Raw genomic sequence first — 55,823 nt, 5'->3', positions numbered from 1 at the left:
CGTTTCGGCCTGCGTCCGGCGCGCGGCGACTACACCGCCACCGTGACCACGGCCAACGGCACCGTGAAGGCCGCCCGGGCCAGGCTTGCGATGGTCGAGCTCGGCGAGCTCACCGTGCGTGACGTCGATGCCCTGGTGCTGCCCGATACGGCGCTGTCGGAGAATCTGCTCGGCCTGTCGTTCCTGTCCAAGCTGAAGCGTTTCGCCTACGCCAACGGCCAGATGGTGCTGGAGCAGTAGGCTGCACCGAAGCGGAATGTTGTTTCGCGCGTCACCGGCCCCCACATACCGGCAGGCAGGCCGATCCCGAGTCGCAGTCATTGAATAGTTCGTCGGGTGGCCTGCTCGAGCGGTCCTGCCCGATTGTTGCCTGCATTCCTCTGCCTTCTGACACTGCTGTCTGACGTCGTGCTAAGCACGAATGCCTTCTTCCATTGATGTGATATTGCCGAGGCCGTCTCCTGATGTTTCCGAAACCCAAGCCCGTCCTGGTTCCCAATACCTACGCCTTCGAATCCGAGCCGATGGTGAAGCCGACGGGCTTCCGCGAATATGACGCGCGTTGGCTGTTCAACAAGGAGATCAATCTGATGGGGGTGCAGGCGCTCGGCATGGGGCTGGGCGCGCTGATCGCCGAACGCGGCGTCAAGCAGGAGATCGTGACCGGGCACGATTTCCGCGGCTACTCCGCCTCGATCAAATACGCCCTGATCTCGGGCCTGATGGCCGCCGGCTGCAAGGTGCATGACATCGGCCTTGCCGTGACGCCGATGGCCTATTTCGCCCAGTTCGACCTCGACGTGCCCTGCGTCGCCATGGTGACCGCCTCGCACAACGACAACGGCTGGACCGGCGTGAAGATGGGGGCCAACCGCCCGCTCACCTTCGGCCCCGAAGAGATGACCCGGCTCAAGGAGATCGTGCTCGAGGCCGCGTTCAAGAATGGCAGCGGCGGCTCCTATCAGTTCCATGAGAATTATCCGGCGCGCTACATCGCCGACCTCACCAGCCGTCCCAAGCTGAAGCGCAGGCTGAAGGTGGTCGCGGCCTGCGGCAACGGCACCGCGGGCGCGTTCGCGCCGCAGGTGCTGGAGGCGATCGGCTGCGAGGTTGTCCCGCTCGACACCGAGCTCGATCACACCTTCCCGAAATACAATCCCAATCCCGAAGACATGGAGATGCTGCACGCCATCCGCGATGCCGTGCTCGCGCACGAGGCCGATGTCGGCCTCGGCTTCGATGGCGACGGCGATCGCTGCGGCGTGGTCGACAATACCGGCGAGGAGATCTTCGCCGACAAGGTCGGCGTGATGCTGGCGCGCGACATGTCGGCGATCCACAAGGACGCGCAGTTCGTCGTCGACGTGAAGTCAACCGGCCTGTTCATGACCGATCCGGTGCTGCAGGCGCAGGGCGCAAAGACCGCCTACTGGAAGACAGGCCATTCCTACATGAAGCGCCGCACCAACGAGCTCGGTGCGCTCGCCGGCTTCGAGAAGTCGGGGCACTTCTTCTTCAACCGCCCGTTCGGGCGAGGCTATGACGACGGTCTGGTCTCGGCGATCGCGATCTGCGAGATGCTCGATCGGGCGCCGGGCAAGTCGATGGCCGACCTGAAGGACGCGCTGCCAAAGACCTGGTCGTCGCCGACCATGTCGCCGCATTGTGGCGACGAGGTCAAATACGGCGTCGCCGACGCTGTCGTGAAGCACTTCCAGGCGCTGCAGCAGCAGGGCGGCAAGGTGGCGGGGCAGAAGATCCGCGATCTCGTCACCGTCAACGGCGTCCGCGTCACCGTCGAGGACGGCAGCTGGGGTCTGGTGCGAGCGTCATCCAACAAGCCCGAGCTCGTGGTGGTGGTCGAAAGCCCGGTGTCCGAGCGGCGCATGCACGACATGTTCGAGGCGGTCAACGAGGTGCTGCGGACGCATCCCGAAGTCGGCGCCTACAACCAGACGATCTGAGGCCGCGCTGATGATGTCCCGCCAGGGCCGATGCTCGCGCTGATCCCATCCTACTCGATGGGATCAAGCGGCCCTCAGGGAGCTCAGGAACTGATCGACCTCGGATTTGAGCCGGGCCGATTGAGAGGTGAGTCCGGTCGCGGACTCCAGCAGGCGCGAGGCGGCGCTGCCGGTCTCGTCGGAGGCACGGGTCACGCTGCCCATGCTTTGGCTGACCAGCCGCGTGCCCTCGGCCGCCTGCTGCACGTTGCCGGAAATTTCTCCGGTGGCGAGGCCCTGCTGCTCGACCGCGGTGGCGATCTCCTTGGAGATGTCGTCGATCTCGGCAATCGTTCCCCCGATCGCCTGGATGGCGGAGACGGCGTCACCCGTTGCGCTCTGGATGCTCTGCACCTGGCTGGAAATTTCCTCGGTGGCCTTCGCGGTCTGGTTGGCGAGCGCCTTGACCTCGCTTGCCACGACGGCAAAGCCCTTGCCGTGCTCGCCGGCGCGCGCCGCCTCAATGGTGGCGTTCAGCGCCAGCAGGTTGGTCTGGCTGGCGATCGTCTGGATCAGCGTCACCACCTCGCCGATCTTCTGAGTGCCGGCAGCCAGGCTCGCGACCACGGTGTTGGTGCGGCGAGCTTCGTCCGCCGCTTTCGCGGCGATCTCCGCCGACCGCGTCACCTGCTGTGAGATACTGTTGATGGACGCAGTCAGCTCTTCCGTTGCGGCAGCGACCGTCTCGACATTGGTCGACGCCTGTTGCGAGGCGCCGGCCGCGGCCGACGTCTGGCGCGAGGACTCCGCGCTGCTCCGGCTCATCGACGAGGACAGGCTCTGCATCTCGTTGGCGGCGATGGCAACCGCCTCGACGATGCCGCCGATCTTGCGCTCGAAGCCTTCTGCGAGCTCGCGACGGGCAAGATCGGCCTGCTGCTTGACGCGTTGCTCGGCCTCGAACCGCTCGGCGGTGGCGCGCGCCTCGGCAGCGATCGCCGATTCGGCTTCCGCGGTCTTGCGCGCGCTGGTTTCGAACAACTGCGTCAGCTTGAGCGCAAGGGCGATGAGAACACCGGCCTCGATCAGCAGGATGACCGCATGCAGCACAACGCGGCCGAAATCAGCGCCGCCCGGGTAGATCGCTGCAGGAAAGACGAAGTTCAGGACCAGATGGTGAAGCGCGACGGCGACGGTGCCGGCCAGGATCGGCCGGTAGTCGCAATATGCGACCAGACAGGCGAGCGCGGCGAAAAAATACATGTGCATGTCGATCTGCCAGGCATGTCCGGACATCTGGTAGACAAGCACGGATACGCCGCCCATGACGGCGACTGCGACCGTGAGCTGGGTCGACAAGGTGTCGCCGGCGCTGCGCCAGGAAAGGGTCGCCACCACCGCCATGACGACCATGAGCATGGTCGGCATCAGCCAGTCGCCGCGCGACAGCCCGATGATGAGGGAGAGCGGAACGTGAACCCAGAGTACCGCCAGCAGAAGCTTGCTGGTCGTGTGCCGGAGGGTTGCCAGATCGCTGGTCTCGACGGTCATTTCCGATTCCCCCAAAGAGATCATTTTGCAAAGCAGGCGGAGACCGCCTGCGGATCGATGATGAGCCAAGCTCCGGCCTCGCGCAGCCGCGCCGAGCCGTCGTGTTCGCCGGGACGAACGACCAGCAGCGATGAAATGGTCGTTGTGCGCACGAGCGCGGCGTCAGCCGAGGCCGCAGCGAGCATCGCGTGGTGCGCGCTCCACCAAGGTGGGAAAGCGACGGCCACGATTTCGCTCCCCGCGCGCACTTGGAGTGACAGCGCTGCGACCGCGACAAAGCTCGCGATCAGAAGCGCCGTGGCATTGAGCCACGGGCGCGAAGACTGAGGTATGGTTGCACCGGACGTCATCACATCCAAGAATAGAGGGATGGGAATAACTTCCGGTAAACGTTCGTTAGGGATGACGACTGGAGTTCGGGACGCCGGCGCTGCAACGTCCAAGCGGCCCGGAATGCTCGGCTCAGACCGGCGGCACCGGCAGCGCCGTGACCGACTTGATCTTCTCCATGGCGAAGCGCGAGGTGACGTTCTTCAGGGGCACCGCGCTGATCAGCTTCTTGTAGAAGACATCGTAGCTCTGCATGTCCGCAACGACGACGCGCAGCATGTAGTCGACGTCGCCGGCCATCCGGTAGAACTCCATCACCTCCGGCATCGAGCTGACGGCCTCGGCGAATTTGCGCAGCCAGGCCTCGGAATGGTCGGCACTCTCCACCGACACGAACACGGAGATGCCGAGCCCGATCTTGTTCTGATCGACCAGGGCCACCCGGCGCAGGATCACGCCATCGGCCTCCAGCCGCTGGATGCGCTTCCAGCACGGCGTCGACGACAATCCGACCCGATCGCCGATCTCGGCGACGGACAGCGATGCGTCCTCCTGCAGGACCATCAGAATCTTGCGGTCAATGGCATCGAGCCGGCGATTGGCCTCGGAGCCTTGGGCGGCGACATCGGTCATGGAGAAACTTGTTCCATAGGAAGGCTATAAAACCCTCATATAGAGAAAATCGTTCCAAGGCAAGGATCGGCCGTTCAGCCCTTTGCGGCCGGGTCTGGCCGTTTCCGCAGAGGGCCGGGCTGGTTTCCTGTTACCGCTCGTCGTTCTCCTTCAGCCAGCGGCCGACCAGATGATGCGCAATGGCGAACGGATGCGGTCCCGCCAAGCCATCCGGATGCTGCCGCAGCAGCATCTGCCGGGCCTCGTCGCGGCTGAACCAGCGCACGTCCTCGAGCTCGGTGCGGTCGATGACGATGTCTTCGTTGAGCGCCCGGGCGCTGCAACCGATCATCAACGACGACGGATAGGGCCAAGGCTGGGTCATGTAATAGGTCACGTCGGTACAGCGAATGCCCGATTCTTCGAACACCTCGCGCCGGACGGCGTCCTCGATCGTCTCAGCCGCCTCGACGAAGCCGGCGAGGCAGGAATACATGCCGGCCGGAAACTGCTTCTGCCGCCCGAGCAGGCACTTGTCGCCCGAGGCGACCAGCGAGATCACGACCGGATCGGTGCGCGGGAAATGCTCCGTCTTGCAGCTCGGGCATTCGCGCTTCCAGCCGCCCTCGCGCATCGCGGTCTTGGCGCCGCAATTTGCGCAGAAGCCGTGGCGCTGATGCCATGATACCAGGGACTTCGCCATCGCGATCGTCGCCAACTGGTCGACCGGGATCGCGCCCTGCATCGCCACCCCGCGCAGCTCGGTGACCGCCACATCGTCGCGCCCGGCGAGCTTCTCGACGGCCGCCGGCGAGATGCCCATGCCGAACACCGCCGCTTCGTCCTGCAGCCCGAGGAAGATCGTTCCCGGATTGGCACCGAACTTCAGCGCCTCGTCGATCGACAGCAGCGCGCGCAGCTTGTCGCCCTCGCGCTTCAGCACCAGCGAATCGCGATGCACGACATAGGCCCGCGTCGACGGCTTGCTCTCGAAGCCGAGCAGCCTCTCGTCATGGAAGCGCAGATGGGCGGCGCGATCGATCGGATGGCCGACGAAGGCCGGCTTGCCCAACGGAAACAAGTCGAATGGCGACATCTCTCACCCTAGCCAGATCTTGCGCCTGATAGCGCTGATGAACTGCTGCACCTCCTGCGCATCGTGGGGCACAGGCGGCGCGGCGCCCCACACCGGTCGCGGCCAGGCCACGTCACTTGTGCGTCGTGCGATGATGTGGACGTGCAACTGCGGCACCATGTTGCCGAGCGCGGCGACGTTGAGCTTGTCGCATTTGGTGATCTCTTTGAGCGCGCGTGATGCCCGCGTGATCTCGGTCATCAGCTGCGCCTGCGCGACCTCGTCGAGATCGATGATCTCGACCGCGCCCTCGCGCCGCGGCACCAGCAGCAGCCAAGGATAGTTCGCGTCCTTGATCACCAGCACGCGGGACAGCGGCAGGTCGCCAATGTCGATCGTATCCTTCGCAAGTTGCGGATGCAGCGACCAGGCTGATTCGGGCATGCGGCGGTTCCTGGCGGATGGTCAGGTGGGGAGCTCGCGGGCACCTAAAGCCTTTCCGAGCTGCGGCACAAGCCCGCGGGGCGGTAGACTAGGCCGGCGAAGCTCGCGCTTGCTTTCCTGACCGTTTGGCCCCAAATAGGCAGCGGGAGATTGGCGGTGGACGAGCCACTCGCCAACCGGGTCAGGTCCGGAAGGAAGCAGCCCTAACGAGGTCCGGATCGGGTCGCTCGTCAGTCTCCTACCTGTTTTCTCGAGCGAATCGCGCAAAGATGGCGGGGACCCCGCGCAGGGCGGGCGCTCGACCGCGCTCCGGCTGATTGCGTCGACGATCGCGATCGATGCCGGCCTGGAATGCTCACTTGCGGATCGCTCGATGACCGACGCTGGCGCCCCACCTGTTCCGCCTGACAGCGCCGACGCTCCCGCCAAGCCCTACCGGGTGCTGGCGCGCAAATACCGCCCGTCCAGCTTCGCAGATCTGATCGGCCAGGAGGCCGTGGTGCGCACCGTCTCGAACGCGTTCGAGACCGGCCGGATTCCGCAGGCCTGGATTCTGACCGGCGTCCGCGGCGTCGGCAAGACGACCACCGCCCGCATTCTCGCCCGCGCATTGAATTACGAGCTGCCGGACGGCTCGGTGAAGGGGCCGACCATCCATATGCCGGTGCTCGGCACCCATTGCCAGGCGATCATGGAAAGCCGGCACATGGACATCCTCGAGATGGACGCGGCGTCCCACACCGGCGTCGATGACGTCCGCCAGATCAATGACAGCGTCCGCTATGCGCCGGCCAGCGCGCGCTACAAGGTCTACATCATCGACGAAGTCCACATGCTGTCGACAGCGGCGTTCAACGCCTTCCTGAAGACCTTGGAGGAGCCGCCGGAGCACGCCAAGTTCGTGTTTGCGACCACCGAGATCCGCAAAGTGCCGGTGACGGTGCTGTCGCGCTGCCAGCGCTTCGATCTGCGCCGCGTCGAGGCCGACGTGCTGATGAAGCATCTTTCGGGCATCGCGACCAAGGAAGGCGTGACGATCGAGCCCGAGGCGCTCGGCATCATCGCGCGCGCCGCCGAAGGCTCGGTGCGCGATTCGTTGTCGCTGCTCGATCAGGCGATCGCGCACAGCGCCGGCGAAGTCCGCGCCGACGATGTCCGTCAGATGCTGGGCCTCGCCGACCGCACCCGCGTGATCGACCTGTTCCACCATCTCGCCAGCGGCGACATCGCCGCCGCCTTCAAGGAATTCCGCGAGCAATATGACGTCGGCGCCGACCCCGTGGTCGTGCTGTCGGATCTGGCCGAGTTCGTGAACTTCGTCACCCGGGTGAAGGTCGTGCCGGCCACGGCCGACAACGTCGCCTTCAGCGAGACCGAGCGGCTGCGCGCGCGCGACTTCGCCACCAAGCTGTCGATGCGGGTGCTGTCGCGGATGTGGCAGATGCTGCTCAAGGGCATCGCCGAGACCCAAGGCGCGACGCGCCCGGCCGCCGCCGCGGAAATGGTGCTGGTACGGATTGCCTACGCGGCCGATCTGCCGACGCCCGACGAAGCCATTCGGATGATCGACCAGAGCGGCGGCGGATCTCCCGTTGTCACGAACGGCGGCGGAGCGCGTGCTGCGCCGGCATCCACCATGAGCGCGGGAACGCCGCCTGTGATGACGTCGGCGCCGATGCAGGCGCCGCGCGCGCAAGGCCCGACGCTCGCCGCGGTCGGCGGCTCGATGCGCCCGCAGGCGATGTCGTCACAGCCGGCGCCGGCAACACAGGACCAGCCCGCGCTACGCATCGCGAGCTTTCAGGAACTCGTCGCGCTGGCCGGCAAGAATCGTGACCTGATCACCAAGAGCGCGCTGGAGATGGACGTGCGGCTGGTCCGCTTCGAAGAGGGACGGCTGGAGATCGCGCTGGAACGGACGGCGCAGCGCTCGCTTGTCTCGGACCTCGGCCGCAAGCTGGAAGACTGGACCGGCCGGCGCTGGACGGTGATCGTTTCCAACGAGCCGGGTCAGGCGACCTTGCGCGAGCAGAACCTGCGCGCCAAGAGCGAGCGAGAGGCGGCGGCGGAGGCCGATCCGCGCGTACAGGAGATCCTGGCGCGGTTCCCGGGCACCAAGGTGGTCGAAGTGCGCCGGCTCGCCCCCGAGCCGCCCGAATCGGACGCCAGTGCTGTCGAGCCGCCCGACGAGTCCGACGATGATGATTTCTAGAGCATGATCCGGAAAAAGTGGAAACCGGTATTCCTCGCGACAAACGCCAAAGGCGTTTGCGCGGAGATCATGCTCAACAAGATGGCTGATGATGAGGTGCTCCGATGGCTGACTTTCTCGGCATGATGAAACAGGCGGCGCAGCTGCAGACGAAGATGCAGGAGATGCAGGAGGAACTCGGCAACGTCGAGGTCGAGGGCATCTCGGGCGGCGGTCTGGTTGCCGTGCGCATGACCGCCAAGATGGACGTGAAGAGCATCAAGATCGATCCGTCGCTGCTCAAGCCGGAGGAGGCCGAGATCCTGGAGGACCTGCTGGTCACCGCGCATGGCGATGCGCGGCGCAAGGCGGAAGCCGCGATGCAGGAGAAGATGCAGGCCATCACCGGCAAGCTCGGCCTGCCGCCAGGCTTCGGTTTTGGTTAGTTGACCTGATGACATTCGTGAACTGATGGCCGTCGCTGGTCCTGAGATCGAACGCCTGATCCAGCTGCTCGCGCGCCTGCCCGGCCTCGGGCCGCGTTCGGCGCGGCGCGCCGCCCTGCATCTCATCAAGAAGCGCGAGGCGCTGATGGTGCCGCTTGCCTCGGCGCTGCAGGTCGCGATCGATCGCATCCAGGTCTGCAAGACCTGCGGCAACATCGATACGCAGAATCCCTGCACGGTGTGCACCGATCCGCGGCGCGATCCCGCGATGATCGTCGTCGTCGCCGATGTCGCCGACCTCTGGGCGCTGGAGCGCGCCAAGGCCTCGAACGGCCGCTATCACGTGCTCGGCGGCACCTTGTCGCCGCTCGACGGAGTCGGTCCGCAGGATCTCACCATCGACGCGCTGGTGCAGCGCGCGCATGCGCCGGAGGTGCAGGAGATCATCCTCGCTCTGAACGCGACGGTCGACGGCCAGACCACGGCGCACTACATCACCGACCTCCTGCAGGAGGCGAACGTCAAGGTCACGCGGCTGGCGCATGGCGTGCCGGTCGGCGGCGAGCTCGACTATCTCGACGAAGGCACGCTCTCGGCCGCGATGCGGCAGCGGACCTTGTTCTAAGCACAGACGGAAGTGAATTGATGACGAAACGCGGATTCGGCAAACGGCTGGCTTTGGGCGCGATTCTGGCGGCACTCTCGGCGCCGTCGGTGCTGGCGCAGCAAAGCGAGGCACCGCAGAAGGCGGGGCGTCCGCTCAATGCCGGTGACGTGCTGTCGGGCGAGCTGACGGCGCTGAAGCTGAAAGGCGCCAAATCGGGCCAGCCCTCCGCCGCCTATCAGATCACCAGCGAGCCGCGCCGCCTGCCGCCGCCGAGCGGGCTGTGCAATCTCGAGACCGGACCGGAGACGTTCCAGCTCGTTACCGCGAACACGGCGCAGGCCTCGCAGCTCAAGGGCCTGCTCGGCAAGCAGATCGCGGTCAAGGTCGACGAGATCGCCTGCGCCCAGGATGCGGGACAGATGAGCGAGGCGGTGGTGACCAAGTGGAGCTTGGTAAAGCGGTGACACTTGGGACGCTGCGAGCGCCGCGTCCTGACTTCTGCAGTCATCGCCCGGCTCGACCGGGCGATCCACTACGCCGCGGCCCCTCGGTTGATAGCTGACGTCTCTGGAATACAGGGTCACCCGCCTTCGCGAGTGACGACAGTTGACGGTGAGGCGGCAGCTACAGCTTCACCGGCCCCAAATCATCGAAATGCCCACGCCGTTGCAGCCAAGCGAGCAGCACGAGGCTCGGGATCGCGACGAGCACGCAGATGACGAAGAATGCAGGCCAGCCGGTCGCTTTCGCCACATAGCCCGCGCCCGATGACAGATAGGTTCGTCCAACCGCGGCGAGCGCGGTGAGCAGCGCATATTGGGTCGCGGTGTGCAGCGGGTTCTGGCACAGCGCAGAGAGATAGGCGACGAAGATCACGGTGCCGATCGCGCTGGTGAAGTTCTCCGCAGAAATCGCCAGCGCCAGCGCCCACTGATTGACGCCGACGATGGCGAGCCATGAGAACGACAGGTTGGCCAGCGCCTGCACGATGCCGCCGATCCACAGGCTGGTGGCGAGCGAGTAGCGCCGCGCGACGAAACCGCCGGCAAAGCCGCCGGCGAGCGTGGCGGCGAGGCCGACGCCTTTCACGATCGCGGCGTAGTCGACCTTGCTGAAGCCGAGATCGATCACGAACGGCGCGGTCATCGTGCCGGAGAAGGCGTCGGTGAACTTGAACAGCACGACGAAGGCGAGCGCCGTGAGCGCATCACGTCGGCCGAGGAATTCGACGAAGGCTCCGGCAGCCGCGTGCATCACGCGGGTGAGCGCGGTGTCCGCACCCATCGCGGCCTCCGCCTGCTGCGACTGGGCCGGCTCGGTCGCCGCGAGGGCCGTGATCGTGCCGATCAGCACCAATCCGGCCATCGCAACATAGCCCCACATCCAGGACGACGGACGCGTCAGCCCCGAGTTCTCGAATGCACTGACCACCACCAGTGCGCCGGCGGTCGAGACCAGCATGCCGATGCGGTAGGCGGCGACATACGCCGCCATGCCCGCGGCTTGCTCACTCTCCGGCAGGCTCTCGACGCGGAAGGCATCGACCACGATGTCCTGGGTCGCCGACATCGCGGCGACCAGCAGCGCGGCCAGCGCCACCATGAACGGCGCGTGCGCCGGGTCGGTCAACGCCAGCAGCAGGATGGCGGCGATCAGCAGCAGTTGCGCGAACACCAGCCAGCCGCGCCGCCGCCCGAAGGCGCGCGTCAGCAGCGGCACGTGCAGCGCGTCGACCAGCGGCGCCCAGAGGAATTTCAGCGTGTAGGGCGTGCCGACGAGCGCGAACAACCCGATGGTCCCGAGGTCGACGCCGAGCTCGCGCATCCAGATCTGCAAGGTCGAGCCGGACAGCGCCAGCGGCAGCCCCGACGAAAATCCGAGGAACAGCACCACGAGCACGCGCGGCTGCAGATAGACGGCCATGCTCTCGCGCCAGGTGGGGGCTTTTGGCGCAGCCTCGGGCTTTGCGCCGGTCGCGGTGATGTCGGAAGAAGCCTCAGGTACGGTCATGGATGGGTGGTAGCAGATTTGCGCAAGAAACGCTCCCCATCTCAGCTGTCATCGTCCGCGAGCCGGGCGATGACAGTCTTGGCAAAATTCAAGCTGCGACAAGGGCGAGCTACCCAATCACTCCCCCGCCTGCACGCGTCCCGCCAGCGGAAACAAATCCGGCGCGGTGCTCGTAGCTGGCGCGATGCGTGGCGACTCCACCGGCGTGTCTTGTTTGCTGAAGTCGAGCTCCTCGATCCGCGCGGCGCGCTTCTCGATCTTGTCGGCCGAGATGAGGATCTGGCGGATGTCCTCGCCGACATCGCCGAAATGCTTCTGCAGCTTGAGCACGCGCTCGCGCAAGCGGCCGAGATCGTCCCCGAGATGGATCACCTCGTTGCGGATCTGGTCGGCGGCGTCGCGGATGCGTGCGTCCTTCATGATCTGCTGCATGACCTGGATCGCGAGCATCAGCAGCGACGGCGACACCAGCACGACGCGCGCGCGATATGCTTTCTGGATGACGTCGTCGAAGCCATCATGGATCTCGGCATAGACCGATTCCGACGGCACGAACATCAGCGCGGTGTCCTGCGTCTCGCCGACCACCAGATATTTCTCCGCGATGTCGTTGACGTGACGCAGCACGTCGGTACGCAGGCGCTGTGCGGCGGTGCGCTTCTCCTCGTCCGTCTCCGCATCATGCAGCGCGGTCACGGCTTCCAACGGAAACTTGGCGTCGATGCACAGCGGCCGCGCATCGGGCAGGAACACCACGCAGTCGGGCCGCTTGCCGCTGGCGAGCGTGTGCTGGAACGCGTAGCTGCCCTTTGGCAGTCCGTCCTGCACGATCGCCTCCATCCGTGCCTGGCCGAACGCGCCGCGCGACTGCTTGTTGGCGAGGACGTCGCGCAGGGTCGTGACCTGGGTCGTCAGCTCGCTGAGATCACGGTGGGCATTGTCGATGATGCCGAGCCGCTCGTGCAGCACGCGCAGACTATCCATGGTGTGGCGCGTACTCTGCTCCATCGACTGTCCGACGCGATGAGTCACCGCATCGAGCCGCTCGTTGACGCTGCGGGCAAGATCAACCTGCCGGCCGGCGAGCAGCTGCGCCATCGCGTCGACCCGGCCGGAGGCCTCGCTCTGGACGCGGATCATCTCGCTGAACCGTTGTTCGATCTCATCGCTGCGCATCGCCTGCTGGGCCGCGAGCTCGGCGCCGCGCCGGCCGGAACGCACCACGGCCGCCACGATCATCACGAGCAGCAGCACCACCAGCACGCCAAATCCGATCAGCGCGTCGCTGGCGCGGACCGGAAGGTCGCCGATCATGATGACGACAGGATTGAGGGACTGGCTGGCTGCGGTCATCACGTCCGTCTATCCGATTCGCACAAGCTTCGCGAACGAAGAGAGAACATTTATGGTTAAGGCCGGGTTAAGAATCATGGTTAACGAGGCATTGAAATTCATGGTTAGCGAAGTCTTAACTGCGAGCCATCACATTGACCGCGCCGGTTCCGCGGCTTAAATCGCGCGCCATGTCCCTAAGAGAAATCATCATTCTGCCGGACCGGCAGTTGCGGCTGGTGTCCAAGCCGGTCGAGAAGGTCACGCCGGAGATCCGGCAGCTGGTCGACGACATGTTTCAGACCATGTACGACGCGCCGGGCATCGGGCTCGCAGCGATTCAGGTCGCGCAGCCGCTGCGCGTCATCACCATGGATCTGGCCAAGCCCGACGCCAACGGGGAAGGCAAGCGCGAGCCGCGCGTCTTCATCAATCCGGAGATCGTTGCCAAGTCGGACGAGCTGTCGGTCTACGAGGAAGGCTGCCTGTCGATCCCCGAATATTACGAGGAGGTCGAGCGGCCGGCGCGCGTGCGCGTGCGCTTCACCGATCTCGACGGGCTGGTTCGCGAGGAGGATGCCGAGGGGCTCTACGCCACCTGCATCCAGCACGAGATCGACCATCTCAACGGCGTGCTGTTCATCGACTATCTGTCGAAGCTCAAGCGCGACCGCGTGATGAAGAAGTTCGCCAAGGCCGCCAAGCGCGCCAGCGAGTAACGATCAACTCTCTCCTCCGTCATGCCCGGGCTTGACCCGGGCATCCAGGTCGCGCCGCGCGTTACAGGCAGCTCGACGTGGATGGCCGGGACAAGCCCGGCCATGACGCGGAGGATTCGGCAATGCAGGATCTTCCACCAGATGCCGCTTCGCCTGATCTTCATGGGCACGCCGGATTTCGCCGTGCCGACCCTGCTCGAACTCGCCGGCCACGGCCACGAGATCGCGGCGGTCTATACGCGCGCGCCCAAACCCGGCGGCCGCCGCGGCCTGGCGCTGGTGCCGACGCCGATCGAGACCGAGGCGCGCCGGCTCGGCATTCCCGTGCTCACGCCGAAGACGCTGAAGACCGAGGACGCGCTGGCTGCGTTCCGCGCCCATGAGGCCGATGCCGCCGTTGTCGTCGCCTATGGCATGATCCTGCCGCAGGCGATTCTCGATGCACCGAAACTCGGCTGCTACAACCTCCACGCCTCGTTGCTGCCACGCTGGCGCGGCGCCGCGCCGATCAACCGTGCCATCATGGCAGGGGACGCTGAAAGCGGCGTGATGGTCATGAAGATGGATGTCGGTCTCGACACCGGCGACGTTGCGATGGCCGAGCGTCTACCCATCACTGACGCGATGACGGCGTCCGATCTGCACGATCGCCTCTCGCGGATCGGTGCCGACCTGATGGTGCGCGCGATGGCGGCGCTGGAGCGCGGCGGGCTGACGTTGACGAAGCAGGCCGAGGAGGGCGTCACCTACGCTGCCAAGATCGAGAAGGCGGAGGCGCGGATCGATTGGACGAAGCCGGCGCATACGGTGCTGCGGCACATCCACGGCCTGTCGCCGTTCCCCGGCGCCTGGAGCGAGGTCACGCTCGATGGCGAGGCGGTGCGTTTGAAGTTCCTGCGCTGCGCGCTCGCCAGCGGCGCGGGCGCGCCCGGCACTGTTCTGGATGACCAGCTCACCATCGCCTGCGCCGACGGCGCGATCCGCATCACCGAGCTGCAGCGCGCCGGCAAGGGCCCGATGAAGGCCGCGGATTTCCTGCGCGGTACCCAATTGAATCGCGGTGCTCGTTTTTCGTAACGCTGTCATACGCCGCGAAAGCGGGGTATCCAGTACGCCGAGACGTGCATTGTTGCGCCGAGACGTCGGCGAATACTGGATCGCCCGCCTGCGTGGGCGATGACGGCAGCAATAGACCGAATGCCCCGCTACAAGCTCACCATCGAATATGACGGCGCGCCGTTCTGCGGCTGGCAGCTGCAGGAGACCTTGCCGTCGGTGCAGGGCGCGCTCGAAGCCGCGGTGCAGGCGACCTGCGGCGTGCCCACGCGTGTGCACGGCTCGGGCCGCACCGACGCCGGCGTCCACGCCACCGGCCAGGTCGCGCATTGCGACATCGCCAAGGAGTTCCGCCCGGACAAGCTGCGCGACGCGCTCAACGCGCATCTGCGGCCGAACCCGGTCGCGGTGCTCGCCGCCGAGATCGTGCCCGACACCTTCGAAGCGCGGTTCTCCGCGCGCAGGCGGCACTACCGTTACCGGATCGTCAATCGCCGCTCCAACCTCGCGCTGGAGGTCGGCCGCGTCTGGCGGGTGCCGCAGCGGCTCGATTCCGATGCGATGCATGCAGCCGCGCAGCGGCTGATCGGCAAGCACGACTTCACGACGTTCCGCGATACCGAATGCCAGGCCAAATCGCCGGAGAAGACGCTGGATCAACTCGACGTCGTGAGGGAGGGCGATGCGATCACCATCCTCACCTCCGCCCGCTCCTATCTGCATAGCCAGGTCCGCTCGATGGTCGGCTCACTGGTGTGGGTCGGGCAGGGTCGCTGGACCGCCGATGATCTGGCCGCCGCGCTCGCCGCGCGCAACCGCGCCGCCTGTGGCGTCGTCGCCCCGCCGGAAGGGCTTTACCTCGTGAAGGTCGACTACTAATTGCGGCCGTTCCGGTCGAGATCGCGGTGGCGCACAATTGAGGCGCCAAGCGATCGAGATCGCTGCCGCGGAGACCTCCTGGATTCCTTCGCTGCGCTCGCAATGATGCGCAGAGAGGGGGTCACGCGAAGTAGCGATCGAGAATGCCGCGATAGATCTTCGTCAGGGTGGCGATGTCGGCGACCGAGGCGCGCTCGTCGATCTGGTGCATGGTCTGGCCGACCAGGCCGAACTCGATCACCGGGCAGTAGCTCGAGATGAAGCGCGCGTCCGAGGTGCCGCCGGTGGTCGACAGCTCCGGCTTGCGGCCCGTCACGCTCTCGATCGCAGCAACCGCGAGGTCGGTGAACGGTCCGGGCTTGGTCAAGAACACGTTGGAGTTCGACGGCAGCCAGTCGATGCGGGCGCGGATGCGATTGCCGCAGGCCTTCGTCAGCCGCTCCTCGACCAGCGCGCGCAGCGTCTCCTGCGTATGGCAGTCATTGTAGCGGATGTTGAACTTCGCCCGCGCCAGCCCGGGAATGACGTTGCTGGCGGTGTTGCCGACATCGACGGTGGTGAATTCGAGATTCGACGGCTGGAACTGCGCGCTGCCGTTGTCGAGCGGTTCGTCCGACAAGGCCACGATCAGGCGCGAGATGTCCGGCACCGGGTTGGAGGCACGGTGCGGGTAGGCGACGTGGCCCTGCTTGCCCTCGACGATCAACGTGCCGGACTGCGAGCCGCGGCGGCCGATCTTGATGCAGTCGCCCATGACCTCTTGATTGGACGGCTCGCCGAGCACGCAATGGTCGAACCGCTCGCCGCGCTCGGCCGCCCACTTCAACAGCTTGATGGTGCCGTTGATCGAGACGTCCTCCTCGTCGCCGGTGATCAGGAACGAGATCGAGCCCTTCGGCTGTCCGCTGTGATCGCGCAGATAGTCGAGCGCGGCCGCGACGCTGCAGGCGATGCCGCCCTTCATGTCGACGGCGCCACGGCCATAGATGTAGCCGTCCTTCATCTCGCCCGAGAACGCCGGCAGGCTCCACGCCGCTTCATCGCCGGGCGGCACCACATCGGTGTGACCGGCGAAGGTGATGTGCGGCCCCTCGGTGCCGATGCGGGCATAGAGGTTGTCGATGTCGGCCGTGCCTGCTTCGGAGAACGTCACGCGATGCGTCGTGAAGCCCGCGTCTTTCAGCAGGGCCTCGAGCACGCCGAGCGCGCCGGCATCGGCCGGGGTCACGGAGGGGCAGCGGATCAGGTCGCGGGTGATGGCGAGGGCATCGGTCATGCCTTCGGCTTAACATGCTATTTTGCCGGCGGGCTAGTGCTGCCGATTGCCGCTTCCTCTCGCGGCGGGCTCGCAACGTGCGGGGTGAACTCCAGCTCCTTGTGCTGGTTCCAGGCGGGCGCGGGCGGTCTTGGCTGGCGGGAGCGTTCGCTGGACCGGACCTTCGGCAACGGGTTGGGCCCGAAGCGATTGGTCCAGGGATCGCCGGCAAGGCAGTACAATTCGATGAAGGCCCACAGCGAGAGCAGCGCACCAGCGCCGCCCACGATCGCTGGAATGACCGTCCCGGGAATGCGCTCCGCGTACTGGTTGACCAGCCCGGGCACGACGAAGAACGGAACCGTCCACCAGCCGCTCCTGTCGCGGTCATGCAGCCGCTTGATGGCGCCTGCGGCAAACACCCAGACGAACACGGGGGTGAGGATGACGTGGAAGGTGGCAGGGACGATATCGGCGCGGGTCAGGCCGCGAAAGGTGTCCGGGTCGAGGACCGCGAAGATGTCGGTCAGATTGAAGCTGAAGGCCGTCGGGCCGCCCAGCAGCCTGCTCGCGCCCGCCACCAGCGCGGCGGCAAAGACCATCCAGCAGAGCACCACCAGCAACGACAGCCAGAGCTTGGCGCGGTTGATCCGGCCGTGGAAGCGAAACAGAAACCAGGTCCAGTCCATGGACGTCCTCCGGACCGATGGCTTGGTCGGCCCGGAGATTCGTTGCCGCGGCCGCAGCCGCGGTTCAATCAGTCGCGCAACAGCTCGTTGATCGAGGTCTTGGAGCGGGTGCGCTCGTCGACGCGCTTGACGATGACGGCGCAGGCGGTGGACGGGCCGATCTGGCCGTTCTTCATCGGCTTGCCCGGCAGCGCGCCCGGCACCACGACGGCATATTCCGGCACCTCGCCGACGAAAACCTCGCCCGTCTCTCGGTCGACGATCTTGGTCGACGCGCCCAGGAAAACGCCCATCGACAGCACCGCTCCCTTGCGGACGACCACGCCCTCGGCAACCTCCGAGCGCGCGCCGATGAAGCAGTCATCCTCGATGATCACGGGGCCGGCCTGCAGCGGCTCCAGCACGCCGCCGATGCCGACGCCGCCGGAGATGTGCACGCGCTTGCCGATCTGGGCGCAGGAGCCGACCGTCGACCAGGTGTCGACCATGGTCGCCTCGTCGACATAGGCGCCGAGATTGACGAAGGACGGCATCAGCACGACGTTCCTGGCGATGAAGGCCGAGCGGCGCACGATCGCGCCGGGCACGGCGCGGAAGCCGGCGTCGCGAAAGCGGTTCTCGCCCCAGCCCTCGAACTTCGACGGCACCTTGTCCCACCACGACGCCTGGCCGGGGCCGCCGGGGATCACGCTCATGTCGTTGAGGCGGAACGACAGCAGCACGGCCTTCTTGAGCCACTGGTTGACGCTCCACTTGCCGTCAGTGCCGCGCTCAGCGACCCGGGCCTCGCCCTTGTCGAGCAGCTCCAGCGCGCTCTCCACGGCGTCGCGGACCTCGCCCTTGGTCGTGGTCGAGACGCCATCACGGGCATCGAAGGCGCTGTTGATGGTGGATTCCAGGGCGGACAGTGACATCGGTCGATCCTCGCTTGGTCCCTGGGCAGAAAGCCGGGGACGGCCGTGTACGAGCATGGTGGGCAGGGCGGCTTTTTCGGGATTTGGACCCGGAGAGTCAAGGACGCATCGGTGGCGGGGGCCGTCCGCGCGGGAGGTGCGGCTTATCATGCTCCATCATTCCGGGATGGTCCGAAGGACTAGGCCCGGAATCTCGAGATTCCGGGTTCGATGCTTCGCATCGCCCCCGGAATGACAGCTCAATGCGTGGCGGGTTTCACCCCACCAGCCGCTGCAAGAACCCGGTCAGATCGTCCGTGACATGATCGACATGCGGATCGTCGCGCCCCGCCAGCTCCCAGTCCTCGCGCACCACCTCCTTGGTGCCGTCGGGCACGACCAGCACGGTCGTCATGCCGAGGTCGTGTGGCACCGCGAGGTTGCGGGAAAGGTCCTCGAACATCGCGGCCCGCGTCGGATCGACGGCATGCAGCTCGAGGAACTTGTCATAGGTCTCGCGCGCCGGCTTCGGCGTCAACTCGGCGGCGATGATGTCGAATACGCCGTGGAAATGCGCGGCAATGCCGAGCCGCGCCAGCACCGCGTCGACGTGGTCGACCGAGCCGTTGGTCAGGATCAGCTTGCGCCCAGGCAGCTTCTCGATCGCCGCGCCCATCGCCGGGTTCGGCTCCAGCGGCGAGTGGTCGATCTTGTGCACGTAGGCAAGGAAGTCGTCGGCGTGCACGCCATGCTCGGTCATCATGCCGCGCATCGTGGTGCCGTAGCGGCGGTAGTAGTCTTTCTGGATGCGGCGCGCCTCCTCCGCATCGACCTTGAGCCAGTTGGAGACGAACTCGCCGATCCTGGCATCGACCTGCTGCCACAGATTGACGTGATGCGGATACAGCGTGTTGTCGAGGTCGAATACCCAGGTGTCGACGTGATCGAAGGCGCGAGGGGATTTTGTCATGTGGGCGTCGGTCCATCCTGCCTTCGGTCATCATGCCCGGCTAGGGCGGCATATTCCGCTGTCGTCCCGGCGAACGCCGGGACCGATACCGCGGAAGCTATCTTGCGGCATGATGGCTGATGCCGATGGCCCAAACCTCGGCCGGTGGTTATGGATCCCGGCGTTCGCCGGGATGACAGCTGTGGGTGTGGTGGCAACGTGGGCAACATCGCTATGCCCATCACGGCAACGCGAAGCGCAGCGTCTTGCCGCCGCGGGTGATGTCGACGGCGGTGAATCCGGTGGCGGTGAAACCGCGGCTCGGGCAGTCGCCCTGCTCTGATGTCTCGAACTTGTTCTCGCGGGTGCAGAGCTGCACCAGCCCGCCCCAGTTCAGCGGCTTGTTCTTCAGTTTGATGGTGCGGTTCTCATCGTCGACCGCCTCGGCGAAGCTGTAGACCTTCTTCGGCTGCCCGGTGATGTCGGGATGCAGGCATTTGCCGGCATCGATGCGGTACCAGCCGCGGCTGACCACGGTGCGGCCGTCGTCGGTGCCGACCGCCGCCATGACCTTGTGCGGGGTGTCGTTGCACCAGGTCAGCCCGGTGGGTGAGGGCGTCTGCACCGCGTCCACCATGGTCGCGAAGAAATTCGGCTGCGACACGACGTCGGATGACAGCCCGCGGCTTTTCAGGAACGCCGCGAGCGCGGCTTGCGTCTTCGGCCCGTCGACGCCGTCGATCGGCGAGGCGTCATAGCCGGCGATGCCGAGCAGCCGCTGGATGCCGGCGAGCCGCGCCTGCTCGTCGTCATATTCTGCGCTCTCGGCGAGATAGGCGATCAGGGTGCCGTCGTCGGCCTTGCTCGGCGTCACCTGCGTGAACGCCGCCGGCGTCTGACCGGTGCGGCACTGGCGGGCGGCGGCGATGACGAAATTGTCCGCCGCCACGCACAGCTGATCGTTGCCGTTCTCGGCGAGCGGCGACGCGCCGTAGAGGCTGAGCGCGCGTGCATGCAGGAGAATGCGGTCGGCGGTCATCGTCCCCTGCAGCACCACGCGGCAGGTCGCCGGATCGAGCCGGAACCATCCGCGTGTCGCGGTTGCCGCCTTCTCGTCGATGCCGATTGCGGCCTCGACGACGTAGCTCATTCGGTTGCAGAGCTTGAGGTCGGCGCGGGCGGGGGTGAGGGAGGCGAACAAGGCCAGAAGGATCACAGTGAGGCTGAGCGGAGCGCGAGTCCGGGAGGGTTTGATACGCCCCGCTCTCTCCCCATCGTCATGCCCGGGCTTGACCCGGGCATCCATGTTTCTCGCTCCGAACTCGCCGAACAACGTGGATGGCCGGGCTGTCTGCATTGCGAAGACGCGCTCCGCGCTTTCGCCCGGCCATGACGGAGAGAGTTGGCGGGAAGTGCTCACTTGTGGATCAGCGTGCCCGTGCCCTGGTTGGTGAACAGCTCGAGCAGCACGGCATGCTGCACCTTGCCGTCCAGGATGACGACGCCCTGCACGCCCTGCTCGAGTGCGTAGATGCAGGTCTCGACCTTCGGGATCATGCCGCCGGAGATGGTGCCGTCGGCGATCAGCTTGCGTGCGTCCTTCACCGACAATTCCGGAATCAGCTTCTTCGACTTGTCGAGCACGCCGGGTACGTCGGTGAGCAGCAGGAGGCGCTTGGCCTTCAGCGCACCGGCCACGGCGCCGGCGAACGTATCGGCGTTCACGTTGAAGGTCTGGCCTTCCTTCGAGGTCGCCAGCGGTGCGAGGATCGGGATCAGCTCGTAGCCGATCAGCTGATTCAGCAGCGTCAGATCGACCTTGTCCGGCTCGCCGACGAAGCCGAGATCGACCACCTTCTCGATGTGACTGTCGGGATCGACCATGGTGCGGGTCGCCTTGACCGCGCGCACCATGTTGCCGTCCTTGCCGCACAGCCCGACGGCCTTGCCGCCGGCCTCGTTGATGTAGCCGACCAGCTGCTTGTTGATCGAGCCCGCCAGCACCATCTCGACGATCTCGATCGTCGCCGCGTCCGTGATGCGCAGGCCGGCGGCGAATTCGGAGACGATGCCGAGGCGCTTGAGCATGGTCGCGATCTGCGGGCCGCCGCCATGCACCACCACAGGATTGATCGCGGTCTGCTCCAGCAGCACGATGTCGCGCGCGAACGCTTTTGCGGTGTCCTCGTCGCCCATGGCGTGGCCGCCATATTTGATGACGATGGTTTCGTCGTCGTACTCCTGCATGTGCGGGAGCGCTTCGGACAGGATGCGGGCCTGATCGAGCGGGCTGATGGTGGTCGCGTCGGTCATGTCTGGGAGGTCTCGGCTGTCGGGGGCGTCGCGCCGCGTTCTAGCCGATTGCCGCCCGCGGCGCAAAGCGCCGGATCACGCCCGCCGCGGCCACAGCGCGCAGACCGCGAGTGCGAGCCAGCTCGCGATCTGCAAGCTACCGCCGATCGGCGCCGCGAACGGAAACAGCCGGTCGCCGGTGAACTGCCGCATCAGGAGGTCGCCGGCGAACAGGGCCGGGCCGAGCACGAAGCCGATCGCCGTGACCAGGCCGATGCGCCGATGAACCACGCCGCGCTCTGCCAGCGCGATGGTGCCGAGCAGGGCGCAGGCGTGGAACAGCAGCATGGTGGAGGCGGTCGCGAGCCGCGATGCGTCGGGCTCGTGCGCGGCCTTGGCCGCCAGCGCGACGCCGGCGGCGCCCATCAGCCCGGCCATTGCGGCCAGGATTCGCCACGGCGTCATCATGTGCTGCGCTCTTCCAGCAGCCGCACCATGGCGGCACGCAGCTCCGGCATGCCGGTGCCGGATCGTGACGACGTCGCCAGCACGTGAGGAAACGCCGCCGGATGCTTGGCGAGCGCGGCCTCGGTCTCGGCGATCCGGCTTGCGAGCTCAGCCGGCTTGATCTGGTCGGCCTTGGTCAGGACGAGCTGATAGCTGACGGCGGACCGGTCCAGCGTCTTGAGGATCTCCTGATCGACTTCCTTCAGCCCATGACGGGCATCGATCAGCACATAGACGCGGGCGAGAGAGGCGCGGCCGAGCAGGAATTTGTGGATCAGCTCGGTCCAGGACGCGACCTTGGTCTTCGCCGCGGCGGCATATCCATAGCCGGGCATGTCGACCAGCCGCAGCGGCGCATGCTCGGGCCCCTCGAAGAAGATCAGCTCCTGGGTGCGGCCCGGCGTATGCGAGGTGCGCGCCAGCGCGTTCTGGCCGGTCAGCGCGTTGATCAGGCTGGACTTGCCGACATTGGAGCGGCCGGCGAAGGCGACCTCGATCGCCCCCATCGGCGGCAGGCTTTCGATCGAGGGAGATGCATGGGTGAAGCGCCACGATTGGGCGAACAGCTTGCGGCCTTTTTCGATCAGGCGCTCGTCGGTGTCGTGGCTGGTGGTCATGACAAGGCCTCGCTCTTCGTCATGCCCGGGCTTGACCCGGGCATCCACGCCCATTGCGCGGGATATCAAAACGTGGATGGCCGGGACAAGCCCGGCCATGACGGTAGATGGTTGGTTGCTTCAGCGGCTCACGCCGCCTTACTCGTCACGCCGCTTTTTTTTTGAACGTGCCGCGGATGTTGTCGAACAGCTCCACCTTCACGCCATTGCGGCGCATGATGAAGCCCTGCTGCAGCACCGAGAGCGTGTTGTTCCAGGCCCAGTAGATCACGAGGCCGGCCGGGAAGCCCGCGAGCATGAAGGTGAAGATCAGCGGCATCCAGTTGAAGATCATCGCCTGGGTCGGATCGGGCGGCGTCGGGTTCAGCTTCATCTGGAACCACATCGTGATGCCCATGATGATCGGCCAGATGCCGAGCGCCAGGTAGTGACCGAACAGCGGCAGCTGCGTCGGATCGAACGGGATCAGGCCGAACAGCGTGAACAGATTGGTCGGATCCGGAGCCGAGAGATCCTTGATCCAGCTGATGAACGGCGCGTGCCGCATCTCGATCGTGACGAAGAGAACCTTGTAGAGCGAGAAGAACACCGGGATCTGCAGCACGACCGGGAGACAGCCGGCGACCGGGTTGATCTTCTCCTTCTTGTAGATCTCCATCATCTCCTGCTGCTGCTTCATCCGGTCGTCCGGATAGCGCTCTTTCAGCGCCTGGAGCTGCGGCTGGATCGCCTTCATCTTGGCCATCGAGGCATAGGACTTGTTGGCGAGCGGGAAGAACAGGGCCTTCACCAGCACCGTCACCAGCAGGATCGAGACGCCGAAATTGCCGAAGAAGCGGAAGAAGAAGTCGAGCGCCAGGAACATCGGCTTGGTCAGGAAGTAGAACCAGCCCCAGTCGATCAAGAGATCGAAATGGTTCAGCGCGAGCTTCTGATTGTAGCCGCCGAGGCCGCCGATCGGGAAGTTGATGCCGACCACGCCGGCCTCCTTGGCGCCGGCGAACAGCCGGGTGGAGACCGACGCCGAGCCGCCGGCCGGCACTGTCTGCGGGGTCTCGACATAGTCGGTCTGGTAGCGATGCTGGTTGTCGACCAGCTTCGACGAATAGTTTGCCTGCAGCCGCGCATCGGTCATCGGCAGCAGCGCCGCCGCCCAATATTTGTCGGTGATGCCGAGCCAGCCATTGGTGACGTCGAACTTCGCCGCCTTCTCGTCGTCCATCTTCTTGTAGGTGAACTCCTGCAGGCCCTTCTCGCCGAGATAGCCGATCAGGCCTTCGTGCAGGATGTAATAGCCCGACACGTGCGGCGTGCCGTGGCGGGAGATCAGGCCGTAGGGATACAGCGTCACCGGTGCGTTGCCGGCGTTGGTGACGTCGTCCTTGATGGTGAAGAGATAGTGATCGTCGACGCTGATGGTGCGCTGGAAAGTCAGGCCGTCGCCGTTGGTGGTGGTCAGCTTCACCGGGGTCGACGGCGTCAGCGCATTCGAGCCGTCCTGCTGCCAGACGGTGTTCTGGTCGGGCACCTGCACCTTGGCGCCGGCGGCGTTCACCCAGCCGAACTCGGCGTAATAGGGCTCGGCGGTGTTGGACGGGGAGAACAGCACGATCGCCGGCGATTTCGGATCGACCGTCTCGCGGTACTGCACGAAGGCCAGGTCGTCGATGCGTGCGCCCTTGAGTGAGATGCTGCCGGTCAGCCGCGGTGTGTCGATCTTGACGCGCGGCGTGGCGGCGATGGCGGTGTCGCGCGGCATCACGCCGGTGCTGGTCACGGCGCCGCCCGGCGCGCTCGGGCTGCCGGTCGCGGCCGCGCCCGGCTGCGGGGTGGCCGACGGCGCGGCGCTGTCAGGCTGCGTTGCCGGCGCCTGCTTCTTGGCGAGCTCGGCCTGCATCTGGGCCTGCGCGCGCTGCTTCTCCATCTGCGGTCCGTTGTAGAAGACCTGCCAAAGGATCAGCACGAGGCCGGACAGAATGACGGCGAGGATGGTGTTGCGATTGTCGGTCATCGTTTTCTTATCGTCTCGTCGTTCAATCCGGTTTGCGGGAATGCGCGTCCGGTGCGGGAGCGTTTGGCTTGTCCGCATCCGACGGCTTGCGCGGCTGCGGCTTGGCCTGCGGCCGGTCGAGGCGGCGGAGCGTCGCCTGGAGATCGGCGAGCATGGTCTGGAAGTCGCGTGACAGGGCATCCCGCCGGCCGACCAGCACGTAGTCAGTGTGCGGCCGCATCGACAGGGGATCGAGCCGTTTCACAAGCTCGCGCAGCCGCCGACGGATGCGATTACGCTCCGTGGCGGTGCCATTCTTCTTGGTGACGGTAAAGCCGATCCGGACCGGGCCCCGGTCCGGCCGTTCCCGGCGCTGGACGACGAAGGCAGGGCTGTTCGCCCGCACGCCATCGGCAACGGCGAGGAAGTCCGCCCGCTGCCGTAGCCGATCCATGATGGAAATCTCCGGGACAGACGCCCTGGCTTCAGGCGCTGAGACGCTTGCGGCCCCGGGCGCGACGCGCGGCAAGGACCTTGCGGCCGCCGGTGGTGGCGAGACGGGCGCGGAAGCCGTGACGGCGCTTGCGCACCAGTTTGCTGGGTTGATAAGTCCGCTTCACGGGTCGTTCTCCGCTGACGGGCAATTTGCCAGTTGACAACTTGCCTGCTTGAAATGTCGATTGATGTCCGATGATGTTTACGGGCCCGAAATGGACCGCTGCCGGCCCTGAAATCGAGCCGCTCCCGGGCGAGCCGGGTCATCGCGGACGGTTGGCGCGGCTTATAAGGGAGCGTCCTGCCTTCGTCAATCGCGGCAAGACGTCATAGGCGGTGCAGGGATCGACGACGCCGAGATCTCGTCAAGACCTTCGTCACCAGCCGTAGATCAGCGTCGCGAACGACACGAGGCAGGACGAGAACGCAAGTCCCTGCGCACAAGACCCTGCGCACACGACGAAGGCAAGAATGGCTTCGGCGCGGCGGGGTTGAAGACGTCAGAGATCGTGCAGTTTCGGGTTCCATTATGAACGATTTGGAAACCGGAACATGAGCGATCCGTAATTTGACCGGACTCCGGTGCAGTCCCATCTTGCGGTCCCGTAAGGGTGGGGTGTCTCTTACAAGGGCGATACGTGACCGAGAGCGACAACCAGCCAATCCTGGAGCGCCTGCGACCGAAACGGTCGCGGCGGCTCGGCTTGTCTGGAAAGCTGCTGCTGTTGACCATTCCGCTGGTGATGATCGCGGAGGTGCTGATCTACGTGCCGGCGATCGCCAATTTCTGGACCAACCGGCTCAACGACCGCCTGGCGGCCGCAAATACCGCTGCCCTGGTGCTCGACGCCGCACCGTCCGGCATGGTGCCGGATTCGCTGGCGCGGCAGATCCTCACCTCCATCAACGCGCGCGGCGTCGCCATCAAGATGGGCCAGCAGCGCCGTCTGCTCGCGAGCGCCGACCTGCCCGCCTCGATCGACCACGACTTCGACATGCGCGACATGACGGCGTGGTCGTCGATCGTGAACTCGCTGACGATGATGACGGAGACCGGCGACCACACCATGCGGGTGATCGGACCGGCGCCCGGCCGAGCCCAGTTCATCGAGGTCGTCACCGACGAGAAGCCGCTGCGCAAGGCGATGTACCGGTTCTCGCGCAACCTGCTCGGCGTGTCGCTGCTGCTGGCGGTGCTGACCGCGGCGCTGGTCTATCTTGCCCTGCATTTCCTGTTCGTGCGGCCGATGCGGCGCCTCACCGCGAGCCTCGTCGGCTTCCACGAAAATCCGGAGAGCGTGGCGCGAATCATCGTGCCGAGCCAGCGTTCCGACGAGATCGGCGTCGCCGAGCGCGAGCTCGCCGACATGCAGCGCGACCTCGTCTCGATGCTGCATCAGAAGAGCCGGCTCGCCGCGCTCGGCCTCGCCGTGTCCAAGATCAACCACGATCTGCGCAACCTCTTGGCCTCGTCGCAGCTGCTGTCGGATCAGCTCGCCAGCGTGCCGGATCCGCGGGTGCAGCGCTTCGCGCCGAAGCTGATGCGCTCGCTGGAGCGCGCCATCGCGTTCTGCCAGTCGACGCTGTCCTACGGCAAGGTACAGGAGCCGGCGCCGGACCGCCGCATGGTGGTGGTCGAGCCCGTCGTCGCCGAGGTGCGAGAGACCGCCGGCCTGTCGCCGGATGCCTCGATCACCTGGATCGCGGCGATCGAGCGCGGGCTGAAGATCGATGCCGATCCCGACCAGCTGTTCCGCGTGCTGCTCAACCTGGTGCGCAATGCCGCCCAGGCCCTGGACAGCCTCGCGGCGGACGCCGGCGTGCGCCAGATCCGCATCACCGGCCGCCGCGAAGGCGGGGTGGCGATCCTGGAGGTCTCGGACACGGGTCCCGGTGTCCCGGCGAAGGTGCGAGAGCACCTGTTCGAGGCCTTCCGCGGTGCCGGTCGTCCGGGCGGCTCGGGGCTGGGCCTTGCGATTGCGGCCGAATTGGTCCGGGCCCATGATGGCGACATCCAACTGGTCGAAGGGACCCTGGGGGCGACCTTCCGAATCACGATCCCCGACCGTCCTGTCGAGTTGCAGACCTTCTGGACCGAGCGCGCCAGCGCCTGAACCCGATCGGCCTCACCTGCCATTCCGGCGGGCGATGCCGCAGGCGTCGAGCGCGGAACTCCTGGCGTGTCGGAACGAAGCCCATCCGCTCCGGCCATGCCGAACCGCGCCGGCGCGTCTGCGGAAAAATGGTCGCAAAATGTCCCGCTCCAGCCTTGCCAAGCGGTCTCCGAGCCGTTAGTCAGGGGCCCTTCGCGAGGCCTGCCGGCGTTTGCCGCTCCGGCCTTCCGGGATCCGGCCACTGGCCCGGAGCCTGCCAAATGCGAAAAACGCGCCCGTAGCTCAGCTGGATAGAGCATCAGACTACGAATCTGAGGGTCGGACGTTCGAATCGTTCCGGGCGCGCCATTTGCCGATGATCCACACCACGTTCAGTTCGCACGTCCATCGCTTCCGATCGATGCGTCGATCGGCGGATCTCGGGTGCGCAGGAGAGCAATCTTGAGTCGCTTCTGGTCCGAGCTCGTTCATCGGCTGTCGCCCTATGTGCCCGGCGAGCAGCCGCAGATCCCGGGCCTGGTCAAGCTCAACACCAATGAGAGTCCGTTCGGGCCCTCGCCGAAGGCGATCGGGGCCATACGGGCCGCCGCGGCCGACACCTTGCGCCTCTATCCCGATCCCCAGGCAACGCGGCTGCGCGAGGCCCTCGCGGCCTATCACAAGGTCTCACCCGAGCAGGTGTTCGTCGGCAACGGTTCGGATGAGGTGCTGGCGCATGCCTTCGCGGCGCTCCTGAAGCAGCCGGCGCCGCTTCTGTTCCCTGACGTGACCTACAGCTTCTATCCGGTCTACTGCCGGCTGCTCGGAATCGACTACGCGACCGTTCCGCTCGATGCCGAGATGCGCGTGCGTATCGACGATTATGTCGGCCGTCCCGGCCCGGTGATCATCGCCAATCCGAACGCACCGACCGGAATTGCGCTGTCGCGTGCCGAGATCGCACGGCTGGTTGCTGCCCGCAGCGACGCGGCCGTCGTCATCGACGAGGCCTATGTCGATTTCGGCGCCGAGACCGCGATCCCCTTGATCTCCGAGCATCCCAACCTGCTGGTGGTGCAGACGATGTCGAAATCGCGCGCGCTCGCAGGACTCCGCGTCGGCTACGCGATCGGCGACGCCGCGCTGATCGAAGGCCTGACGCGGGTCAAGGACAGCTTCAACTCCTACCCGCTCGGCCGCCCCGCCCAGGCCGGCGCGATCGCCTCGATCGAGGACGACGCCCATTTCCAGCAGGCGCGCTCGGTCATCATGAAGAACCGCGCGGACCTCACCGCCGCGCTGGTTCGTCTCGGCTTCGAGGTGCTGCCGTCCAGCGCCAATTTCGTCTTCGCCCGGCATCCGGACCATTCCGGCCAGGCGCTGTCCGCAGCCTTGCGCCAGCGCGCCGTGCTCGTCCGCCATTTCACCGCCCCGCGGATCGCGGACTATCTGCGTATCACCATCGGCTCGGAGACGGAGCTCGCGCGGCTGACGGACGCGCTGCGCGAGGTGTTGGCGCAGAATGGTTGAGGGCCGTGGCTGAGACGACGATCGGTCGGAGCCGATCCGCCACGGCCGGCACACTTTGCGACGTCTGGATGCCATTGCTCCAAGACATCAGGCCCGAATCGCGCGCGCAATCGCCAGTAGCCGCGGCACCTGCACCTCAATGTCCGCCGCCACGTCGCGGTCGAGCCTGTCGCGCCAGCACGCAGGAATCGCCGCCAGCCCATAGGTGGCGCCGGCCAGCATGCCCGCGAGCGCACCCGTCGTGTCGGCATCGCCGCCCTGGTTGACGGTCTGCACAAGGCATTCGGTGAACGAGTCGGCGGCAAGATAGTGGTGCAGCACGGTCTGCATGGTGTCGACGACGAAGGCCGAGCTCTGCCCCGGATAGGGGACGAAGCTGAAGGCGCGGTGCTTGCCGATCAGAGCATCGGCTTCGCGGCGGACGGCGTCCTGTCCCTCACCCAGCAGCAAGGCGTGAGTCATGCGCACCAGCGCGATGCAGGCGTCGTCCGACAGCGGATGATGGTGCGTGGCGCGTGCCTGCGCCAGCGTCCAGGTCTCGGCGTTGTCCGGTGCTTCCAACGTCGCGAGCGCCACCGGCAGCACGCGCATCGCCGCGCCATTGCCGGCGTCGCCTTCGGCGTAGACGCCTTCGACCGTGCCGTGCATGACGTAGCGGCGGATGCCGCGGCGGCAGGTGTTGCCGACATCGGCCGGCCCGGTCCGGAGCCAGGCGGCAAACTCCTCGCAGACGTCGCGCGCGTCGAAGCCGCGCTTGCGGATCAGCGAGCGTCCCAGCGCCAGCGACATCTCGGTGTCGTCGGTGACCTCCCCCGGCCTGAGCTTGAGCCAGCCGCCGCCGATGATGTCGCGATGCACGCCGTATTGCGCGACGATCTCGCCTCGGGTCATGAACTCGACGGTGGCGCCGAGCGCGTCGCCGATGGCAAAGCCGAGATAGGCCGCGAGCGCGCGTTCCTCGACATCGGGTGCGGTCATGCTGCGATCCGCTCACACATAGTCGACGCTCACGCGGTAGTCGCCGCCGATCACGAGGTATTCGCCTTCGCCCTTCAGCGCATGTGACGACAGCAGGCCGTTGAAGAACACGATCTTGCTGACGGGAATCCGCGCGGTGAGGATCATGTCGCCGAAGCAGCCCGCAGTGTCGCGGTCGGAGGAGAACGAGACAAGGTTGTTGAGCCGGACCACCGCCTCGCGCCGCGTTGTTCGCGCCACGATCCAATGCTCGTCGAACGAATTGACGCCGCGATGCAGCGTCAGATGCGTCTCGCCTGGAAAGGCGAAGCGGCGGATCGCCCATTGGCAGAATTCGAACAGCAGATCGAGCTGCACCCAGATCGCATTGTTGTGGAAGCGGCTCGACATCTTCTCCTGGACATAGGTCGTCCAGGCCCGGCTTGCCACGCGTTCGATGATCTCCTTGTGGTAGGACGGACCGAGGCCGAACCGGCTCTCGACCCAGCCCTTGAGCACGGCGCCCTCCGGGCCGTTGCTGTCGAAGCCCCAGCCCTGGATCAGCCGCAGGAAGGACGAGCGGAAACGCCGCTGGCCGCCGGACGTCGCGGCGCGTTGCTCGGGATCGAGGCCGAACATCGCCATCATGTAGGTCGAGAAGGCCTGGCCGGCCTCGTTGAGATGCTCCGCCTGCGCGAGCATCGTGAACAGGCTGGGGTTCATCTCGGTGACGCCCCATATGTGCAGCGGCACCGCGCTGTCGTTGAAGGCGCAGCTCGCCAGCCATTCCGAGGGACGTCCCACGAGATTGGTCGAATGGCCGATGCCGCGCCGTGCTTCGTCGTTCATGACGCGCATGATGCCGCGTCGGATGCGAACAGGAAAGTCTACGGCGGTGACACCGGCGAGGAGCGATTGATTGTCAGCTGCAGCCGCCGCAGCCGCCGCCACCACCGCCTCCGCAACCGCCACCGCCGCAACCACCGCCACTGCTGCTCAGCGCCTTGGATGTTGCCAGCACCGAAGCGTAGGCGGTGCCGGACAGCACCGCCGCGCCGGTCAGTGCGACGGCCAGTAGCAATTCATGCTCGCGCGGGGCGCGGGCTGCGCGCGCATGGGTCGCCTGATAGCTCCGCAGCACCTCGTTGCCGGCGTATGTGCGGGAGGGCGCCTTTGCGATCATCGCCGCGCCCAGCGCCGTAAGACCGAGTAGTAGTATTAGAAAGCCTACGTCGTGTTGCCGCGAAGCGCCGACGAGGACCTTGATCAGTCCGAACAGGATGAGCGCGCCGACGAACGGCAACACGGTCTTGCGGAATGCCACCATCTGGCTGTCGGTCGGTGCATAGCCGAGAGCCTCCAGCCGCGCCTGAATGCGCGCCGTAAGTGGCGCAAGCGCCTGCTGGAATTCCTGCCGTGTCATCTCCGGGCGGAATGCAAGCCGCGGCGGACGGTCCATCAGCGCCGCCAGCGCCGTCTGATCAGTCACTGTTATCTTGTGATCGCGGGCGGTGAAGGTTGCTGCGCCGTTCGCAGCGAAGCCGAGCAGCACGGTATCGCCGAAACGTGGCGCGCCGCCGGCGAGATAGGCCAGCTCGAGCTCGTTCAAAGGCGGCTGGGGCTTGGCCGCGGCCGGGCCGATCGTGCCGCGTAGGGCGAAGGCCTTGAGGAAAATGATGGCGCCGAGAACGATGTAGACGAGTAGGAATGGGCCGGCCGTCCAGTCGAACGGATTGAGCGCCATATTCATCTCCTGAACAGCCGCCGCAGCCATGCGCGGGGCCGGGGCAGAATGAGCCAATGGGTGAGGTCGGTGACGTGATAGCGCGGGCCGGCGAAACGGATGTGTGTCGCAGGCCACAGATCGGGGCTGGGCGGACCGAAGAAGCGTTCATGCAGTGCCAGCGTCTCGGCATATTGCCGGCGGTAGGTCATCTGCGCATGCGGTCCGCCGGGCGTCGGATCATGATGCAGCGGGGCCTGGAGCCGTTCGCCGCACCAGATCACCCAATAGTCGCGCGAATAGATCAGATGCTGGTGCCAGACCTCGTCAACCACCTCGCTGGGCGTCACCGGCGTCGGCGAAACCATCGCGAGAAAGCAGAAGCGGCGATAGGCCTCGATCGCGGCCCGGGCCTCATCGAGGCTCCAGCCATGGTCGCGCGCCAACCGCTGGGTGAAGTTGAACGGCGTATCCGGCTCGAAATCATGCGCGGCAATGCGCTGCCATAAGTCCTGTCGCGCAGGTGCCCAGTCCGGCTCGTCGGCCTGGACATCGACCTTGACCTGCGCGCGTCGCACCGAAGGCTCCCGGAGATCGTGCACGGCAGCACCTTAGCATAGATGCGCGCCGAGTTCCACGGGGGCAGGCGTCGCCGGCAGGTATGCTGAATATCAGCCTCCAAGACGGACCCTGGTCTGTGCCAATTTGCGCCACTCGGCGTCGAGCTGGGCCGAAAGGTCGCGCGCCGCATCCGGTGAGAGCAGTCGCTCGATGGCCGGGGCCTCGATCGGATCGACTGCGGGGAGCGTGGCACAGCCGAGATTGGCAAGGCTCGCACGGAGCGGCGGGTGGGTCGAGTTCGGGTCCTCCATGGACTCCTCCTCGATCGTCTTGGCCGCAGCAGCGGTGAGCGCATCATGGTCGCGGATGTCGACGAGATGGGTCGACATGCGCTGCAGCGGCGTCGCCGGCAGGCTGATGGCGCCGAGCATGTCGGTCTCCAAGGGAGAGAACACCAGCTTGCGCAGTCGCGCCACGCCACCGGCGATCAGCACGAGCGATCGCGCCATCTCGGATGGTCCCATAAGCGCGGCCGCGCGCCGGTCGGCGGCCAGCTCATTCTGACGTGAGAGTGCGAGATACTCCCTGTTGACCCATCCAAGCACTGCACGCAGCAGCCGTGCTGCAATCCGGCCGGTGATGGTGCGATCGGGGTTCGCATAATGCAGAACGTTCTCGCAGGCGCGCAGAAAGTCGAACAGATTGCCGGCCCCGGTGATGTGACGCAGCTCGGCATGGGCAACCTCGTGGGCGATGGTGGCGCGGATGGCCCGCTCGTCGAGGATCATCAGCAGCGGCAGTCCGACGGTCATCGTGACGTGCTGGCGGAAGATGCCGGCATAGCCGCGCGCTTCGCTGATCGACGCATTGAACTCGGCGTCGAACCGCAGCGTGCGCGCCGGCTTGGCGAAGGCTGGATCGAGCTCCTGCCAGATCCGCCAGAGCGCGGGCGCCATTGCTTCGTCCAGGACGTTGCTCCGCTCGCGCCGGGCCGGCACGAAAAGAATTCCGAGCGCCAGCGCGACGGCGGCCGCGACCACGCAGAACATGATGGGGGCGGTGATGAGCGCAATTCTCGTGTAGTCGTCCAGCGTGATCAGCCAGATGAACAGCAATCCGGCGGCCAGCGCGACGACCGGCAGAACAGCGTAGCGCCCGAGCAGCAGGATGCATGACAGAACGAGACGCTTCATTCACACGCCCGGTACGCCGTCCTCCGGCCGCACCAGCTTGATGTCCTGTGCTGCGGCCCACGACCAGATGTCCTGGCGCTTCAGCGCGGTTGCCATCAACTCCGGAAACTGATGCGGCGTGCAGGCGAACACCGGACAGCCGAGCGCGGCCAGGATCGCGGCGTGCTTGGCGTCGTAGGCCGGGCGGCCGTCGTCGTTGAGCGCGAGCAGCACGATCAGGTTGACGCCCGACGACACCAGCGCCCTGGCGCGGGCCAGCATCTGCTCGGCGATGCCGCCCTCGATGAGGTCGCTGATCAGCACCATGTGCGTGCGCGCCGGCTCGCGCACCAGGCGCTCGCAATAGGCCAGCGCCTGGTTGATGTCGGTGCCGCCGCCGAGCTGCACCGAGAACAGCACCTCGACCGGATCGGCCAGCTCCTCGGTGAGGTCGATGATGTTGGTGTCGAACACCACGAGCTTCATCGCGATCGCCGGGATCGAGGCCAGCACCGCGGCGAAGATCGAGGAGTAGACGACGGAGGTGCCCATCGAGCCCGACTGGTCGACGCACAGGATCACCTCCTCAAGATTGGTCCGGCGCGCGGCGCGCGCGTGCCCGATCAATGTCTCCGGCACGATGGTGCGATGCTCGGCCTGCCAGTGGCGCAGGTTCTTGCCGATCGTGCGCGGCCAGTCGATGTCGCCGGCGCGCGGTCGGCGGGTGCGGCGGCGGCGGTCGACCGCACCGCGGATCGTCTCGGTGGTGCGGGCATCGAGCTTTTCCATCAGCTCCTTGACGACCTTGGCGACGACTTGGCGCGCCGTCGACTTGGTCTTCTCCGGCATCACCGAGCGCAGCGCCATGAGGTCGGCGACGAGATGCACGTCGGCTTCGAGGGCTGCGAGAAACTCAGGCTGCAGCAGCATCTCCTTCAGGCCGAGCCGCTCGAAAGCGTCCTTCTGGATCACCTGCACGACCGGTGCCGGAAAGAACTCCCTGATGTCGCCGAGCCAGCTCGCGACGCGCGGCGCCGAGCCGCCGAGACCGCCGCGTCGGCCGCCGCCGCGCTTGCCGCCGGAGCCGGCGTCATAGAGTCCGGCCAGCGCCGCATCGAGGCGCCGATCGCGATCGGACAGGCCGGCCTGGTCGTCGCCGCCAAGCACGAGGCGCCAGCGGCGGTTGCGCTCGGCATCAGCGTCGTCGCTCATCGATTGGCCTCCTTGATCGGCCGGTCGGCGCCGAGGATGGTCAGCAGCAAGGGCACGGCCGCGTCGAAGCCGGCGGCGGTGGCCGGCAGCGGCGCGGGCGGCAGCAGCGGGCTGGCGTCGGAGGTGGAGCCGACGGCCAGCGGCCGCTGCCTGGCCAGTTCGTCCAGCAGGCGCCGCCGCTCGTTGCGGTCGAAGCTCGCGAAGGCACGGCGCATCACCGGCAGCAGGTTGTTGAACGCCTCGTCGTCGATCGCAGCCAGCCAGCCGTCGATGATCCGGCGCAGCATCTGGTCGTGCAGCAGCACCTGGCCGCTCTGGCCGAGAAATCCGTCGAGCCAGTCGCCGGCCTCCAGCGTCGGCACGCTGTGGGACAGCGCGCGCGACAGCGCCAGCGCGGTCTGCTCCGGTGACACGATGCCCTGATCGTACAGCACGCGGTTCGCCAGGCCCTTCAACAGCGGATGCGCCGCCGCATCGGCGGCGACGTGCAACAGCGCGCGGCTCCAGCCGTCGCGCAGGCCGCGATCCTCGATCAGTCCGATCGCGACGTCGAGCCGCGCCAGCCTGCCGCGGAGATCGGCGGCGACGTCGGCCTGCAGGCTGCGGCAGGCATAGACGAGGCCGGCACAGATCGCCTCGACGAGGCTGGTCACCAGCAGGCGCAGCGTCTCGGTCGGCAGCGCCCGTGCGGTGCCGTAGCGCAGGATTTCGGCGAGCGGCGGCACGGCCTCGGTGAGATCGGCAACATCGCTTGTCGCGGCCGAGCGTTGCTGCAGCAGCGCGATCGTCGTCTCGGCCGCCTCGCTCAGACCCGCTTCGAGACAGCCGCGCACGATGGCCGCGACGGTGTTCAACGAGGTCGCCGCCTGTGCGTTGGTGACGGCGGCATTGCCCGCAGCCTGCGCGACGGTGGTGCCGTGCACCAGCGCCTCGACGAGACGCACCGAGAATTCCGGCTCCCAGCGCAGGCGCCAGTTCTCGCGAAAGGTGCCGCGGCTCTGTCCCGATCCCTGCAACCGTCCCCACGGCACCTGGATCAGGCCCAGCCGGTGCAGGAGCTGCGACTTGGCAAGCCCGGCCTCGCTGCGCAGGTCGAGCGCGATGTCGGTGTCGAGAGCCTCGGGCTTCAGCTTCAGCTTGCGCTGCCAGCGCGCGAGATCGGCGGCGAGCGGCATCTGCGGCACGCTGTCGTCGATCTCGCCGACACGTTGCCCGATGATGAGCTGCTGCTCGATCAGGCGGAACGGCGCCGTCTCGCCCTCGCAGAGCGTCGCAAGGCTCGCCTCGCGCATCTCGGCCAATCCCGGCAAAGCGACGTCGCGCAACGCGGCCAGCGTGATCGCGAGCCGGGACGCCTCGATGACAGATGCCGTCGATGCCGGCCGCCCGTTCCGCCGCAGCAGCTCCGCGACACGGGCCTGCCAGCGGGTCGTGAAGCCGGTGGCGTCGAGCGCGGCGGCCTGGCCGTGCTGCAGTCCCTGCCACAGATGCGCGTACCAGCCCGGCGAAATTACGCCGGCGCCATAGCCGGACGCGGCGGCGAGGCGCGTCTCCGTCCACGGCACCCAGGTGGCGGTGACCTTGACCTGCGGCAGCCCCTTCAGCAGCGCGCGATCGTCCTTCAGCGCCACTTTCCGCCGCAGCGCCGGCACGTGCCAGGCGCCGCAGATGACGGCGACGGCCCCGTCCTGCTCGCCGAGCGCCGCCGCGATTTCCAGGCGCATATGCGCTTCGCGGCGCAGCTCGCGCTGGGCTTCATCGGCAGGCTGGTAGGGCAGCGGATCGATCTTCTCGCGCAACGCCGCGATCGCGGCTTCCAGCGCGGCAAAGATCTCCGGCCCATGCGCCCCCTGTTCGACGATCGCATTCCACCAGGACTCGCTGTCGTCATAGCCGGCAAGGGTGGCGAGATAGGCCAGCGGATCGCGCCGGATCTGCGCCAGCTCAGGATCGACCGTGTCCGGCTCATCTGGCGCAGGCGCACGAGTGTCCTCCGGCGCGGCCTCGCTTTCATTGCCCTCCGGCTGCTTCGGCTTGGCCCGCTCGGCGAGGCGGTACGACGCCGGCAGGTCGATGAAGCGGACCGGCCGTCCCCTCGCCAGCGCCCAGCGGATCGCCTGCCATTCGGGCGAGAACAGCGCGAACGGAAAGAAGCTCGCATTGGCGGCATCGTCCTGGGCGTGGACCAGCAGCGCGATCGGCGGCACCATCGCGGGCGAGGCGGCGAACGCGATCAGCTCATCGGCATCCGGCGGTCCTTCGATCAGCACCACGGCCGGATCGGCCGCGTCGAGCGCTGATAGCACGGCGCGCGCCGATCCCGGCCCGTGATGCCGGATGCCGAGCAGATGCAGGCGATCGTGCTGCGGCGCGGCCATGTCAGATCACGTCGCGGATCGCGCCGTACAGATCGGCCCACGGCTTGCGGTCGCGCACCACCGTCTCGAGATATTCCTGCAGCACGACCTTGTCCTGCACCGGATCCTTGACGATGGCGCCGACGAGGTTCGCCGCCATGCTCTGCGCATCGATCACGCCGGAGCCGAAATGGCCGGCTTCCGCCCAGGCGCCGATGGTCACCGCGATGGCCTCCGCCGTCGACAGCGAGCCCGACGGCGACTTCAGCTTGAGCCGGCCGTCGAGCGTCTGGCCGTCGCGCAGCTCGCGGAACACCGTGACGATGCGCATGATCTCCTGGTCGGCCGGCGCGATCTTCGGCAGCTCGAGGCCGCCGCCGATTTCGCCGACGCGCTTGGTGACGATCCTCACCTCCTCATCGAGGTCGGCCGGCAGCGGCAGCACCACGACGTTGAAGCGCCGCTTCAGCGCCGAGGACAATTCGTTGACGCCCTTGTCGCGCGCATTCGCCGTCGCGATCATGTTGAAGCCGCGCCGGGCGTGAACGGCGTCGTTGATCTCCGCGATCGGCATCAGCTTCTCCGACAGCACCGTGATCAGCGTGTCCTGCACGTCCGACGGCATGCGGGTCAGCTCCTCGAAGCGTACGATCCGCCCCGCTTCCATCGCGCGCATCAAGGGCGTCGCCACCATGGCCTCGCGCGAGGGGCCCTTGGCGAGCAGCAGCGCGTAGTTCCAGCCGTAGCGGATCTGGTTCTCGTCGGTGCCGGCCGTGCATTGCACGATCAGCTCGGACGAGCCGGAGATCGCGGCGGCGAGATGTTCGGAGACCCACGACTTCGCCGTGCCGGGCACGCCGAGGATCAGCAGCGCGCGGTCGGTCGCGAGCGTCGCCACCGCGGTCTCGATCAGCCGGCGGTTGCCGATATATTTCGGCGTGATCTCGACGCCCGATTTGGTGCGGCCGCCCATCAGATAGGTCACGACCGCCTGTGGCGACAGCCGCCATTGCGCCGGCCGCGCCCGCGTGTCCTCCTGCGCCAGCGCCTCGAGCTCGTGGGCATGCAATGCTTCCGCGGAGCGGCGCAGCTGGCCGTCGCTTGGGCTCGCATCAGCGTTTGTCATGGGCGTGCTCCGGACTGTTTGATGGTGCGTTACGTCGGCAACGCGAGAACGAGGTCGGTGAAATCCTTGGCCGCGCGCGCGGTCGCGGGGGACAGCGGGGTGAGCGTGGCGACGAAGGCGGGCATCGTCGCGCGCGGCATCAGCGCAGCCATGAGCACCAACCGGCCGTCGTCCTTCTGCGCCGCCGGCGTCGTCGCGTCGGCGAGGTCCTGAATCGCCTTCTGCCAGGCCGGCGATGCGAGCACGCGTTCGGCGACCTGCGGCGCGAGCGGCTGGCGGGCCTTCGCCGCCAGGGACATCAGCGCATATCCGTGCAGTGCGTCACCGCCGCAGAGGCGCGAGCCGATGATGCGCAGCACGGTGTCGTCATCGCCCTCGGCCGCGGCGGCATCCATCAGCAGCGTGAGCACGCGGTGCTCGGACGGCGGCAGTGAAGCGATCAGCGCCTCGGGCGGCGCGCCGACCGCCGTGGCGAGCGCGGTGAGCCGCAGCCCGCCGAACAGCCGCTCGCGCAACGCCTCGGCCTCCTGCCATTTCAGGCCGTCGGCCGGCAGCTTGAAGGTCACTGTCGACGCCGCGCCGAGGCCGATCTTGGCCAGCAACGAGCCCGCGCGCTGGAAGCACCGCGCGGCCTCGGTCAGCCGGGCGCCGTGCTCGGTGCGTTCGGCGATCCGGGTCAGGAGCTGTGCGGCGATCTGCTTGACGCTGTCGGCGCGATCGGCGCTCAGGCTTTCCAGAAACGGCCGGTCATCGGAGCCGAGGCCGACCATCAGTGCATCGAGCAGCGCAGCGCGGACCGGCGCGGGCTCGCTCTTCCAGACCGATTCGATCAGCGCGCGGCCGTCGGCGGGATTGTTGCGGCGCTGCTCCGCCACGAAGGCGCGGCGCTGCGTCTTCGGGAAGGTGGTCCAGTTCTCCATGGTGATGCGTTCGAAGAACAGGCCCTTGGTGGCATCGTCATCGGCGTCGGAGGCGATCAGCGCCAGATAAGCGCGCTCGGCGAGGCCCTGGTCCTCGGCATTGGCTTTGATGTGCGGCACGAAATCCGGCAGGTCGAACGGATGCAGCCGGCAGCCGGCGGCCTGGATACGGCGCAGCGCGAGCGGCAAGGCGCTCGACGCCAGCGACTTCTCGACGCTGCGCGCCAATGCCTTGAGCGCGCGCCGCGCCGCCTCGGGCAGGATGGGCCGCGCGTCCTGGTGCAGCCGCAGGGCGGCGTCCGGGACGGGATCGGCGACAGGCGCCGCGGCGCCGGCGAAGCGCTGCCATTGCGCGGCCAGTGCAAGGAGTGGCAGCGCAGGCTCGCGTCCGTGTGGCAACAGTTCGGCCAGCGCCGGCGGCGTCGTCAAGGGCTGCCGCGCCAGGCCAAGCAGGAAGGATTGGCGCAGGCGGGCATGGCTCTGGGGATCGATCGCGCTCGCCATCGTCAGCCCTCGTGATGCCAGCGGCCGAGCGCCGTTTCGGCGGCCAGCACCTGCGCAATGCGGCCGTCCCACAGACACAGCAGCGACAGGTCGTCGAGGCCGAGCAGCGGCGTCAGTTGGTCGAACTGGCCGCGCTCCACCGCGATCGCAGCTCCGGCCTTGTCGGCGATGACGAGCGCACCCTTTCCCGCGGTGTGAAGCGTGACGCCCGCGAGCAGCAGCGGCCAGCGATCGAGCCACGGCAGCGCGGCGAGCCGCGCCGTGTAGTCCTGCAGCGCTGGGGCGAGCCCCGGCAATGGCTGCGGCCAGGTCGCGGTCGCCGCCGTCTTGCGGCTCGCCAGCAGCCCGCGCAACGGCGCGGCCGACGGATAGAACACGACCTCGCCGTCGATGATCTCCCCCGGCGCGAACGGAAATCCGGCGCCGCCGCCGGACACCGGCACAAAATCGATCAGCACCGCGGCGCGCGGCTGGCCGGGGTCATCGCCCGTGTTGACGAGCCACGTCTCCAGCCTGCGCAGCTTGTCCGGCTGCACTTCGGACAGGTTGGCGACAACGATCCACACGCTGCTCGCGCGCGGGGCCGTGGCGTCCGCCAGCAGCTCCTCGCGGCGCAGCGACCAGCCGACCGCGCGTCGGACATCCTCGCGCAGCGGTGCCGGCAGCCGGTCCTGATGCCGGTAGGCCGAGGCGATCAGGGACATGGTGCCGAGCTGCTCGATGGCGAGATCGGCGCGGCGATCCTCTCCGACGCGAAACAGTTCGGATGAGAGCTGGTCGAGCCGCGCAGCGAGGCCGCCGGCCTTGGCGTCGACCAGTCGCGTCGACAGCGTGCGCGCGGCGGACGCGGCGCGGGCGGCGAAATCGGCAAGCCCCTGGTTGAGCTGATCCGCGATCCAGCGCTCCAGCTCGTCGAGTCCGGCGAGGATCGCCGCCTCGCGCTCGGCCCTGATCCGCTCGCGCTGCGCCTCGGCGCGCGCGGCAGCCTTTGGGTCGGCGGGAGCAATCGTCGCGGCCTCTGCCAGGGCAGCATCGAGCGACGGTGGCGCGCCCGCATCGTCGCCCTCCGGCTTGGGCTTGCCCGGCGCGCGGCCGCTCGCGCCGCGCCGCCGCGCGCTCCAATCCTCGACCCATTGCGGCGGGCTGGTGGTCTCGAACCGCTCGGGCTTGTCGACCCGTTGCCACAGCACCGCCAGCACGTGCTTGCAGGGAAACTTGCGGCTCGGGCAGGTGCATTTGTAGCCGCTGCCGTCGGCCGCGGCGACCACGCGATACGGCGTCGCGCCGGAGCCCTGGCATTCGCCCCACAGCACCTCGGCATCGCTGCTCGCGGCCAGCATTGGCCAGTTGGCAGGCTTCACGAGCTTCAGCGCTGCGGCGAGTGAGGCCTGATCAGGCGCGAGCCCTTCGATTCGTTCGCGTGTCAGAGACACCCACTCTCCCAACCGGCTGATCGCGCGATGCCGCACTCCCTAGCAGATGGCGGCGGAGCCGCACAACAATTCCAGCGCGATGCCTGCTGATTTCGCTTCGCGTCGCACGGGAAAGAAACTGAGCGATCTGCGCAACGCTCGTCGCGTCACGCGCACGCCGGCGGAACTGCGGAGTTTCCTGGGCGGGCATGAGGCGGGCGGCGATATCTCCGACGCCGCGGTGAGCTCGCGCGCCGGACGCTCTGAAATCGCCGCCGCTCATACGGAACTACATCGCCGTTGCGCCGTCGGAACGTGAAGCACCGCAGCGCGCCGTCGGGCCCGTTGTCTTCCATCACATCGAATCCCGCTGCTCGCGCGCGCTGTGTTCAGCACGGAGGCCATCAGCACGGCCGGCCTTGGAATTTTTCCCGGCCATGCACTGGTGAGATGCCCGGATCATCCGCGTCGTACTGTAATCCTGCGGTAAGGCCGTGACGCTAGCTTCAACGCGTCCTTGATCGAGGTCACATCGGTTTGCCATCGACAGCGTGCCATGATGAGCATTGCTCGCCGTCTCTCGATGTGGCGTTCGATCGGAAGGACATTGGAGCGCCGCCGCAGACCCGAAAGCCCGGCCTGATCAGGTCGGCTCCGTCCCACCTGCGGCACCTTCCATCATGATCTGGCGCCGCATGGCTTCGAACGTCGTCGGAGTCCAGTGAGCAGGCCGTTCGGTTTGTGTCCCAGCCCCACACGTCCGAACGGCCTGCCATGATGGAGCTCGCGGCGGTGCTCGCGCTCACATGCTCGTTGTGCATCTGCCATCCGCCGTCTGTAATGATGCGGTAAGCCGCAGACACGAGTCTCCCGCAGCGACGGCCGAGCCGATCGCAAGGAGAACCCAATGAAACGAATTTGCGCGCTCATGATCATGGCCTCGACCATCGCAGGCACGATCGCCACGCCGGCCAACGCTGGCGGGAATCGCGGAGCGGCGGTCGCCGCCGGCGTCGTCGGAGGTCTGGCGATCGGAGCCCTGATCGGTTCGGCGGCAACCGCCCGTTCCGCGCCCACCTATGTCTACAGCTACGACGACTATCCGCCGCCGCGGGTCGTCTATCGTCGTCACCGCGTCTATGAGTACGACGCGGAATACGGCAACTATGGCGACGGCTATTTGTCCGGCTACCGGGACGGCTATTCCGACGGATCCTGGGACAACGACTGAGACCGCCGCCCGAGCGCAAGGTCCCGCCGACGCGGGACCTTGTCCTTGATCCGAATGTTCGGATCCGCTGACGAGGCTGCCGCGTGCGGCGTTGCCTCAACCCTATGGTTCCTTCCGCCGTGTCACCAGGAATGCCACCACCGTTCGTGTGCATCCTGTCCAGCCGAGCAGCCGCGCCTGCACCGCGAACTCGCGCTTGACGTAGGTGCCGGATCGGGCGGCCACCGCTTCCGCGGCGCCGATGCAATCCGCCTGGTCACGGAAGCACAACGAAATCCAGCCTTCGCTGCCAGAGTCCGCACCGGTCTCGTGGATCGAGACGGGCAGACCGTAAGCGGGATGATCAGCGCTGTAGAAGGCGGTTGCGAGCGCGAGACTCTCGGTGCCGCCGACATGCTCGAGCGGCTTCCCCGTCAACTCCCGCCATTGGCGCGTCGCTTCCCGCGCGGTCTGCTGGTAGAAGGTGCGACCTTCCTCATAGCCGTGCCTATTGCGGTAGAAGGCGTGGAGCGGCGCCGCGACGATCGCAGCCAGGACGGCGATCCCGACCGTCAGCACCGCGATGTTGACGGTGTGGAAGCGCGCGATCGGATAGCTTGCGCCGCAGACGATCACCACGACGAACAGGAACAGCCCCTGCAGCGCCCATAGCGACGGCAGGTCGGTGCCCATGATCAGCGCGTTGATGACGGGCAGGCCGACCGTGCCGATGGCGATATAGGACAACAGCCGGAGGCCGCCGTTCAGCGCGGCCATCTCCGTGGTGAAAGACCTGATCCTGGCGCCGGCGACGATCAGCCAGGTGGCAGCCGGAACGGCCATCGCGGCCGCGAGCCCCAGCACGAAGAACAGGGCATCCCGCGACGATGTCGCCAGGGTGGAGCGCGCGTGCATCAGCGCGTGCTGGATGGGCGCCGCGTCATGTCCGACGAGCCAGTCGAGATGCATCGACAGCGCGGCGAGGCCTGCGGCCGTGGAGATCCATGGCGACGCCGAGGTGAAATAGGCGCGTCGCTGCGGATGCGCCATGGCGGCGAATGCGAAGCTCACCACCAGAAAGATCGAGTAGTACTTGCCGAGCAGCGCGAGCGCGGCCGTCAGGCCGGCGGCGGCCGCCCAGGGCAGCGTTCGCGTTTCGAACGCGCGCAGGAAGCAGTAGGTGGCGAGCGGCCACGTCGCCAATTGCACCGAGTTCGCGTTGAAGCGCTGGGCGTGAAACTGATAGGCTGGCGTCAGCATCAGCAGCAGCAGCACGATCACCCGCTTGTCCCCGACGACGAAGCGGCGCGAAATCAGGTCGACGAACCACAGCGCCAGCGCCGCATTGGTCATCGCCATCAGGTGGAACGACCAGTCGGAAAGAGGGAAGACGGCGGTCCAGGCACCGGCGATCCAGCCCATCAGCGGCGGATGCTTGTCGTAGCCCCAGGCGAACTGCCGTCCGAATGTCCAGGTCTCGATCACGTCGGGATGCAGGCCGGCGCCGGCGTAGGCGATCGAGAGATAGGCCGTCCACACGGCCACGAAGCACACCAGCAGCAGCGGCACGGCCCAGCCGGCCTCGATGCCGTCGAGCCAACGCAGGAACGGACGGCGCCAGGCCGCCGGATGACAGTCCGACCGTTCGGCGACGGTCGAGAACGCAAAGCCATGGAACATGTCGATGTTGATCAATGATGAGGCGACGGATGTGACGCGCGATCGGCAGCCGCGGCCGACAAGAATGGCCGATCGCCCGGTGTGTCCGGTCGATCATGCGGCAGGCTTCATGCGGGCGAATCCTCGGCGCGTATTTGAATGCCAGTCTAGGCCGAGACGATTACGAAAGGCTGACGTCGAAAATCGGATCATCGCGGCATGGCACGTCATACCACTGCAATCGCGCCGGCCGAGAAGTCGTTCAGCTTGCAACTGAGATATCGCGATGGAGGCTCGATCAGCCCTGGCAGAACGGCTCGACTTCGATTGAGCGCTGAAAAAAACAACGGTACCACAATGCCGCCGACGTAATCCTATTGTAATCCGTCTGTAATGATAGGAACAGCCGATTGTCGATGTTGCGGGAGGATGGCGTGCGCGTTCTGGTCGTTGAGGACGATCCCCAGCTCGGGCTCTGGCTGCGGGATGCACTCGCGACGGCGTTCGGCTCGTCGGACATCGTCACGACGCTCGACGAGGCGCGGGCGGCGATCGCGGTGCGCAATTTCGAGCTCGTGGTGATTGACCGCGGACTACCGGACGGCGACGGGCTGGCGCTATTGCCGGACCTGCGGCAGCAGAAGCCGAGCCCCGCGACCGTGGTGCTGACGGCGCTCGACGACCCCGCCGACATCGCGCGTGCGCTCGACGAGGGCGCGGATGACTACGTCGCCAAGCCGTTCGAGCCGATCGAGCTGGTGGCACGGGCGAGGGCGGTGCTGCGCCGGCTGTTTCTCGACCGCGGCGCGATGGTCTCGATCGCCAATCTGGGCTTCGACATCGTCAATCGCGCGGTCTGCGTCGACCAGGCGCCGATCGTGGTGCCCAGGCGCGAACTGGCGATCCTCGAGGCGCTGGTTCGCCGCAGCGGGCGGGTGGTGCTGCGCGAGACCTTGGAGACCGCGGCCTACGGCTTCGAGGACGAGATCCAGTCGAACGCGATCGAGGCCCATGTGTCGCGGCTGCGCCGCCGCCTGCGCGAAGCCAATTGCAGGGCGACGATCAGGCCGGTGCGCGGCCTCGGCTATCTCCTGAGCGGCGAGTGACGCAGGTGAGGTGGCAGAAGCTCAGCCGTATCCGCCGCTCCATCACGCTGCTCTCCGCGACGCTGATTGCGGTCGTCACCACCATCATGCTGATCTGCGCCGCTGCCTTGCTGATCCGCTTCGGCGGCGACGATGACGGCACGTGGGGCGCGGCCGACGTTGCCGATGCGCTGAAGGAGGCCGTGGCTCGCGATGCTGGCGGCCAATTGCTCGTGAAGCAGACGCCCCGGCTCGACACGATCATGCAGGACTTCCCGACGTTCTGGTACGTCGTCTCCGACAAGAGCGGCGAGGTGAGCTACGGGCCGATTCCGAAATGGCGACCGCACAAGGGTCCGTCGTCGCAGAACGGCACCAGCTTCCTGGCCTATGCGATCGACGGCGAGACCCGGCGCCTGAAACGGATGATGGCGGTCCGCAATACGCCGGTCGGCGAGGTCTTGATCGAGACCGGCGGCGTCGCCTACACGTCGACGCAGCTGATGACGGGCACCTTGACCGACGCGACCATCGTCGCGCTTCCGATCATCCTGGTCCTGGTCGCGACCGTGCTGGCGGCGCTGTTGTTCGTGCCGACGCTGATCGCCCGCCCGGTGCGTGCGGTCGCACGCGCGGCCGAGATGATCGACGGCGTGCCCGACGGCCGAAGGCTGCCCGAGCGGGACGCGCCGGCCGAATTGCTGCCGCTGGTCACCGCCTTCAACCGCGCCTTGTCGCGCATCGACCACGCCGCCGAGGCGCAGCGCAACTTCCTGTCCAATGCCGCCCACGAGCTGCGGACCCCGCTGACCAACGCCCGCACCATGCTGGAGGCGGTGCCGGATGCCGGCCTGCGCGCCAAACTGGTCGGCGAGAACCAGAAGCTGTCGTCGATCGTCACCATGCTGCTGCAACTGGCGCGGATTTCGCTGGAGCCGGACGAGCTGGGCGAGATCGACCTGGTCGCGTTGGCGCGGCGCGTCACCGCCGAGCACGTGCCGATGGCGCTGCAGGCCGGGCTCGAGATCGGCTTCGCCGGCTGCGATGCGCCGGTCCGGATCCGCGGCTCGGAGCCGGCGATCGCGGTCGCGCTCTCCAACCTGATCAGGAATGCGGTCGCGCATGCCGGCGCGGGCGGTCCGATCCTCGTCGAGGTCGACGCCGCGGCGCGCCTGCGCGTGATCGATTCGGGGCCCGGCCTGCAATCCGATCAGCCCGAACGCCTGCTGCGGCCGTTCGAGCGCGGCCACACCCGCGGCGAAGGCATGGGGCTCGGGCTTTCGATCGTCTCGCAGGTCATGGCGACGCATCAGGGCGGCGTCGCGCTGCGCGAGACGCCGGGCGGCGGCACCACGGTCGAGCTCAGCTTCGCGCGCGCCGCGCCTTCGCAAGGCGGCGCTGCGGATGCGACATTGCCGGCCGTCCGGCGCACGGCCGATCAGGCGGGATTGCCGCCGCGCTCCTGATGCCGGGACGTCGCTTCCGGCGGTTCGGCGCTCAGCGCGGCTCCCTGCTCCGCTGCCACTTCAGGAAGTCGCTGTAGAGTCGCGCGGCCTCGTCCGGCGACATCCTCGCCTGCGCCTTGCGCTCGTCGAGAAACTTGCGGAATTCGGCCGGGTTGGCATCCTGGCCCGGCGACTGCATCGCGCGGGCGCCATCGAGCCATTCCTGCGCCGCCTTGAAGCGGACCAGGCCCTGCACCGGCGCCGACAGCACGGTGTCGCGCCATTTCGGATGCCGCGGCGGCGATTGCAGCACCTGGATCTTGCCGAACAGCGCGTCGACGAACCGCGCCGTGCGGCGATAGCGCTCGCTGTTCTCCGGCCAGTTGTAGACCATCAGCACGGTCGAGGCGGCGACGGTCTCGACCTTGGTGCCCGGCGGCACCAGGTTCGGATATTCCTCGGACGAGAATGACGACGGCAGATAGATGTCCTGCAGCGCGTGGTCATAGGGGATCGTCAAGAGATGCAGCCGGCCGCCCTCGTTCTTGATGCCCTTGATGATCGGCGCGTCCTTCGACACCGATGCGATCCAGGCGTCGCCCTGGCCGTCGATCAGCTTTTGCAGCCCGCCGGTCGGATCGGTCTGGGAGTCGATGTCGGCGCGAATGCCGAGCCGGCGGAAGATCGTGCGCGCTGCCGGCAGGCCGATCGAGCGCTCGGCGAACACCCGCCGTCCATTGAGATCCTCCAGCGAGCGGATCTCGCGCCGCGCGACGATGTGGACGTCGTTGTGGAAGAGCTGCGCGATGTAGCGCACGCGCTGGGCAATGTCTGGAATGTTGTATTCCGTCTTCACGAATTCCAGCGCGTCGGTGGTGACGAAGCCCATGTCGATGTTCTTCAACATGATGATGTCGATGAGGTTCTGCGCCGAGCCCCTGCCGAGGATCGGCAGCACGCGCAGGCTCTCGCCCTCGTCGAGCACCGCGGCCATGTCGGAGCCCATGACCGACATCGGCCCGCCGATCGGCGCGGTGATCACGGTGACGGTGCCGGAGTTCAGCGCCTCGCGGTCCGGCAGCGTACCGACGGCGCCGCCGGTGGGCGGGCGCTGCGGCAATTGCTGCGCTCGGGCGCTGCCAGACAGCGCCACGAGGGATGACAGACCACATGCAAATACGAATGCGCCAACAGTTACGCGCGCGACACGATTCACCGAACGCTTCCTCGATACATTCTAAATTGACAGTGGACTTAGCAGTTCGATCCCGGCCGAAGTTTGGCCGTGAGGTGGCGATCCGCGAGATGCTGCAAAGTCGCCCGGCCCGCTTCACCGCTGTGCTGAAAATGCGGTGCAGGAGCGTGATCGGGTGTTGCGATCGAGGACCGGCACTGAGCGCGCCGAGTCCTCCATCACAGGCCCTGTTCGGTGGAGAACGACCGTCCTGCGTGCGTGTCGAAACGTCGCACGCCTGGCGCTGAATGGTGGCGTCGCGCGCCGGCGCTCACGCGCTCGCCGCGTCGAGCCGCGCGACCTGGTCCGCGGTCAGCGCGAGCTCCGTCGCCGCCACCAGCGTGTCGACGTGCTCGGGCCTGGTGGCGCTGGCGATCGGCGCCGTCACCGAGGGCTTGGCCAGCAGCCACGCCAGCGCGATCGAGGCCTGCTGCGCTCCGGTCTCCCTTGCGACCGCGTCCAGCGCGGCGAGGATGCGCATGCCGCGCTCGTTCATGTATTTCGGGATGCCGCGCTGTCCGCGCGGGCTCTTGCCGAAATCGGCCTCCGAGCGATACTTGCCGGTGAGGAAGCCGGCGGCCAGCGAGAAGAAGGTGATGACGCCGACGCCGTAGTTCTCGCAGACGCGTTGCAGCGCGCCTTCGTAGGATGCGCGCTCGGCGAGGCTGTATTCCGGCTGCAGGCTCTCATAGCGCGGCAAGCCGCTCTTCGCCGACAGCTCGAGCGCGGCCTGCAGCCGCTCCGCCGAGAAGTTCGAGGCGCCGATGACCCGCACCTTGCCGGCCTTGATCAGCCTGTCATAGGCCGCCAGCGTCTCCTCCTGCGGCGTCGTCTCGTCGTCCTTGTGCGACTGATAGAGATCGATCACGTCGGTCTGCAGCCGGCGCAGGCTGTCCTCCACCGCGCGCGCGATGTAGTCGGCCTTCAGCCCGACCTTGCCGTCGCCCATGTCCATGCCGACCTTGGTGGCGAGGATGACACGATCGCGATTGCCGCGCAGCTTCATCCATTTGCCGATGATGGTCTCGGACTCGCCGCCGCTGTGGCCGGGCACCCAGCGCGAATAGACGTCCGCCGTGTCGAGGAAGTTGATCCCGGACTCCAGCACCTTGTCGAGCAGGCGGAACGAGGCCGCCTCGTCCACCGTCCAGCCGAACACGTTGCAGCCGAAGCAAAGGGGCGGAACGTTGAGGCCGGAACGGCCGAGCGGGCGCATCTTCATGGGAGGCTCTCGATCTGAATGATGTTGGCTGCATCCGTCGCGGACGCCTGCCGCAGATTGCCGTCATTCGTCGCGCGAGACCAGCGCGGCAGGAGCATGGCGGGCCCGCCCGGCCGCATCCAAACCGTGGCACGGCTGCCCCGAAGTGGGTCCGGCAGCGTCAGACTTTTCACTCACTTGCCGATGATGGTCGCAGCCTGCGAACGCCTCGCAGCTGGAGACGCGGGGGGCCATGATCAAGGAGTCCGTCTGATGAACACGCTGACCCATGACCAGCTCGGGCTGAGCTCAGATGGTCTCATGATGCCCGATCCGGCCGCGGCGGCGAAGAACACGACGACCAATATGGCTGCGGCTGCCTCGCCTGTCGTGCTGCCGCCCGGCGCGGTGTCGGATCCGGTGGTACACGCCGACGGCTCCGAGACCGTCTCGGTTCACACCGGCGGGCTCACCTTCAACCTCACCTTCGATGCCGCCGCCGCGGCCGCGCCCGAAAGCTTCCGCGCCGGCGTCGAGCAGGCGGCGGCGATCCTGTCCTCGGCGATCACCGATCAGGCCACGGTCAACCTCGCGATCGATTTCGCCGGCACCGGCGGCGGGGCCGGCGCCAATGTCTCCAATGGCGTGCTCACCAGCTACGCGCAGCTCCGAACCGATCTGCAGGACCACGCGGCGGCCGGCGACACGGTGTTCGACAACCTGCCGACGGGGCGGGCAGTGCAGGGCCATTCCCAGGTGTTCGTCGCCAACGCCCAGGCCAAGGTGCTCGGGCTCATCGATCCAAACAGCACGACGACTGAGGACGGCTTCGCCGTCTTCAACACCGACATCCCGACGCAGTCGCTGGTCGGCGTCGCGCTGCACGAACTGTCGCATGCGCTGGGACGGGTGCCGTCGCCGGGCAATCTCGACATCTTCGACCTGTTCGACTTCACCAAGCCGGGGCAGCATCTGATCAACAACAGCATCAGCTCGGCGCCTCCCGCGTATTTCTCGCTCGACGGCGGGCTCACCAAGATCGCCGATTACGGCCAGATGTCGGACCCGGCCGACTTCCTCAACACCGGCATCCAGGGCGCCCGCGATCCCTTGAACGAATTCTACAATCCGACCACGTCGCAGACGCTGTCGCCGATCGATCTCGTGGTGCTGGAGACGCTCGGCTACAATATCTCGACTCCCGACACGCAGGCCCTGCTCGCCCAGATCCCGCACGCCGCCGGGGTCGCCGCACCGGTGCAGACGCCGCAGCAGGCCGTCGCGATCGCCTCCGCGGTGGCCGCCGAGACGGCCGCCAGCCTCACCAAGCTGGGTGATGCCGCCGGCGCCGCGCAGGTGCTGGCGAATGCCCAGGCCGACGCTGCTGCGCTGAATGGCGCCGATGCCGGCGCGAACCATGACCAAGCAACGGCCCATGCGTCCTATTCCGCCGAGCCGCACCACGATCCGATGATGCTCGCGATGCATCTGCACGCGATCAGCGCGAACTGAGGCGGTCGCTACCAGCAGAGGATCGATTGGGCGCGAGAAGGCCATCGCGTAGTCGATCTAAGTCATGCCCGCCATTTCATCGTCGTCATGGCCGGGCTTGCCCCGGCCATCTCCGTCGCACTCGCCTGAACTGAAAGGCGTGATGTAGCCAAGCGATCGGGCGGATCGGAGGTGCGGTCCGCTCACGATCGATCGCCATGTGTCCGACGCGACAGGTCAGGATCGCTCGCGGTCGCGTTGTCGGTCGAGTTGACGCAAATAGCTCAAGCCGCAGACGGTCAGCCGGCCGGGATCATGCACGCCCTGATCGGTCATCCCGCGCATGTGCCGCGCCAGCGCGCGCCGCGTCCCCTGGTCCAGATCGTGTCTGGTCATGCGGCGATAGATCTGCATCGCTCGCGAGAGCGGCTTGGCAAGTTCGATCCGAGGCATCGAAGTCAACGGAAGCTGGCGGCGATCGTTCCGAATGCCGGCCCATCATCGGAGCCAACTGGTGCGCCGCTGATTTTCGCCCACGCGCAAACGATGCGGATGGTCCTCGCGTTCGGCTCCTACCGATAGACGACGATCGCTGCAGGCGGGTTGACCTCAACCTCGGTCTTCGACCGCCATGTCAAGACATCTCCGGGGCAAAAGCACCAAGTCTCGACGCGTCGCATATTGCACGGTTCACGGGAACTCGCGTATCTTTCAGGTAGCGCGAATACGACGGTGATTACTCGGGGGCGAGGCGATCGTTGGGCGCTGGGGGATCGTTCATGGAAATGAAGTTCGCTTTGCGTGCGGCGCTGACGGGGGCTGCCATTGCGCTGCTCGGTGGATGTGCGATGTCGCCGGAGGGCCTGAATTCGCGCGACGTTGCCGACAGCAAAAGCTTTTCCGAAAGTTACGAGGAGATCTACCGCCGCTTGAGCGAGACCGGCAAGCGCTGTTATCCGCCCGTGCGGGTCTTTGGCAATCCGGGCAACCCGGGCGGGGGACAGATCGAATCTGAAGGCGAGCTACACCGCGACCGCGGCTTTGCGGAGTTTCGCCTGGTCGCAGGCAGCTATGGGGTCCGGATGAACTACTTCGTCTCAGCGCGCATCGAAAAATCCGGCTCCGGATCGCGCGTGACCATCAAGGTCAGCAACCCGATGGGAGCGGGCCCCCTGAGCGCCCGTATCTACCGCTGGGCCGGTGGGGACTCGAGCTGCTAGCTCCGAGCTTCAAGAGCTGCCGTAATGACCAAGAAGCTCGAGCCGATGCATCCCGGAGAGGTTCTGCGCGAGGAGTTCCTGGTTACGCTCGAGATGTGAGCGGGCGCTCTCGCCAAGATTCCGGGCGGCTTGAGGACCGGAGGCTTGGCGTGTCCGCGGGCAGGGGGATCTCAAGCTTCGTGCACTGTCACCGTGACCGCGGGGCGGCGAGCTGGCCGATCGCCCGCCGCGTCCCGGCACGGCAGATCAGGATTGGTCGGAGCCGCGTTGTCGGTCGAGCTTGCGCAGATAGCTGAGGCCGCACACGGTCAGCCGGCCGGGATCATGCACGCCTTGTTCGGCCAGTCCGCGGATATGCCGCGCCAGGGCGCGCCGCGCTCCCTGGTCCAGATCGTGTCTGGCCACGCGACGATAGATCTGCATCGCTCGAACGAGCGGCTTTGCGAGTTCGATCTCAGGCATCCGGGCCAACGGGCGGCGACGGCGATGGTTCCGACGCATCAGGGCGCAGGCGCCGGCTTGGCCGGGCGCAGCGTGACGACGACGGGAATGGCGATCGCGTAGATGGCGACGACCGACAGCCAGATCGCCCCGGGCCATTCGTCCCTGACGGCGAAGTACAGGCTCGAGAAGCCGAGCGGCGCAACGATCGAGGCGAGGCTGACCGTGGCGGCGAGCACGCCCTGGAACTGGCCCTGCAAATGTGCGTCCACCTGCCGGGTGGCGATCGACTGCAGGGCCGGCATGCCCATGCCGCCGAGCGCGAACAGCGGCATCGCGCCAAACACCATCCAGCTCTGGTTGGCGAACGCCATGGCGGTGAGGGCCGTGCAGACACAGGTCACTCCGGTCAGGATGGCGCCGCGCTCGGTCAGCAATCTCACGGCCGGACCGGGAAGGAATATTTGGGCCAGCATCTGGCACACCCCGAAGGTGCCGAGCGACAGGCCGATCCAAAGACCGCTCCAGTGGAAGGTGTCGCCGCCCCACAGCGCCCAGCAGACGCCATAGGCCTCGCCGGTCGCGCTGAACAGGAAGAAGAGGAGAACGACCGGCAGCAGGCTCTTGACGGCGAACACCCAGCGCAGTGGCCGCAGCGGGTTCAGAACTGCGATCTCGATCTTGCCTGGGTCCGGTGGTCGCGATTCCGGCAGCATCAGCAACGCCAGCAGGACGTTGCATCCGTTCAATGCCGCCGCCACGACGAACGGCAGCCGCAGCCAATGGTCGCCGAGCGCGCCGCCGAGCACGGGCCCGATGATGAATCCCATGCCGAACATCGCATTGAGGAGGCCGAAGCGGCGGGCCCGCTGGTCCTCGCGCGAGACGTCGGTGATGTAGGCCGTGGCCACCGAGACGTTGGCGCTGGTGACGCCGGCGATGGCGCGGCCGAGCAGGAGCATCCAGAGATCGGGCGCAGCGGCCAGGAACAGGTAGTTGACGATGGCGCCGGCCAGCGAGACCAGCAGCAGCGGGCGCCGGCCGAGCCGATCGCTCAGCGAGCCCAGCACCGGGGCGCAGATGAACTGCATCGCGGCGTAGAGCGCCGTCATGACGCCGAGAAGGACCGGCACGTCGTCGGTGTGGGTCACGTCGTGCAGCAGCGCCGGCAGGATCGGAAAGACCAGCCCGATGCCGACGGCATCGAGCACGATGGTGAGATAGATGACGGCAACAGCCCTGGTCATGGCGCGCTCCGGTTCACGCGAGCCGATGGCGCAAACACGCGCGACCGCTCGCTGGAGCCTGACGATCTGTCAGGCGATCGATGTGATGTGTGGGAGACGCTGGGCCGGTCCATGCCAAAAGGCAGATGGACGGCTTGTACTCGGCCGCAGGCAACGACCGCTTTTCGCGACAGGCGCCATCTACACGCCGAGATCGGGCGGCGCAAGCCGCTTTTTCCGAACGACGATCGGTGCATTCAATGCATATTCATCGATACATCGCCGGAGCTCTGGCTGCAATCTGCAGGCCGACTACGACGCCAGATCGCGAGGCGCGATCTCGGCAAGATTCTCGATCGCATCGAGCCGGTGAACAAGCCGCGGGCGGTTTTGAGCGGACAGGTCGGGCGATGGCAGGCGGACGTGGATGGGCTGCGCGGGACGTCTCGTGATCCGCCCCCGGCAATGCGCCGTATCTTCACTGCACTCCTGGCCGGTCATCGAGAGTCCCCGTCCTGCCACCGTGCGGCTGCGCGTCGTCACGCGTCCTCGGCTGGACGTCGCGTTGGATCAACGGGGTGAGCAGGTGCTCGGCGAGGTAGAGGGACGCAAGCGGTCGCAGGTGCGCATTATCGAAGCTCACGAGACCCTCGCGCCGGTTGCGATCGAGATAGATGAGGCAGCCTTCTCGATTGCAGAAGAAGTCATGAAGGCTCTGGTACTCGAACGGTTCGTTGGCCTGGAGCTCGTCTCGAAATGCCTTGTCGATGCCAAGCGCATGCTGGTCGAGGTGCGTCGAGATTCGTGCCGGTGTGAACTGCCAATAGTGCTGCATGACCACCTTGAAGAGGAACGGTTCCCAATGAGGCGCCAGTCCGAGCACGATCACCCGTTTCACGCCGATCCGTTTGATGTCCCGAGACACCTCGCGCAGGTACTCCGTATCGAAGGAATTGTTGAATGAGATGACCACGACATCAGGAACGACCTCTTTGATTGTCGACAGCGCAAAGGAGTTGGACATCTCGCAGTAGTCGGTCGTCAGTCTGGTCAGATCGATCCGGTGTGGACGGCACCCCGACGCATAAACGAGCAGCAGGGACGTATCGGACGGAAGCGTCTTCCGTAAGCCATGGAAGAGATGCGCCGAATGAGAGCAGCACCGCTCTGCGAGAGTGGCTGGTGTAGCAGTCCGGGCTGATGCCGTCCCGAGGGACGCGCGTGGGAAGCGCACTCTCGAAGTTGTAGAAGTTGCATTGGTTCTGATTGATTTCCACCAGCTCTTCCCGAGCTGGCGACACGCCCGTGCGGAAGGAATCGAAATAGGCTGCGTAGCTGTTCAGATCGCCCGGCTTGAAGGTCCAGCCGTAGGTCATGGTCAGGGCGCCGATTCCCGCGAGCGTCGCCGAGGCACCGCAGAGCAGTGGGACCGACCGCAAGGGCGATTGCCCAAACCGGATCGGACGTTCCAGAAATCGATAGGTGATCCAGGCCAAACCGGCGCTCAGCGCGATGACGCCGGATCGAAGCGGTGCGGAGCCTGCCTCGCCCATCCAGGCGCGAGTCAGGACGAGCAGAGGCCAATGCCAGAGATAGAGCGGGTAGCTGATCAGCCCGATTCCAACCAGGAAAGGATGCGAGAGAATGCGTCGAGCGACCCAGCTATACGGCCCGGCGCCGACGAGCATGCAGGTCGCTGCGACAGGCAGCAGTGCTGCCCACCCGGGAAATGGCGTATTTCTCGAAATCAGGATCAGGCTCGCCGCCAACAGGACTATTCCCGACGCCGCGAGCCGATCGGAAATGGGTGATCGATGCCCCGCGTCAGGGACAGCGCCGAAGAGCGGCCTGGTGTATGGGGACGACGCGATCGCCAGCAGGCCGCCTGCAAACAGCTCCCATGCGCGCGTGAGCGGGGAGTAGAAGGCCTCGGTCGGGCTGGTGCCCATGGCTTTGATGTTCAGCAGAAATGACCCGACGAGCAGCAGCCCCACGAGGTACGGCAGGGCGCGCTTCCTTGTCCGCCAGCACAGCCACAGCAGCAGCGGCCAGAGGATGTAATATTGCTCTTCGATGCCCAGCGACCATAGGTGAAGCAGCGGCTTCGTTTCCGCGGTCAGGTCGAAATAGTTGGCCTCCTTCCAGAACAGCAGGTTCGCGGCAAATCCGGCGCTCGCCGCAACTTGCTTGCCGAGCTCCTTGTATTCGTCGGTGTACAGAAGAAAGCATCCGAGCAGGAGGGCGGCGAGAAGAACCACGATGAGGGCAGGGAAGATGCGCTTGACGCGACGAGCGTAGAAGGTCCGAAGACGAAATGATCCGTTCGCCAGATCCGCAACGATGATCGAGGTGATCAAGAACCCGGATATGACGAAGAAGATGTCGACTCCTATGAATCCGCCGCGAAGCACATGCGGAAAGGCGTGGAACACGACGACGGACATGACTGCGACAGCTCTCAGTCCGTCGATATCCGGCCTGTAGGCCGTGCCGACCACGGGAACCGGTTTCGAGCCGGCCGCTGGCGCGTGCATGTGCGCTCTCTCCCCAAAAGAACGTTCGGCTTCCAATCGTCTTGGCTGCAATCAAACTCGCGAAAATGTCTGTTGTACAATTATGGCGGACAGTGCGGGGCAAACGCAATCATGAATGAGCGTCGTGAGGAGGTGGTCGCCATCGGTGGCGAACGTCGGCCCGTCCGTGCTCATCAGTTCTCTGCGGCCCGACGGGCAATTCCCGCATCCCCGTCGTGCGCAGATTGCCCGTCGAGCCAGTTTGTCGCACGCTGTTCGGCTTGCATCGTCGGGCAAATCAGAACGATGTTGCCGGCCATCCCGTTTGCGATGAAGAGGGGCGTTTCGGCCGATCGTCACGGAGCGTAGCAAGCGGGGAGCGGTGGACGTGTCGGGCTTGGGGCTCTGCATTTGCGGGGCCGGCGAGCAAGCCCGGGACGTACGGTCAAGTCGCGTGGTCCTGGCCTCCCGATGCTGAGGTCAAGCCGGTTGATGAAGCGGAGACGCGTCTCGCCGGTGATGGGGGCAAACAAGCCCGGTCCCCAGGGAGATCGCGAAGCAGCCGTTAAAACCAGGTCGTGTCCCCGGAGGTGGTGTAGCTCGGTGGAGCAAAGCCGCCCGGACGCGCGCTCCCAAATAGCGCCGTAGC

The 55,823-nt window shown here is 66.6% G+C and carries 53 protein-coding genes, 1 tRNA gene and 1 other RNA gene (1 of these 55 running past the window's edge); 19 read left to right on the top strand and 36 right to left on the bottom strand.

Annotation, left to right across the window (positions count from 1 at the left end):
- Positions 1 to 240: the 3' portion of a TIGR02281 family clan AA aspartic protease gene (locus QW863_RS31390; RefSeq protein WP_315715436.1), read on the top strand. Its footprint begins 261 nt before the window's first position; only the last 240 of its 501 coding nucleotides appear in the window; its start codon lies beyond the left edge, outside the window; it ends in the stop codon at positions 238 to 240.
- Between the two features lie 224 nt (positions 241 to 464).
- Complete coding sequence (locus QW863_RS31385; RefSeq protein ID WP_315715341.1) at positions 465 to 1,964, top strand: phosphomannomutase/phosphoglucomutase; 1,500 nt, start codon at positions 465 to 467, stop codon at positions 1,962 to 1,964.
- Positions 1,965 to 2,027: 63 nt separating this feature from the next.
- On the opposite strand, the gene QW863_RS31380 is transcribed toward QW863_RS31385, so the two are convergent.
- The 5 genes from QW863_RS31380 to QW863_RS31360 form a co-directional block, all read right to left on the bottom strand.
- Positions 2,028 to 3,494, bottom strand: a complete 1,467-nt coding sequence (locus tag QW863_RS31380; RefSeq protein ID WP_315715342.1) for a methyl-accepting chemotaxis protein — start codon at positions 3,492 to 3,494, stop codon at positions 2,028 to 2,030.
- Positions 3,495 to 3,514: 20 nt separating this feature from the next.
- Positions 3,515 to 3,844, bottom strand: coding sequence for a hypothetical protein (locus QW863_RS31375; protein WP_315715343.1), 330 nt, complete (start codon positions 3,842 to 3,844; stop codon positions 3,515 to 3,517).
- 112 nt (positions 3,845 to 3,956) lie between these two features.
- Entirely contained in the window at positions 3,957 to 4,457 is a 501-nt protein-coding gene (locus QW863_RS31370; protein ID WP_315715344.1) for an Lrp/AsnC family transcriptional regulator, read from the bottom strand.
- Positions 4,458 to 4,587: 130 nt separating this feature from the next.
- On the bottom strand, positions 4,588 to 5,532 hold the full coding sequence (gene nudC, locus QW863_RS31365; RefSeq protein WP_315715345.1) for an NAD(+) diphosphatase: 945 nt from the start codon (positions 5,530 to 5,532) through the stop codon (positions 4,588 to 4,590).
- 3 nt (positions 5,533 to 5,535) lie between these two features.
- Positions 5,536 to 5,955: an HIT family protein gene (locus QW863_RS31360; protein ID WP_315715346.1), complete on the bottom strand. Its 420-nt coding sequence runs from the start codon at positions 5,953 to 5,955 to the stop codon at positions 5,536 to 5,538.
- A gap of 145 nt (positions 5,956 to 6,100) precedes the next feature.
- Here QW863_RS31360 and ffs point away from each other — a divergent pair.
- From ffs to QW863_RS31335, 5 genes are all read left to right on the top strand, one after another.
- Positions 6,101 to 6,197, top strand: an RNA gene (gene ffs / locus QW863_RS31355) — signal recognition particle sRNA small type.
- Between the two features lie 131 nt (positions 6,198 to 6,328).
- The gene (locus tag QW863_RS31350) at positions 6,329 to 8,167 is read left to right on the top strand and encodes a DNA polymerase III subunit gamma/tau (protein ID WP_315715347.1); all 1,839 of its coding nucleotides are present in this window, start codon (positions 6,329 to 6,331) and stop codon (positions 8,165 to 8,167) included.
- 104 nt (positions 8,168 to 8,271) lie between these two features.
- Positions 8,272 to 8,592 (top strand): YbaB/EbfC family nucleoid-associated protein, encoded by a 321-nt coding sequence (locus QW863_RS31345; RefSeq protein ID WP_315715348.1) that lies wholly within the window; start codon positions 8,272 to 8,274, stop codon positions 8,590 to 8,592.
- Positions 8,593 to 8,617: 25 nt separating this feature from the next.
- The gene (recR, locus tag QW863_RS31340; RefSeq protein ID WP_315715349.1) at positions 8,618 to 9,217 is read left to right on the top strand and encodes a recombination mediator RecR; all 600 of its coding nucleotides are present in this window, start codon (positions 8,618 to 8,620) and stop codon (positions 9,215 to 9,217) included.
- A 20-nt stretch (positions 9,218 to 9,237) separates the two neighbouring features.
- A complete protein-coding gene (locus tag QW863_RS31335; protein WP_315715350.1) occupies positions 9,238 to 9,663 on the top strand; it encodes a hypothetical protein in 426 nt (141 codons plus the stop codon).
- Between the two features lie 160 nt (positions 9,664 to 9,823).
- Here the strand turns inward: QW863_RS31335 and QW863_RS31330 are convergent, their stop codons facing one another.
- Together QW863_RS31330 and QW863_RS31325 are read right to left on the bottom strand one after the other, a co-directional pair.
- On the bottom strand, positions 9,824 to 11,209 hold the full coding sequence (locus tag QW863_RS31330) for an AmpG family muropeptide MFS transporter (protein WP_315715351.1): 1,386 nt from the start codon (positions 11,207 to 11,209) through the stop codon (positions 9,824 to 9,826).
- Between the two features lie 117 nt (positions 11,210 to 11,326).
- A complete protein-coding gene (locus QW863_RS31325; RefSeq protein WP_315715352.1) occupies positions 11,327 to 12,562 on the bottom strand; it encodes a DNA recombination protein RmuC in 1,236 nt (411 codons plus the stop codon).
- Between the two features lie 170 nt (positions 12,563 to 12,732).
- On the opposite strand from QW863_RS31325, the gene def reads away from it, so the two are divergent.
- The 3 genes from def to truA all read left to right on the top strand — a co-directional run bounded on the left by def (position 12,733) and on the right by truA (position 15,195).
- On the top strand, positions 12,733 to 13,260 hold the full coding sequence (def, locus tag QW863_RS31320; protein ID WP_315715353.1) for a peptide deformylase: 528 nt from the start codon (positions 12,733 to 12,735) through the stop codon (positions 13,258 to 13,260).
- Positions 13,261 to 13,401: 141 nt separating this feature from the next.
- Positions 13,402 to 14,337 (top strand): methionyl-tRNA formyltransferase, encoded by a 936-nt coding sequence (gene fmt, locus QW863_RS31315; RefSeq protein WP_315715354.1) that lies wholly within the window; start codon positions 13,402 to 13,404, stop codon positions 14,335 to 14,337.
- Positions 14,338 to 14,457: 120 nt separating this feature from the next.
- Entirely contained in the window at positions 14,458 to 15,195 is a 738-nt protein-coding gene (truA, locus tag QW863_RS31310) for a tRNA pseudouridine(38-40) synthase TruA (protein ID WP_315715355.1), read from the top strand.
- A 121-nt stretch (positions 15,196 to 15,316) separates the two neighbouring features.
- Here the strand turns inward: truA and dapE are convergent, their stop codons facing one another.
- The 11 genes from dapE to rpmH form a co-directional block, all read right to left on the bottom strand.
- Positions 15,317 to 16,471 carry a succinyl-diaminopimelate desuccinylase gene (dapE, locus tag QW863_RS31305; protein WP_315715356.1) on the bottom strand — a complete coding sequence of 385 codons (1,155 nt, stop codon included), beginning with the start codon at positions 16,469 to 16,471 and terminating at the stop codon, positions 15,317 to 15,319.
- 17 nt (positions 16,472 to 16,488) lie between these two features.
- Positions 16,489 to 17,139, bottom strand: a complete 651-nt coding sequence (locus tag QW863_RS31300; RefSeq protein WP_315715357.1) for a DUF805 domain-containing protein — start codon at positions 17,137 to 17,139, stop codon at positions 16,489 to 16,491.
- 68 nt (positions 17,140 to 17,207) lie between these two features.
- The gene (dapD, locus tag QW863_RS31295; protein WP_015669883.1) at positions 17,208 to 18,053 is read right to left on the bottom strand and encodes a 2,3,4,5-tetrahydropyridine-2,6-dicarboxylate N-succinyltransferase; all 846 of its coding nucleotides are present in this window, start codon (positions 18,051 to 18,053) and stop codon (positions 17,208 to 17,210) included.
- A gap of 256 nt (positions 18,054 to 18,309) precedes the next feature.
- On the bottom strand, positions 18,310 to 19,002 hold the full coding sequence (locus QW863_RS31290; RefSeq protein WP_315715358.1) for a pyrimidine 5'-nucleotidase: 693 nt from the start codon (positions 19,000 to 19,002) through the stop codon (positions 18,310 to 18,312).
- A 220-nt stretch (positions 19,003 to 19,222) separates the two neighbouring features.
- Complete coding sequence (locus QW863_RS31285; protein WP_315715359.1) at positions 19,223 to 20,287, bottom strand: DUF1036 domain-containing protein; 1,065 nt, start codon at positions 20,285 to 20,287, stop codon at positions 19,223 to 19,225.
- 110 nt (positions 20,288 to 20,397) lie between these two features.
- Complete coding sequence (gene argB / locus QW863_RS31280; protein WP_012047096.1) at positions 20,398 to 21,294, bottom strand: acetylglutamate kinase; 897 nt, start codon at positions 21,292 to 21,294, stop codon at positions 20,398 to 20,400.
- A gap of 75 nt (positions 21,295 to 21,369) precedes the next feature.
- Entirely contained in the window at positions 21,370 to 21,741 is a 372-nt protein-coding gene (locus QW863_RS31275) for a DUF423 domain-containing protein (RefSeq protein ID WP_315715360.1), read from the bottom strand.
- Positions 21,738 to 22,397: a ribosome biogenesis GTP-binding protein YihA/YsxC gene (gene yihA, locus QW863_RS31270; RefSeq protein WP_315715361.1), complete on the bottom strand. Its 660-nt coding sequence runs from the start codon at positions 22,395 to 22,397 to the stop codon at positions 21,738 to 21,740. The genes QW863_RS31275 and yihA overlap by 4 nt, the downstream gene beginning before the upstream one ends.
- Positions 22,398 to 22,542: 145 nt before the next feature.
- Positions 22,543 to 24,408 (bottom strand): membrane protein insertase YidC, encoded by a 1,866-nt coding sequence (gene yidC / locus QW863_RS31265; RefSeq protein WP_315715362.1) that lies wholly within the window; start codon positions 24,406 to 24,408, stop codon positions 22,543 to 22,545.
- Between the two features lie 22 nt (positions 24,409 to 24,430).
- On the bottom strand, positions 24,431 to 24,841 hold the full coding sequence (gene rnpA / locus QW863_RS31260) for a ribonuclease P protein component (protein ID WP_315715363.1): 411 nt from the start codon (positions 24,839 to 24,841) through the stop codon (positions 24,431 to 24,433).
- Positions 24,842 to 24,872: 31 nt separating this feature from the next.
- Complete coding sequence (gene rpmH / locus QW863_RS31255; protein WP_006609582.1) at positions 24,873 to 25,007, bottom strand: 50S ribosomal protein L34; 135 nt, start codon at positions 25,005 to 25,007, stop codon at positions 24,873 to 24,875.
- A 513-nt stretch (positions 25,008 to 25,520) separates the two neighbouring features.
- Between rpmH and QW863_RS31250 the strand changes: the two genes are divergently transcribed.
- The 3 genes from QW863_RS31250 (at position 25,521) to hisC (ending at position 28,505) form a co-directional block, all read left to right on the top strand.
- Positions 25,521 to 26,996 carry a HAMP domain-containing sensor histidine kinase gene (locus QW863_RS31250; RefSeq protein ID WP_315715364.1) on the top strand — a complete coding sequence of 492 codons (1,476 nt, stop codon included), beginning with the start codon at positions 25,521 to 25,523 and terminating at the stop codon, positions 26,994 to 26,996.
- Positions 26,997 to 27,267: 271 nt separating this feature from the next.
- A tRNA-Arg gene (locus QW863_RS31245) sits at positions 27,268 to 27,344 on the top strand.
- Positions 27,345 to 27,437: 93 nt separating this feature from the next.
- The gene (hisC, locus tag QW863_RS31240) at positions 27,438 to 28,505 is read left to right on the top strand and encodes a histidinol-phosphate transaminase (protein WP_315715393.1); all 1,068 of its coding nucleotides are present in this window, start codon (positions 27,438 to 27,440) and stop codon (positions 28,503 to 28,505) included.
- A gap of 87 nt (positions 28,506 to 28,592) precedes the next feature.
- Here hisC and draG read toward each other — a convergent pair whose 3' ends face one another.
- From draG to QW863_RS31190, 10 genes are all read right to left on the bottom strand, one after another.
- The gene (draG, locus tag QW863_RS31235; RefSeq protein WP_315715395.1) at positions 28,593 to 29,483 is read right to left on the bottom strand and encodes an ADP-ribosyl-[dinitrogen reductase] hydrolase; all 891 of its coding nucleotides are present in this window, start codon (positions 29,481 to 29,483) and stop codon (positions 28,593 to 28,595) included.
- Positions 29,484 to 29,495: 12 nt separating this feature from the next.
- Positions 29,496 to 30,320: an NAD(+)--dinitrogen-reductase ADP-D-ribosyltransferase gene (locus QW863_RS31230; protein ID WP_315715438.1), complete on the bottom strand. Its 825-nt coding sequence runs from the start codon at positions 30,318 to 30,320 to the stop codon at positions 29,496 to 29,498.
- A gap of 64 nt (positions 30,321 to 30,384) precedes the next feature.
- Positions 30,385 to 31,206 (bottom strand): TIGR04222 domain-containing membrane protein, encoded by an 822-nt coding sequence (locus QW863_RS31225; protein WP_315715396.1) that lies wholly within the window; start codon positions 31,204 to 31,206, stop codon positions 30,385 to 30,387.
- A gap of 2 nt (positions 31,207 to 31,208) precedes the next feature.
- Complete coding sequence (locus QW863_RS31220; RefSeq protein ID WP_315715397.1) at positions 31,209 to 31,763, bottom strand: hypothetical protein; 555 nt, start codon at positions 31,761 to 31,763, stop codon at positions 31,209 to 31,211.
- A gap of 93 nt (positions 31,764 to 31,856) precedes the next feature.
- Positions 31,857 to 32,939, bottom strand: a complete 1,083-nt coding sequence (locus QW863_RS31215; RefSeq protein WP_315715398.1) for a M48 family metallopeptidase — start codon at positions 32,937 to 32,939, stop codon at positions 31,857 to 31,859.
- Positions 32,940 to 34,130, bottom strand: coding sequence for a vWA domain-containing protein (locus QW863_RS31210; RefSeq protein ID WP_315715399.1), 1,191 nt, complete (start codon positions 34,128 to 34,130; stop codon positions 32,940 to 32,942). It abuts the gene before it with no gap.
- On the bottom strand, positions 34,127 to 36,508 hold the full coding sequence (locus tag QW863_RS31205; RefSeq protein ID WP_315715400.1) for a DUF5682 family protein: 2,382 nt from the start codon (positions 36,506 to 36,508) through the stop codon (positions 34,127 to 34,129). The genes QW863_RS31210 and QW863_RS31205 overlap by 4 nt, the downstream gene beginning before the upstream one ends.
- A 1-nt stretch (position 36,509) precedes the next feature.
- Entirely contained in the window at positions 36,510 to 37,613 is a 1,104-nt protein-coding gene (locus tag QW863_RS31200; RefSeq protein WP_315715401.1) for an AAA family ATPase, read from the bottom strand.
- Between the two features lie 29 nt (positions 37,614 to 37,642).
- A complete protein-coding gene (locus QW863_RS31195; protein ID WP_315715402.1) occupies positions 37,643 to 39,037 on the bottom strand; it encodes a DUF5691 domain-containing protein in 1,395 nt (464 codons plus the stop codon).
- Positions 39,038 to 39,039: 2 nt separating this feature from the next.
- Positions 39,040 to 40,470, bottom strand: coding sequence for an SWIM zinc finger family protein (locus QW863_RS31190; RefSeq protein ID WP_315715403.1), 1,431 nt, complete (start codon positions 40,468 to 40,470; stop codon positions 39,040 to 39,042).
- A gap of 46 nt (positions 40,471 to 40,516) precedes the next feature.
- Between QW863_RS31190 and QW863_RS31185 the strand changes: the two genes are divergently transcribed.
- Together QW863_RS31185 and QW863_RS31180 are read left to right on the top strand one after the other, a co-directional pair.
- The gene (locus QW863_RS31185) at positions 40,517 to 40,768 is read left to right on the top strand and encodes a hypothetical protein (protein WP_315715404.1); all 252 of its coding nucleotides are present in this window, start codon (positions 40,517 to 40,519) and stop codon (positions 40,766 to 40,768) included.
- 588 nt (positions 40,769 to 41,356) lie between these two features.
- Complete coding sequence (locus tag QW863_RS31180; protein ID WP_315715405.1) at positions 41,357 to 41,680, top strand: hypothetical protein; 324 nt, start codon at positions 41,357 to 41,359, stop codon at positions 41,678 to 41,680.
- A gap of 102 nt (positions 41,681 to 41,782) precedes the next feature.
- Here QW863_RS31180 and QW863_RS31175 read toward each other — a convergent pair whose 3' ends face one another.
- Positions 41,783 to 43,339: a glycosyltransferase family 39 protein gene (locus tag QW863_RS31175; RefSeq protein WP_315715406.1), complete on the bottom strand. Its 1,557-nt coding sequence runs from the start codon at positions 43,337 to 43,339 to the stop codon at positions 41,783 to 41,785.
- 413 nt (positions 43,340 to 43,752) lie between these two features.
- Between QW863_RS31175 and QW863_RS31170 the strand changes: the two genes are divergently transcribed.
- Both QW863_RS31170 and QW863_RS31165 read left to right on the top strand, forming a co-directional pair.
- On the top strand, positions 43,753 to 44,424 hold the full coding sequence (locus tag QW863_RS31170; protein ID WP_315715407.1) for a response regulator transcription factor: 672 nt from the start codon (positions 43,753 to 43,755) through the stop codon (positions 44,422 to 44,424).
- Positions 44,421 to 45,869, top strand: coding sequence for a HAMP domain-containing sensor histidine kinase (locus QW863_RS31165; RefSeq protein WP_315715408.1), 1,449 nt, complete (start codon positions 44,421 to 44,423; stop codon positions 45,867 to 45,869). The genes QW863_RS31170 and QW863_RS31165 overlap by 4 nt, the downstream gene beginning before the upstream one ends.
- Before the next feature lie 31 nt (positions 45,870 to 45,900).
- Here the strand turns inward: QW863_RS31165 and QW863_RS31160 are convergent, their stop codons facing one another.
- Both QW863_RS31160 and QW863_RS31155 read right to left on the bottom strand, forming a co-directional pair.
- Positions 45,901 to 47,064 (bottom strand): hypothetical protein, encoded by a 1,164-nt coding sequence (locus QW863_RS31160; RefSeq protein WP_315715409.1) that lies wholly within the window; start codon positions 47,062 to 47,064, stop codon positions 45,901 to 45,903.
- 289 nt (positions 47,065 to 47,353) lie between these two features.
- A complete protein-coding gene (locus tag QW863_RS31155) occupies positions 47,354 to 48,304 on the bottom strand; it encodes an aldo/keto reductase (RefSeq protein ID WP_315715410.1) in 951 nt (316 codons plus the stop codon).
- A 252-nt stretch (positions 48,305 to 48,556) separates the two neighbouring features.
- Here QW863_RS31155 and QW863_RS31150 point away from each other — a divergent pair, with 252 nt between their 5' ends.
- Positions 48,557 to 49,795 carry an NF038122 family metalloprotease gene (locus QW863_RS31150; protein WP_315715411.1) on the top strand — a complete coding sequence of 413 codons (1,239 nt, stop codon included), beginning with the start codon at positions 48,557 to 48,559 and terminating at the stop codon, positions 49,793 to 49,795.
- 216 nt (positions 49,796 to 50,011) lie between these two features.
- On the opposite strand, the gene QW863_RS31145 is transcribed toward QW863_RS31150, so the two are convergent.
- Complete coding sequence (locus QW863_RS31145) at positions 50,012 to 50,227, bottom strand: hypothetical protein (RefSeq protein WP_315769656.1); 216 nt, start codon at positions 50,225 to 50,227, stop codon at positions 50,012 to 50,014.
- A gap of 326 nt (positions 50,228 to 50,553) precedes the next feature.
- Here QW863_RS31145 and QW863_RS31140 point away from each other — a divergent pair, with 326 nt between their 5' ends.
- On the top strand, positions 50,554 to 50,994 hold the full coding sequence (locus QW863_RS31140) for a hypothetical protein (RefSeq protein ID WP_315715413.1): 441 nt from the start codon (positions 50,554 to 50,556) through the stop codon (positions 50,992 to 50,994).
- Between the two features lie 246 nt (positions 50,995 to 51,240).
- Here the strand turns inward: QW863_RS31140 and QW863_RS31130 are convergent, their stop codons facing one another.
- From QW863_RS31130 to QW863_RS31115, 4 genes are all read right to left on the bottom strand, one after another.
- Complete coding sequence (locus QW863_RS31130; RefSeq protein ID WP_315769653.1) at positions 51,241 to 51,456, bottom strand: hypothetical protein; 216 nt, start codon at positions 51,454 to 51,456, stop codon at positions 51,241 to 51,243.
- A 38-nt stretch (positions 51,457 to 51,494) separates the two neighbouring features.
- A complete protein-coding gene (locus QW863_RS31125; RefSeq protein WP_315715415.1) occupies positions 51,495 to 52,682 on the bottom strand; it encodes a TCR/Tet family MFS transporter in 1,188 nt (395 codons plus the stop codon).
- Positions 52,683 to 53,139: 457 nt separating this feature from the next.
- Positions 53,140 to 53,757, bottom strand: a complete 618-nt coding sequence (locus QW863_RS31120) for an SGNH hydrolase domain-containing protein (protein ID WP_315715439.1) — start codon at positions 53,755 to 53,757, stop codon at positions 53,140 to 53,142.
- Entirely contained in the window at positions 53,639 to 55,195 is a 1,557-nt protein-coding gene (locus tag QW863_RS31115) for an acyltransferase (protein ID WP_315715416.1), read from the bottom strand. The genes QW863_RS31120 and QW863_RS31115 overlap by 119 nt, the downstream gene beginning before the upstream one ends.
- Positions 55,196 to 55,823: the final 628 nt, after the last annotated feature.

The organism is Bradyrhizobium sp. SZCCHNR1017 (assembly GCF_032381375.1).
Classification (GTDB): domain Bacteria; phylum Pseudomonadota; class Alphaproteobacteria; order Rhizobiales; family Xanthobacteraceae; genus Bradyrhizobium.
Note: the sequence above shows the minus strand (reverse complement) of the source record. Positions and strands in the feature narration are given on the sequence as shown.

Excerpts from the sequence above, each read along its gene's own strand:
- QW863_RS31385 (WP_315715341.1), top strand. The coding sequence starts at position 465 with ATGTTTCCGAAACCCAAGCCCGTCCTGGTTCCCAATACCTACGCCTTC.
- QW863_RS31230 (WP_315715438.1), bottom strand. The coding sequence starts at position 30,320 with ATGCGCGTCATGAACGACGAAGCACGGCGCGGCATCGGCCATTCGACC.
- yidC (WP_315715362.1), bottom strand. The coding sequence starts at position 24,408 with ATGACCGACAATCGCAACACCATCCTCGCCGTCATTCTGTCCGGCCTC.
- QW863_RS31215 (WP_315715398.1), bottom strand. The coding sequence starts at position 32,939 with ATGAAGCGTCTCGTTCTGTCATGCATCCTGCTGCTCGGGCGCTACGCT.
- QW863_RS31115 (WP_315715416.1), bottom strand. The coding sequence starts at position 55,195 with ATGCACGCGCCAGCGGCCGGCTCGAAACCGGTTCCCGTGGTCGGCACG.
- argB (WP_012047096.1), bottom strand. The coding sequence starts at position 21,294 with ATGACCGACGCGACCACCATCAGCCCGCTCGATCAGGCCCGCATCCTG.
- QW863_RS31350 (WP_315715347.1), top strand. The coding sequence starts at position 6,329 with ATGACCGACGCTGGCGCCCCACCTGTTCCGCCTGACAGCGCCGACGCT.
- QW863_RS31175 (WP_315715406.1), bottom strand. The coding sequence starts at position 43,339 with ATGTTCCATGGCTTTGCGTTCTCGACCGTCGCCGAACGGTCGGACTGT.
- QW863_RS31200 (WP_315715401.1), bottom strand. The coding sequence starts at position 37,613 with ATGACAAACGCTGATGCGAGCCCAAGCGACGGCCAGCTGCGCCGCTCC.
- recR (WP_315715349.1), top strand. The coding sequence starts at position 8,618 with ATGGCCGTCGCTGGTCCTGAGATCGAACGCCTGATCCAGCTGCTCGCG.
- QW863_RS31140 (WP_315715413.1), top strand. The coding sequence starts at position 50,554 with ATGGAAATGAAGTTCGCTTTGCGTGCGGCGCTGACGGGGGCTGCCATT.
- QW863_RS31205 (WP_315715400.1), bottom strand. The coding sequence starts at position 36,508 with ATGGCCGCGCCGCAGCACGATCGCCTGCATCTGCTCGGCATCCGGCAT.
- QW863_RS31155 (WP_315715410.1), bottom strand. The coding sequence starts at position 48,304 with ATGAAGATGCGCCCGCTCGGCCGTTCCGGCCTCAACGTTCCGCCCCTT.
- QW863_RS31185 (WP_315715404.1), top strand. The coding sequence starts at position 40,517 with ATGGCGGCGGAGCCGCACAACAATTCCAGCGCGATGCCTGCTGATTTC.
- QW863_RS31345 (WP_315715348.1), top strand. The coding sequence starts at position 8,272 with ATGGCTGACTTTCTCGGCATGATGAAACAGGCGGCGCAGCTGCAGACG.
- rnpA (WP_315715363.1), bottom strand. The coding sequence starts at position 24,841 with ATGGATCGGCTACGGCAGCGGGCGGACTTCCTCGCCGTTGCCGATGGC.
- QW863_RS31125 (WP_315715415.1), bottom strand. The coding sequence starts at position 52,682 with ATGACCAGGGCTGTTGCCGTCATCTATCTCACCATCGTGCTCGATGCC.
- QW863_RS31330 (WP_315715351.1), bottom strand. The coding sequence starts at position 11,209 with ATGACCGTACCTGAGGCTTCTTCCGACATCACCGCGACCGGCGCAAAG.
- QW863_RS31225 (WP_315715396.1), bottom strand. The coding sequence starts at position 31,206 with ATGGCGCTCAATCCGTTCGACTGGACGGCCGGCCCATTCCTACTCGTC.
- QW863_RS31195 (WP_315715402.1), bottom strand. The coding sequence starts at position 39,037 with ATGGCGAGCGCGATCGATCCCCAGAGCCATGCCCGCCTGCGCCAATCC.
- QW863_RS31210 (WP_315715399.1), bottom strand. The coding sequence starts at position 34,130 with ATGAGCGACGACGCTGATGCCGAGCGCAACCGCCGCTGGCGCCTCGTG.
- QW863_RS31335 (WP_315715350.1), top strand. The coding sequence starts at position 9,238 with ATGACGAAACGCGGATTCGGCAAACGGCTGGCTTTGGGCGCGATTCTG.
- QW863_RS31285 (WP_315715359.1), bottom strand. The coding sequence starts at position 20,287 with ATGGATGCCCGGGTCAAGCCCGGGCATGACGATGGGGAGAGAGCGGGG.
- def (WP_315715353.1), top strand. The coding sequence starts at position 12,733 with ATGTCCCTAAGAGAAATCATCATTCTGCCGGACCGGCAGTTGCGGCTG.
- QW863_RS31325 (WP_315715352.1), bottom strand. The coding sequence starts at position 12,562 with ATGACCGCAGCCAGCCAGTCCCTCAATCCTGTCGTCATCATGATCGGC.
- QW863_RS31300 (WP_315715357.1), bottom strand. The coding sequence starts at position 17,139 with ATGGACTGGACCTGGTTTCTGTTTCGCTTCCACGGCCGGATCAACCGC.
- truA (WP_315715355.1), top strand. The coding sequence starts at position 14,458 with ATGCCCCGCTACAAGCTCACCATCGAATATGACGGCGCGCCGTTCTGC.
- QW863_RS31180 (WP_315715405.1), top strand. The coding sequence starts at position 41,357 with ATGAAACGAATTTGCGCGCTCATGATCATGGCCTCGACCATCGCAGGC.
- nudC (WP_315715345.1), bottom strand. The coding sequence starts at position 5,532 with ATGTCGCCATTCGACTTGTTTCCGTTGGGCAAGCCGGCCTTCGTCGGC.
- draG (WP_315715395.1), bottom strand. The coding sequence starts at position 29,483 with ATGACCGCACCCGATGTCGAGGAACGCGCGCTCGCGGCCTATCTCGGC.
- QW863_RS31380 (WP_315715342.1), bottom strand. The coding sequence starts at position 3,494 with ATGACCGTCGAGACCAGCGATCTGGCAACCCTCCGGCACACGACCAGC.
- QW863_RS31290 (WP_315715358.1), bottom strand. The coding sequence starts at position 19,002 with ATGACAAAATCCCCTCGCGCCTTCGATCACGTCGACACCTGGGTATTC.
- QW863_RS31360 (WP_315715346.1), bottom strand. The coding sequence starts at position 5,955 with ATGCCCGAATCAGCCTGGTCGCTGCATCCGCAACTTGCGAAGGATACG.
- QW863_RS31275 (WP_315715360.1), bottom strand. The coding sequence starts at position 21,741 with ATGATGACGCCGTGGCGAATCCTGGCCGCAATGGCCGGGCTGATGGGC.
- QW863_RS31150 (WP_315715411.1), top strand. The coding sequence starts at position 48,557 with ATGAACACGCTGACCCATGACCAGCTCGGGCTGAGCTCAGATGGTCTC.
- fmt (WP_315715354.1), top strand. The coding sequence starts at position 13,402 with ATGCCGCTTCGCCTGATCTTCATGGGCACGCCGGATTTCGCCGTGCCG.
- yihA (WP_315715361.1), bottom strand. The coding sequence starts at position 22,397 with ATGACCACCAGCCACGACACCGACGAGCGCCTGATCGAAAAAGGCCGC.
- QW863_RS31375 (WP_315715343.1), bottom strand. The coding sequence starts at position 3,844 with ATGACGTCCGGTGCAACCATACCTCAGTCTTCGCGCCCGTGGCTCAAT.
- QW863_RS31130 (WP_315769653.1), bottom strand. The coding sequence starts at position 51,456 with ATGCCTGAGATCGAACTCGCAAAGCCGCTCGTTCGAGCGATGCAGATC.
- QW863_RS31370 (WP_315715344.1), bottom strand. The coding sequence starts at position 4,457 with ATGACCGATGTCGCCGCCCAAGGCTCCGAGGCCAATCGCCGGCTCGAT.
- dapD (WP_015669883.1), bottom strand. The coding sequence starts at position 18,053 with ATGTCACTGTCCGCCCTGGAATCCACCATCAACAGCGCCTTCGATGCC.
- QW863_RS31145 (WP_315769656.1), bottom strand. The coding sequence starts at position 50,227 with ATGCCTCGGATCGAACTTGCCAAGCCGCTCTCGCGAGCGATGCAGATC.
- dapE (WP_315715356.1), bottom strand. The coding sequence starts at position 16,471 with ATGACCGATGCCCTCGCCATCACCCGCGACCTGATCCGCTGCCCCTCC.